Source organism: Pseudomonas sp. ICMP 460 (genome assembly GCF_002723595.1).
Lineage (GTDB): Bacteria > Pseudomonadota > Gammaproteobacteria > Pseudomonadales > Pseudomonadaceae > Aquipseudomonas > Aquipseudomonas kitaguniensis.
Window position 1 is genome coordinate 1 of record NZ_LKBR01000079.1, and the last position, 57,282, is coordinate 57,282.

At 60.4% G+C, this 57,282-nt stretch carries 51 protein-coding genes (1 of these 51 only partly in view); 12 read left to right on the forward strand and 39 right to left on the reverse strand.

What is annotated here, in order from left to right; all coding sequences use genetic code 11:
* The 24 genes from AO240_RS28780 to AO240_RS26150 all read right to left on the reverse strand — a co-directional run.
* Positions 1-201, reverse strand: a 201-nt coding sequence (locus tag AO240_RS28780) for a hypothetical protein (RefSeq protein WP_218244404.1), incomplete at its 3' end; no start/stop codon positions are given.
* A 567-nt stretch (positions 202-768) separates the two neighbouring features.
* On the reverse strand, positions 769-1,218 hold the full coding sequence (gene fliJ / locus AO240_RS26040) for a flagellar export protein FliJ (RefSeq protein ID WP_058413192.1): 450 nt from the start codon (positions 1,216-1,218) through the stop codon (positions 769-771).
* Between the two features lie 3 nt (positions 1,219-1,221).
* Entirely contained in the window at positions 1,222-2,580 is a 1,359-nt protein-coding gene (gene fliI / locus AO240_RS26045; protein ID WP_058413193.1) for a flagellar protein export ATPase FliI, read from the reverse strand.
* Positions 2,570-3,334, reverse strand: a complete 765-nt coding sequence (fliH, locus tag AO240_RS26050; protein ID WP_099240382.1) for a flagellar assembly protein FliH — start codon at positions 3,332-3,334, stop codon at positions 2,570-2,572. The genes fliI and fliH overlap by 11 nt, the downstream gene beginning before the upstream one ends.
* 10 nt (positions 3,335-3,344) lie before the next feature.
* A complete protein-coding gene (gene fliG / locus AO240_RS26055) occupies positions 3,345-4,364 on the reverse strand; it encodes a flagellar motor switch protein FliG (protein ID WP_048720872.1) in 1,020 nt (339 codons plus the stop codon).
* A complete protein-coding gene (gene fliF, locus AO240_RS26060; protein WP_058413195.1) occupies positions 4,357-6,132 on the reverse strand; it encodes a flagellar basal-body MS-ring/collar protein FliF in 1,776 nt (591 codons plus the stop codon). The genes fliG and fliF overlap by 8 nt, the downstream gene beginning before the upstream one ends.
* 16 nt (positions 6,133-6,148) lie before the next feature.
* Complete coding sequence (gene fliE / locus AO240_RS26065; RefSeq protein WP_099240385.1) at positions 6,149-6,478, reverse strand: flagellar hook-basal body complex protein FliE; 330 nt, start codon at positions 6,476-6,478, stop codon at positions 6,149-6,151.
* Between the two features lie 131 nt (positions 6,479-6,609).
* Positions 6,610-7,989, reverse strand: coding sequence for a sigma-54 dependent transcriptional regulator (locus AO240_RS26070; protein ID WP_099240388.1), 1,380 nt, complete (start codon positions 7,987-7,989; stop codon positions 6,610-6,612).
* Positions 7,990-7,996: 7 nt separating this feature from the next.
* A complete protein-coding gene (locus AO240_RS26075) occupies positions 7,997-9,208 on the reverse strand; it encodes a PAS domain-containing sensor histidine kinase (RefSeq protein WP_099240804.1) in 1,212 nt (403 codons plus the stop codon).
* Positions 9,209-9,317: 109 nt separating this feature from the next.
* The gene (locus AO240_RS26080) at positions 9,318-10,793 is read right to left on the reverse strand and encodes a sigma-54 dependent transcriptional regulator (protein WP_058413198.1); all 1,476 of its coding nucleotides are present in this window, start codon (positions 10,791-10,793) and stop codon (positions 9,318-9,320) included.
* A 168-nt stretch (positions 10,794-10,961) separates the two neighbouring features.
* Positions 10,962-11,258, reverse strand: coding sequence for a flagellar protein FliT (locus AO240_RS26085; RefSeq protein ID WP_058413199.1), 297 nt, complete (start codon positions 11,256-11,258; stop codon positions 10,962-10,964).
* A gap of 29 nt (positions 11,259-11,287) precedes the next feature.
* The gene (fliS, locus tag AO240_RS26090; protein WP_099240390.1) at positions 11,288-11,692 is read right to left on the reverse strand and encodes a flagellar export chaperone FliS; all 405 of its coding nucleotides are present in this window, start codon (positions 11,690-11,692) and stop codon (positions 11,288-11,290) included.
* Positions 11,693-11,828: 136 nt separating this feature from the next.
* Positions 11,829-13,232: a flagellar filament capping protein FliD gene (gene fliD / locus AO240_RS26095; RefSeq protein ID WP_099240393.1), complete on the reverse strand. Its 1,404-nt coding sequence runs from the start codon at positions 13,230-13,232 to the stop codon at positions 11,829-11,831.
* 80 nt (positions 13,233-13,312) lie between these two features.
* Positions 13,313-13,663, reverse strand: coding sequence for a flagellar protein FlaG (locus tag AO240_RS26100; RefSeq protein WP_099240396.1), 351 nt, complete (start codon positions 13,661-13,663; stop codon positions 13,313-13,315).
* A gap of 76 nt (positions 13,664-13,739) precedes the next feature.
* Positions 13,740-15,164: a flagellin gene (locus tag AO240_RS26105; RefSeq protein ID WP_099240399.1), complete on the reverse strand. Its 1,425-nt coding sequence runs from the start codon at positions 15,162-15,164 to the stop codon at positions 13,740-13,742.
* Positions 15,165-15,430: 266 nt separating this feature from the next.
* On the reverse strand, positions 15,431-16,360 hold the full coding sequence (locus AO240_RS26110) for a ketoacyl-ACP synthase III (protein WP_099240401.1): 930 nt from the start codon (positions 16,358-16,360) through the stop codon (positions 15,431-15,433).
* A gap of 300 nt (positions 16,361-16,660) precedes the next feature.
* Complete coding sequence (locus tag AO240_RS26115) at positions 16,661-18,238, reverse strand: flagellar hook-associated protein 3 (RefSeq protein ID WP_099240404.1); 1,578 nt, start codon at positions 18,236-18,238, stop codon at positions 16,661-16,663.
* A 14-nt stretch (positions 18,239-18,252) separates the two neighbouring features.
* Positions 18,253-20,298, reverse strand: a complete 2,046-nt coding sequence (gene flgK, locus AO240_RS26120; protein ID WP_099240407.1) for a flagellar hook-associated protein FlgK — start codon at positions 20,296-20,298, stop codon at positions 18,253-18,255.
* A 10-nt stretch (positions 20,299-20,308) separates the two neighbouring features.
* Positions 20,309-21,574 carry a flagellar assembly peptidoglycan hydrolase FlgJ gene (gene flgJ / locus AO240_RS26125; protein ID WP_058413207.1) on the reverse strand — a complete coding sequence of 422 codons (1,266 nt, stop codon included), beginning with the start codon at positions 21,572-21,574 and terminating at the stop codon, positions 20,309-20,311.
* 4 nt (positions 21,575-21,578) lie between these two features.
* Positions 21,579-22,667, reverse strand: coding sequence for a flagellar basal body P-ring protein FlgI (locus tag AO240_RS26130; protein WP_058413221.1), 1,089 nt, complete (start codon positions 22,665-22,667; stop codon positions 21,579-21,581).
* A 27-nt stretch (positions 22,668-22,694) separates the two neighbouring features.
* Positions 22,695-23,390 (reverse strand): flagellar basal body L-ring protein FlgH, encoded by a 696-nt coding sequence (gene flgH / locus AO240_RS26135; protein WP_099240410.1) that lies wholly within the window; start codon positions 23,388-23,390, stop codon positions 22,695-22,697.
* A 53-nt stretch (positions 23,391-23,443) separates the two neighbouring features.
* A complete protein-coding gene (gene flgG / locus AO240_RS26140) occupies positions 23,444-24,229 on the reverse strand; it encodes a flagellar basal-body rod protein FlgG (RefSeq protein ID WP_099240413.1) in 786 nt (261 codons plus the stop codon).
* 80 nt (positions 24,230-24,309) lie between these two features.
* Positions 24,310-25,050 (reverse strand): flagellar basal body rod protein FlgF, encoded by a 741-nt coding sequence (locus AO240_RS26145; RefSeq protein WP_058413210.1) that lies wholly within the window; start codon positions 25,048-25,050, stop codon positions 24,310-24,312.
* Between the two features lie 324 nt (positions 25,051-25,374).
* The gene (locus tag AO240_RS26150; protein WP_099240415.1) at positions 25,375-26,940 is read right to left on the reverse strand and encodes a sigma-54-dependent transcriptional regulator; all 1,566 of its coding nucleotides are present in this window, start codon (positions 26,938-26,940) and stop codon (positions 25,375-25,377) included.
* 258 nt (positions 26,941-27,198) lie between these two features.
* Here AO240_RS26150 and phhA point away from each other — a divergent pair, with 258 nt between their 5' ends.
* From phhA to AO240_RS26165, 3 genes are all read left to right on the forward strand, one after another.
* Complete coding sequence (gene phhA / locus AO240_RS26155; protein WP_099240417.1) at positions 27,199-27,990, forward strand: phenylalanine 4-monooxygenase; 792 nt, start codon at positions 27,199-27,201, stop codon at positions 27,988-27,990.
* A gap of 108 nt (positions 27,991-28,098) precedes the next feature.
* Positions 28,099-28,455 (forward strand): 4a-hydroxytetrahydrobiopterin dehydratase, encoded by a 357-nt coding sequence (locus AO240_RS26160; protein WP_099240420.1) that lies wholly within the window; start codon positions 28,099-28,101, stop codon positions 28,453-28,455.
* Positions 28,455-29,648, forward strand: coding sequence for an amino acid aminotransferase (locus AO240_RS26165; RefSeq protein ID WP_099240424.1), 1,194 nt, complete (start codon positions 28,455-28,457; stop codon positions 29,646-29,648). The genes AO240_RS26160 and AO240_RS26165 overlap by 1 nt, the downstream gene beginning before the upstream one ends.
* A gap of 98 nt (positions 29,649-29,746) precedes the next feature.
* Here AO240_RS26165 and AO240_RS26170 read toward each other — a convergent pair whose 3' ends face one another.
* Positions 29,747-30,556, reverse strand: a complete 810-nt coding sequence (locus tag AO240_RS26170) for a UDP-2,3-diacylglucosamine diphosphatase (protein ID WP_099240427.1) — start codon at positions 30,554-30,556, stop codon at positions 29,747-29,749.
* 151 nt (positions 30,557-30,707) lie between these two features.
* Between AO240_RS26170 and AO240_RS26175 the strand changes: the two genes are divergently transcribed.
* A complete protein-coding gene (locus AO240_RS26175; RefSeq protein ID WP_099240430.1) occupies positions 30,708-31,487 on the forward strand; it encodes an AraC family transcriptional regulator in 780 nt (259 codons plus the stop codon).
* An 82-nt stretch (positions 31,488-31,569) separates the two neighbouring features.
* A complete protein-coding gene (locus tag AO240_RS26180; RefSeq protein ID WP_099240433.1) occupies positions 31,570-32,454 on the forward strand; it encodes a DMT family transporter in 885 nt (294 codons plus the stop codon).
* Between the two features lie 3 nt (positions 32,455-32,457).
* On the opposite strand, the gene AO240_RS26185 is transcribed toward AO240_RS26180, so the two are convergent.
* Positions 32,458-32,745, reverse strand: coding sequence for a SelT/SelW/SelH family protein (locus tag AO240_RS26185; RefSeq protein WP_058413218.1), 288 nt, complete (start codon positions 32,743-32,745; stop codon positions 32,458-32,460).
* A gap of 84 nt (positions 32,746-32,829) precedes the next feature.
* On the opposite strand from AO240_RS26185, the gene AO240_RS26190 reads away from it, so the two are divergent.
* Positions 32,830-35,019 (forward strand): patatin-like phospholipase family protein, encoded by a 2,190-nt coding sequence (locus tag AO240_RS26190; protein WP_099240436.1) that lies wholly within the window; start codon positions 32,830-32,832, stop codon positions 35,017-35,019.
* 686 nt (positions 35,020-35,705) lie between these two features.
* On the opposite strand, the gene AO240_RS26200 is transcribed toward AO240_RS26190, so the two are convergent.
* A complete protein-coding gene (locus AO240_RS26200; protein ID WP_099240438.1) occupies positions 35,706-36,140 on the reverse strand; it encodes a MarR family transcriptional regulator in 435 nt (144 codons plus the stop codon).
* Between the two features lie 122 nt (positions 36,141-36,262).
* Positions 36,263-38,389, reverse strand: coding sequence for a DNA helicase RecQ (gene recQ, locus AO240_RS26205; protein ID WP_099240441.1), 2,127 nt, complete (start codon positions 38,387-38,389; stop codon positions 36,263-36,265).
* A 328-nt stretch (positions 38,390-38,717) separates the two neighbouring features.
* On the opposite strand from recQ, the gene AO240_RS26210 reads away from it, so the two are divergent.
* The 3 genes from AO240_RS26210 (at position 38,718) to AO240_RS26220 (ending at position 43,448) form a co-directional block, all read left to right on the forward strand.
* On the forward strand, positions 38,718-39,305 hold the full coding sequence (locus AO240_RS26210; protein ID WP_058415068.1) for a YecA family protein: 588 nt from the start codon (positions 38,718-38,720) through the stop codon (positions 39,303-39,305).
* Positions 39,306-39,325: 20 nt separating this feature from the next.
* Positions 39,326-39,712, forward strand: coding sequence for a YbaN family protein (locus tag AO240_RS26215; protein WP_099240444.1), 387 nt, complete (start codon positions 39,326-39,328; stop codon positions 39,710-39,712).
* A gap of 265 nt (positions 39,713-39,977) precedes the next feature.
* Positions 39,978-43,448 (forward strand): PAS domain-containing hybrid sensor histidine kinase/response regulator, encoded by a 3,471-nt coding sequence (locus AO240_RS26220; RefSeq protein WP_099240446.1) that lies wholly within the window; start codon positions 39,978-39,980, stop codon positions 43,446-43,448.
* A gap of 887 nt (positions 43,449-44,335) precedes the next feature.
* Here AO240_RS26220 and rmuC read toward each other — a convergent pair.
* Positions 44,336-45,700: a DNA recombination protein RmuC gene (gene rmuC / locus AO240_RS26225; RefSeq protein WP_177445875.1), complete on the reverse strand. Its 1,365-nt coding sequence runs from the start codon at positions 45,698-45,700 to the stop codon at positions 44,336-44,338.
* Between the two features lie 175 nt (positions 45,701-45,875).
* The gene (locus AO240_RS26230) at positions 45,876-46,199 is read right to left on the reverse strand and encodes a hypothetical protein (RefSeq protein WP_058415072.1); all 324 of its coding nucleotides are present in this window, start codon (positions 46,197-46,199) and stop codon (positions 45,876-45,878) included.
* Positions 46,200-46,660: 461 nt separating this feature from the next.
* On the opposite strand from AO240_RS26230, the gene AO240_RS26235 reads away from it, so the two are divergent.
* The 3 genes from AO240_RS26235 to AO240_RS26250 all read left to right on the forward strand — a co-directional run bounded on the left by AO240_RS26235 (position 46,661) and on the right by AO240_RS26250 (position 49,510).
* Positions 46,661-46,966 (forward strand): hypothetical protein, encoded by a 306-nt coding sequence (locus tag AO240_RS26235; RefSeq protein WP_099240450.1) that lies wholly within the window; start codon positions 46,661-46,663, stop codon positions 46,964-46,966.
* A 442-nt stretch (positions 46,967-47,408) separates the two neighbouring features.
* The gene (locus tag AO240_RS26245; protein WP_024076751.1) at positions 47,409-47,630 is read left to right on the forward strand and encodes a hypothetical protein; all 222 of its coding nucleotides are present in this window, start codon (positions 47,409-47,411) and stop codon (positions 47,628-47,630) included.
* Between the two features lie 590 nt (positions 47,631-48,220).
* Positions 48,221-49,510 (forward strand): OmpP1/FadL family transporter, encoded by a 1,290-nt coding sequence (locus tag AO240_RS26250; protein ID WP_099240453.1) that lies wholly within the window; start codon positions 48,221-48,223, stop codon positions 49,508-49,510.
* A gap of 63 nt (positions 49,511-49,573) precedes the next feature.
* On the opposite strand, the gene AO240_RS26255 is transcribed toward AO240_RS26250, so the two are convergent.
* The 9 genes from AO240_RS26255 to cobD form a co-directional block, all read right to left on the reverse strand.
* A complete protein-coding gene (locus tag AO240_RS26255) occupies positions 49,574-50,122 on the reverse strand; it encodes a glutathione peroxidase (RefSeq protein ID WP_099240456.1) in 549 nt (182 codons plus the stop codon).
* A 150-nt stretch (positions 50,123-50,272) separates the two neighbouring features.
* Complete coding sequence (locus tag AO240_RS26260) at positions 50,273-51,478, reverse strand: MFS transporter (protein WP_099240458.1); 1,206 nt, start codon at positions 51,476-51,478, stop codon at positions 50,273-50,275.
* Positions 51,479-51,532: 54 nt separating this feature from the next.
* Positions 51,533-51,937, reverse strand: a complete 405-nt coding sequence (locus AO240_RS26265; RefSeq protein WP_058415077.1) for a MarR family winged helix-turn-helix transcriptional regulator — start codon at positions 51,935-51,937, stop codon at positions 51,533-51,535.
* Between the two features lie 42 nt (positions 51,938-51,979).
* On the reverse strand, positions 51,980-52,708 hold the full coding sequence (locus AO240_RS26270) for an adenosylcobinamide-GDP ribazoletransferase (RefSeq protein ID WP_099240461.1): 729 nt from the start codon (positions 52,706-52,708) through the stop codon (positions 51,980-51,982).
* Between the two features lie 2 nt (positions 52,709-52,710).
* A complete protein-coding gene (gene cobC / locus AO240_RS26275) occupies positions 52,711-53,286 on the reverse strand; it encodes an alpha-ribazole phosphatase family protein (RefSeq protein WP_099240464.1) in 576 nt (191 codons plus the stop codon).
* Positions 53,283-54,338: a nicotinate-nucleotide--dimethylbenzimidazole phosphoribosyltransferase gene (gene cobT / locus AO240_RS26280; RefSeq protein WP_099240467.1), complete on the reverse strand. Its 1,056-nt coding sequence runs from the start codon at positions 54,336-54,338 to the stop codon at positions 53,283-53,285. The genes cobC and cobT overlap by 4 nt, the downstream gene beginning before the upstream one ends.
* Positions 54,335-54,856: a bifunctional adenosylcobinamide kinase/adenosylcobinamide-phosphate guanylyltransferase gene (gene cobU / locus AO240_RS26285; protein WP_099240469.1), complete on the reverse strand. Its 522-nt coding sequence runs from the start codon at positions 54,854-54,856 to the stop codon at positions 54,335-54,337. Before cobU ends, cobT begins: the two co-directional genes overlap by 4 nt.
* A 154-nt stretch (positions 54,857-55,010) precedes the next feature.
* Positions 55,011-56,462, reverse strand: coding sequence for a cobyric acid synthase (locus tag AO240_RS26290; RefSeq protein WP_099240472.1), 1,452 nt, complete (start codon positions 56,460-56,462; stop codon positions 55,011-55,013).
* Positions 56,459-57,282, reverse strand: partial view of a threonine-phosphate decarboxylase CobD gene (cobD, locus tag AO240_RS26295; protein WP_099240475.1) — the 3' portion only. Its footprint extends 166 nt past the window's final position; only the last 824 of its 990 coding nucleotides appear in the window; its start codon lies beyond the right edge, outside the window — the gene reads right to left on this strand; its stop codon occupies positions 56,459-56,461. Before cobD ends, AO240_RS26290 begins: the two co-directional genes overlap by 4 nt.

Sequence of the window (57,282 nt, forward strand, 5' to 3'; positions counted from 1 at the left end):
AGCAAGAGCACGGCGGCCTGAAAGCCGACCTGAGTGGTTGAAGCAGATCAGAAGCAGGTCAAAGGCGGGTCTTGAGTACACAGCAGATCTGCTTTTTTTTGCTTTTTGTGCTTTTTGTGCTTTTTGTGCTTTTTGTGCTTTTTGTGGGAGGGGGCTTGCTCCCGATTGCAGTGTGTCAGTTGAAAAATATTTATCTGACACACCGCCATCGGGAGCAAGCCCCCTCCCACAGTTTGACCAGATTCTGCTTGAGAGATTGGGTCGGCTTTCGGGCCTCCGGCTGAGATGATCGTTCCCACGCTCTGCGTGGTAATGCCGCTAAGGACGCTCTGCGTCCTGCTTTTTCATCCATGGAATCTCCCACATTTGACCACATTCTGCTTGGGAGATTGGGTCGGCTTTCAGGCCGCCTGCTTTTGATTGTGATCTTTGTGATCTTGATCTGAGAAGCGCCCCGTTAAACCACGATGGCCGAACGCAGATATTACGGAGCGGGTAAACCGGCAGGACGCCGGTTTAGCCGCGACGGGGCAGGGACGCCCCGGCGCGGCGGCCCGCTTCGGAATATCGGAGTGAGGGCATGCCGAGCCACAGCGAGGCACCGAGTGGTGGGGCAAGAGCGTTTTGGTTACTTTTGCGCTTTTCAAAAGTGACCCGCTGTAAGAGCGGAACCGATATAAGCCATAACCTCAATAACGGATATGCACTCAAACCCAATCGCAAACAAGCCCGCTCCCACAAAAAGCAAAAGCCGATCCGCGGCTTTGGCTAAAACTGCTCTTGGCGAGGCAAACGTTGCGACAACTCATCCAGCAGCTTTTGCTCGCGCTTGTCTTCAATCGCCCGGGCTTCGTCGATATAGCGCTGCACCAGTTTGCGCAAACCCTCGACCCGGGCGAACGCCTGTTGCCAGCCCTCACGCGCTTTATCGAGGTTGTTCTGGTGCCAGGCCAGGCTCTGGCGCTGTTGGCCGACGGCGGTTTCCAGCTGGTTGAGAAAGCCCTGGTAACCCATCAGCCACTGGCCCGACACGCCCTTGCTGCCACGGTCGATCCACTGTTGCTGGTACTCACCGCGAAAGCGCTCCAGGTCGCCGAGCTTGCTTTCCGCCAAGCGTACCTGGCCCTGAAAGTAACCCAGCCGCTGAACCGCAGCTTTCTCGGCTTTCTCGGCCATGTCCACCACCGGAGCCAAGCGCGACGCACGGGTACTGGCCATACCTTAACCGCCTGGCGCCGGGGCGAAGATCGAACCCAAGTGCGCTTCGCTTTCGCCCATGCTGATTTTATCGTTGAGCCCTTGGCGCAGATAGGTCACCAATTGCGGCTGCAAGGCAATCGCCAGGTCAGTCTCACGGTCGCCGCCTGCCACGTAGGCGCCAACGCTGATCAGGTCGCGGCTCTGTTGATAACGCGACCACAACTGCTTGAATTGCTGCGCCCGGGCCATGTGTTCCGGCGTGACCACCGCCGGCATCACCCGGCTGATCGACGCTTCGATGTCGATGGCCGGGTAGTGCCCCTCTTCAGCCAGGCGCCGCGACAGCACGATGTGCCCGTCGAGTACGCCACGCGCCGAGTCGGCAATCGGGTCTTGCTGGTCATCGCCTTCGGACAACACCGTATAAAACGCGGTGATCGAACCACCGCCCGCCTCGGCGTTACCGGCGCGCTCGACCAGCTTGGGCAGCTTGGCAAACACCGATGGCGGGTAGCCTTTGGTGGCGGGTGGCTCGCCGATGGCCAGGGCGATTTCCCGCTGGGCCTGGGCGAAACGTGTGAGCGAATCCATCAGCAACAGGACATTCTTGCCCTTGTCGCGAAAATATTCGGCAATGCGCGTGCAGTACATCGCAGCGCGCAACCGCATCAGCGGCGCATCATCGGCTGGCGAGGCCACCACCACCGAGCGTTTGAGGCCTTCTTCGCCGAGGCTGTGCTCGATGAACTCCTTGACCTCGCGGCCCCGTTCACCGATCAGCCCGACCACGATGATGTCGGCTTCGGTAAAGCGCGTCATCATGCCAAGCAACACCGATTTACCCACGCCAGTACCGGCGAACAGGCCCAGACGCTGGCCGCGGCCGACCGTCAATAATCCGTTGATGCTGCGAATACCCACGTCCAGCGGCTGGCTGATGGGGTTACGTTTAAGCGGGTTGATGGTCGGGCCGTCCATCGGCACCCAATCTTCGGCTTTCATGCTGCCCTTGCCGTCCAACGCGCGCCCGGCACCGTCCAACACGCGGCCAAGCATGCTCATGCCCATGGGCAGGCGGCCGGTGTCGGCCAACGGCACCACGCGGGCGCCGGGCGCAATGCCCGCCAGGCTGCCGACCGGCATCAGGAAAATCTTGCTGCCGGAAAAGCCCATCACTTCAGCTTCGACCTGCATCGGGTGGTAGCTGTCGTCGTTGATCACCATGCAACGGCTGCCCATCGCGGCGCGCAGCCCTTCGGCTTCGAGGGTCAGGCCAACCATGCGCAACAGGCGCCCTTCAAGGATCGGCTGGCCGGGCAACACGGTGGCCTCGGCGTAGCTGCTCAGGCGCTTGGCGAAGCTGGTGCGGTCAAGGCGCATCGGTGGCGTCCAGGTCAACGCTCAGGTCGGGTTCGGTGGGGTTAAGGGCCTGCTCGTGCTGTTGGTCGAGCAGCTTGGCCATGATCTGGGTGATGCGCGTTTCAACGGTCGCATCGATGCGGCTGTGTTCGGTCTCGACGCGGCAACCACCGGGCTGCAGCGACGCGTCTTCGACAATCCGCCAGGTTTCTTCATGGCGCTCGCGCAGGGCTTTGACCTGTTCGAAGTCCTGCGGGTTGATGTACAACCGCACATTGCCGACGCCCAGCGGCAATAGCTTGAGGGCTTCGCGCATCACGCTTTCGATTTGGCTGGAATCAAGCACCAGTTCGCGCTGAATGACCTGGCGGGTAATGTGCTCGACCAGCCCGACCATGGCTTTTTCAATGGTCGAATCCTGCTCGGCAATCGGCTCGAACAAACTGCCCATCAGGCGCTCCAGGCTGGCCAGCTTGACGCTCAACGCAACCTCGGCTTCCTGGCGGACCTTGAGCGTGGTGCTGCGAAAACCGTCTTTTTCACCCGCCGTAAAGCCTTCGTTGTAGGCCTCCTGGCGGATGCTTTCCAACTCTTCCAGGGTCAGTGGCTGGACTTCGTCCAGCGGCACTTCTTCCATTTCCGCAGGCGGCTCTTCAACCGGTTCAGGCTCGGGTTCGGGTTGGTGCGGATCGAAACTGGGCAACGACCAAACGTCGAACCCGCCGACATCCCGCGCACGAATCAGGTCGCTGGGTGCCTCATCTTTGCTCGACATGCGCAGCGCCTTAAATCATTTCTTCGCCGCCCTTCCCGCCGAGAACGATTTCTCCGGCTTCGGCCATACGGCGGGCAATCGTGAGGATTTCCTTCTGGGCGGTTTCCACGTCGCTGACACGCACCGGGCCTTTGGCCTCCAGGTCGTCGCGCAACAGTTCGGAAGCACGCTTGGACATGTTCTTGAAGATCTTCTCTTTGACGCCTTCGTCGGAGCCCTTGAGTGCGAGTACCAGCACATCCGAGGAGACTTCGCGCAGCAATGCCTGAATGCCACGGTCGTCGACATCGGAGAGGTTGTTGAACACGAACATGAGGTCTTCGATCTGGCCGGACAGCGTGTCGTCGATCTCGCGGATCGAGTCCATCAGTTGGCCTTCGACCGAGCTGTCGAGGAAGTTCATGATGTCGGCCGCGCGCTTGATACCGCCCAAGGTGGTACGCGAGGCATTCGAGTTGCCCGAGAACTGCTTCTCGAGAATCGTGTTGAGTTCTTTCAGGGCCGCTGGCTGCACGGTGTTCAGCGACGACACGCGCAGGATGATGTCGAGGCGCACTTTATGGTCGAAATGGCCAAGTACTTCGCCCGCCTGGTCAGGGTCGAGGTAGGCCACCACGATGGCCTGGATCTGCGGGTGCTCGTAGCGGATCACGTCCGCCACGGCGCGCGGCTCCATCCATTTCAGGCTGTCGAGGCCGCTGGTGTTGCCACCCAGCAGGATGCGGTCGATCAGGCCGTTGGCTTTGTCTTCGCCCAACGCAGACGTCAGCATTTTACGGATATAGCTGTCGGAGCCGACACCCAGGCTGGTCTGGTCGCCGACGATCTCGACGAACTCGCTCATCACCTGTTCGACTTGCTCGCGGTGCACATTGCGCATTTGCGCCATGGCCACACCCACTCGCTGAACCTCTTTGGGGCCCATGTGGCGCAGCACTTGTGCGGCGTCGGTTTCACCCAGGGACAGCAGCAATACTGCGGCTTTATCGACCTTGGTGAGTTTGGCAACAGCGGCTCGACTATCACTCATCTGCGTTAATCCACTCTTTCACGACCTGAGCCACACGGCCCGGGTCTTCTGCCACCAGACTTTTGATTGCGTTCAACTGAGCGTCGTAACCTTCGCTCGGGCTAGGCAACAAAATGCTTTGCGGGCCACCGAGGCTGACACGGTCGTTGGCCAATTCGCCATCCAGGCCGCCCATGCCACCCAACTCCACGTCGCTGCCTGCCAGTGCAAGCTGCTTTTTGCCGTTGCCGGTGATGTTGTTGAGCACCGGGCGCAGCACGCCGAACACCAGCACCAAAATAAACAATACACCCAAAACTTGCTTGACGATGTCCCAGAACCACGGCTGCGTGTAGAACGCCGCTTCGGCGATCACTTCACCACGCTCAGCCGAGAACGGCATGTTGATCACGCTGACGCTGTCGCCACGGCTGGCGTCAAAACCGACCGCGTCCTGCACCAGGCGCGTGAAGCGCGCCAATTCGTCGGCGGTCCATGGCGCACGGGTGACAGCACCGTCAGCGGCGTTGACCTTGACCTGGTCATCGACCACCACCGACACCGACAGGCGATTGATACGGCCCTGTTGTTGCTTGGTGTGGCTGATGGAACGGTCGAGTTCGAAGTTCTTGGTCGACTGGTTACGCTTGTCTGCCGGGTACGGCGCGAGCATCGGCTGGCCGGTGGCCGGGTCCATGATCTGCTGGCCGTTGGCATCGAGCAATGGCTGGCCGGCGGCGATAGCACCTGCGGTCGCGGCGGCGCCACCGGTGGTTTGCGGGGCGGTGGCCGGCGCTGGCGGCTGGTTGCTCAACGCACCCGGTACGCCTTGCGGGCCACTGCTGGCAGTGCGCTGTTCGCTGGTCGACTGTTCGCTGCGCAGGGCTGGCTGGTCCGGGTTGAACTGCTCGGACGTTGACTCGACGGCGCTGAAATCCACGTCGGCAGACACTTCAGCTTTGTAGCGGTCGTTGCCCAATACCGGCTGCAGAATGTTGTGCACACGTTGGGTGAGCATGCTTTCCATGCGGCGGCTGTAATCGAACTGCTTGCCGGCCTGGGTCAGTGCCGAGTTTTCGGCCATGTCCGAGAGCAGGTTGCCCTTCTGGTCGACCACGGTGATTTGCGACTTGCTCAACTCGGGAACGCTGGTGGCCACCAGGTTGATGATCGCCAACACCTGGCCAGGCTCCAACGAGCGGCCGGAGAACAGTTCGACCAACACCGAGGCACTTGGCTTGCGTTCATCACGCACGAACACCGAGCTTTTCGGAATCGCCAAGTGCACGCGGGCGCCCTTGACGTTGTTCAGGCTCGAAATAGTGCGCGCCAGTTCGCCTTCCAGGCCACGACGATAGCGCGTGGCTTCCATGAACTGGCTGGTGCCTAGCCCCTGGTCCTTGTCGAGAATTTCAAAACCGATATTGCTGTCGGACGGCGTCACGCCGGCGGCGGCGAGTTTCATCCGCGCACGTGCCACGTCGTCGGCCTTGACCAGCAACGCACCGGAGTTAGGCTCCACGGTGTAGGCGATGTCGGCGGCGGCGAGGGTTTCCATGATCTGCTTGGAATCCATGCCCGCCAGGCTGCCATACAGTGGGCGGTAATCAGGTTGCTGCGACCACAGCACCACGGCAAAACCAATCGCCACGCTGGCAGCCAGGCCGACCATAAGGCCGACCTGACGCAACATGGTCATTTCGGAAAGGTTTTCCAGGAACGACAGCCCAAACAGCGGCGGCTTGCCGTCTGCTTTGGCGGGAGGGTTATCCACGACTGCTTCTGCCATGACTTAAATCTCGTCCTTAAACCGGCATCTGCATGATGTCTTGATACGCCTGAACCAGCTTGTTACGCACTTGGGTCAGGGCTTGAAAAGAAACGCTGGCCTTTTGCGACGCGACCATCACGTCGGTGAGGTCCACGCCGCTTTTACCGATTTCAAAGGCGGTCGACAGCTGATTCGAGGCTTGCTGGGTCTCACTGACCTTATTGACGGCCTGACCGAGCATGTCGGCAAAACTGCTTTGGCCCAACGCTGGCGCTGGCGCGACGGATTTCGGTTGAGCCATGGCATCCATTTGCATGGAGCGCATATCCAACATTAACCGATTGAACTCAATACCTTGGCTCATGACCTTTTCTCTCCGACGACCTGCAATTTTTTGACACTACGCAGCGATTACTAAGGGAGGTAGCAACAAGGGTGCCAGCTCTGTAGCAACTCGTAAGAAAAGGCGACAAACCTTATCGGCGTTGTTACTGGTCAGGTTGCGAAAAGGTACGCTTCCACGTCCATTCCAGCGTCGCGCATCTGCGCCAGCTTGTAGCGCAGGGTGCGCGGGCTGATGCCCAGGCGTTCGGCGGCTTCTTTGCGGCGTCCGCGCTCTGCACGCAGGGTGTCGATGATCATCTGGAATTCTCGGCGCCGCAGATCGTCGCCCAAGGCACCGCCGGACTCGGCCTCCGTGACCACCACGGGCGCCGGCGCCAGGCTCGGCAACGGTGCAGCGCCATTGCCCATGGCCAGGCAGAAGTCTTGAGGCTGAATCAGCCCACCCTGTTGCAATATGAGCGCACGCTGGATGGCGTTATCCAGTTCGCGCACATTGCCCGGCCACGGATAGCTGATCAGGCACGCTTGAGCCTCGGCCGACAGCCGCGCCTGGGCATGCTTCATTTTTTTGACGTGGTTGTTCAGCAGGCGCTCGGCCAGCGGAATAATGTCTGCCGGGCGCTCGCGCAAGGGCCGCCAGGCCAGCGGAAACACCGAGAGCCGGTAGAACAAGTCCTCACGAAAGCGCCCCGCCGCCACTTCGCCTGCCAGGTCGCGGTTGGTGGTGGCGACCACGCGAATATCCAGCTGGATCGGCTTGCGCGCACCCACGCGCTCGACTTCGCGCTCCTGCAACACCCGCAGCAACTTGGCTTGCAGGCCCAGCGGCATTTCAGAGATTTCGTCGAGCAGGATAGTCCCGCCGTCCGCCTGTTCGAACTTGCCCGCTTGAGCCGCGATGGCGCCGGTAAACGAGCCTTTTTCGTGGCCGAACAAGGTGGCTTCCAGCATGTTGTCGGGGATCGCCGCGCAGTTAATGGCGATAAACGGTTGTTTGGCGCGGTTCGATTGCTGGTGGATATACCGCGCCAGCACTTCTTTACCGGTGCCCGACTCGCCGGAAATCAGCACAGTGGAATCGCTGCGCGCCACGCGGGCCGCCAGTTCGAGCAATTGTGCGCTGGCCTTTTCGAAGGCAATCGGGCCTTCGCCATCGGCCGCCGAAACCACGCCGAGGGCGTGCCGGGCAACCAGTTCGATCAAGGCTTTGGGTTCGAACGGTTTAACCAGGTAATCCGCCGCACCCTGGCGCATGGCGTCCACCGCCCGCTCCACGGCGCCATGCGCGGTCATCAGCAACACCGGCAGTTGCGGCTGACGCGCACGCAGCAGGCCGAGTAACTGGTGGCCATCCATGCCGGGCATGTTCACGTCACTGACGACCAGGCTGAAAGGCTCTTGCTCAACCGCTTCCAGGGCCTCCTCGGCAGAACCGACCGCGCGGTAGTCATGGCCCGCCAACAGCAGCGTGTCAGCCAATGCTTCACGCAGGGCGCGATCGTCTTCCACCAACAAAACCTTGATAGCCATGTATCTTTTACTCCGCGCTCGCCGCGCCAGAAAACAGCGGCAAGGTCATCAATGCACAGGTGCCACGCCCCAACCGGGAATGCAGTTGCAATTCTCCCTGATGCGCACGCGCCACCGCCTTGACCACGGTCAGGCCCAGGCCAGTACCGTTGGTTTTGGTGGTGAAAAACGGTTCGCCCAAGCGCCGCAGCACCGCAGGCTCGATGCCGCTGCCGCTGTCGCTGATGCACAGGCGCAGGGTGTGCTCGCGGCGGTAGACATGCACCTTGAGTCGCGCGCCGGGCCCGCTGGCCTGGGTGGCGTTTTCAATCAGGTTGAGCAACGCGCCGACCAGCGTGTCGCGGTTGCACAGCAGTTCGCCGAGGTGGCTGTCGCACTGCCAGCGCACGTTAACGTCCTGGATATGCGTGGCCGCCGCTGCTTGCAGCGCCTGCATCAGCTCAGCCGGAGTGATGCGGTCTGTCAGCGGCAATTCGCCGCGGGCAAACACCAGCATGTCACGCACCTGGTGCTCCAACTCATGCAAGCGCTCTTTGAGGCGACCGGCAAAGCGCTGGTGCGTTGCCGCCGGCAATTGCTCGTCAGTCAAATGACTGGCGTAAATCAATGCCGCCGACAACGGCGTACGAATCTGATGCGCCAAAGAAGCGACCATCCGGCCTAACGACGACAAGCGTTCATGCCGCGCCAATTGGTCTTGCAGGTGGCGGGTTTCCGTCAGGTCGTTGAGCAGCACCAGTTGGCCGGGCTCGGCGTCGAGGGAACGGGTGGCGATCGACAGACGGCGGCCGTCCTTGAGCGAGATCTCGTGCCCGTCGTCCTCGCGCGGCGCAAAGCAACGCGTGATCACGTGGCGCCACAGCTGACCTTCAAGCGGCTCGCCGAGCAAGTCGCGGGCGGCCGGGTTGGCTTCGCGAACCCGGCCCATTTCATCAATCACAATGACGCCACCGGGCAACAGGTCGAGCAGGTTTTGTAGACGGTTGGCCAGGCGCTCTTTCTCGGCCAGCTCTTGCATGCGCTGCGCACTGACCACCGCCAGCTCGCCTTTAAGCTCGCAAACCCGGGCTTCAAGCAAGCTGTAGGAGTCAGTCAGTTGGCTGGAGATTTGGTTGAACTGCGAGAACGCCTGCTCAAGGCCATGCGGGCTGAGCTGCTCTACAGTCGGAACAGGCCCCAAAATATCAGGGGCCGAAGATAGATGGGCGGCGTGGGGCATCATGCTTCTCGCTTGGCTGACCGTCAGTTAAACGGAACGTTACGAGGGCTGTAGCAATACCCGTGCCTAAAAAAAACGGCTTATATTTCAGTCAGTTGAAAAACAGGCGTCAATCATCCGCCTGTTCATCACCTTCGCGACGGCTCATACCGTACTTGCGCATCTTCTCAACCAGCGTGGTTCGACGGATGCGCAGGCGCTCGGCGGCACGCGCAACGATACCGTTGGCATCGTCCAGCGCCTGCTGAATCAGGCCTTGTTCGAGGCTACCGAGGTAGTCTTTCAAGTCCAGGCCTTCGGGCGGCAGCATGGCGGTTGAACCAAAGTCCGGCGTATTGCCGTTAATCGCCACGCGCTCTTCCAGGTCACTGCGCAGGCTGTCGACCAATTGCTCGTCTTCGTCGTCGACGTAGCGGAATTTCTTCGGCAACTCGACCACGCCGATCACCCCGTACGGGTGCATGATCGCCATGCGCTCCACCAGGTTGGCCAGTTCTCGCACGTTGCCCGGCCAGCCGTGACGGCACAGGGACATGATGGCGGCGGAGTTGAAGCGAATAGAACCGCGCTTTTCGTGTTCCATGCGCGAAATCAATTCGTTCATCAGCAATGGGATGTCTTCGACGCGCTCACGCAGCGGGGCCATCTCGATAGGGAATACGTTGAGGCGGTAGTACAAGTCTTCGCGGAAGCTGCCCACCTCGATCATGCTTTCGAGGTTCTTGTGCGTGGCCGCGATGATGCGCACGTCGACGCTCTGGGTCTTGTTGCTGCCCACGCGCTCAAACGTGCGTTCCTGCAACACGCGCAGTAATTTGACCTGCATCGGCAGCGGCATGTCGCCGATTTCGTCGAGGAACAGCGTGCCGCCGTTGGCCAGCTCAAAACGCCCGGCACGGCTGGTGATCGCGCCGGTAAAGGCGCCCTTCTCGTGGCCGAACAGTTCACTTTCGAGCAGCTCTGCCGGGATCGCCCCGCAGTTGACCGGCACAAACGGCCCGTCGCGACGCTTGGAGTGATAATGCAGGTTGCGCGCGACCACTTCCTTGCCGGTGCCGGATTCGCCGAGGATCAGCACGCTGGCGTCGGTATCGGCCACTTGCTGCATCATCTGACGCACGTGCTGGATCGCACGGCTGGTGCCGACGAGGCTGCGGAACAAATTGGGTTCGCGGTGGCGGCCACGCTCACGGGCCTGGTCGTACATCTCGCGGTACACCTGGGCACGGTGCAGGGAGTCGAGCAATTTGCTGTAGCTGGGCGGCATTTCCAGGGTGGAAAGCACACGACGGCGCTGGTCTTCCGGCAGGTCGACAGAAGAAATATCGCCCATTAGCAACACGGGAAGGAACTCATCCCAGGTTGACAGTGTCTTTAACAAGCCCAAAACGGCGCCAGGAGCGTTTACCGTCCCGATCAGTACACAAATGACTTCACGGCTCGATGACAACGAGCTGACAGCCTGCTGCCAGTCCTGACTGCCGCAGGGCAAATTTTCTTCGCCAAGAAAATTCAAAATCACCGCTAAATCACGGCGGCGGACGCTATCGTCATCGATCAGCAGAATTTTGGTTTCACGCCACATGCAATAGCAACTTCCCTAGTAAAACTTCCTGCCCGGTGTCAGGGCAATCGAGACGGCTGTAGGACTTCTTACTCTATAGACGCCTGAAATCTGAAAACAACACTAGTTAAGTCAAAAACGCTGGCATAGTCAAATATATGACGCGCCGATCGGTTTAACCGTGCCCGTTCAGCCGAACAGATGGTAAACCTTTGACGCACTTTTCGCTTGGTTGATCTGCGACATCTCTTCGAAAATCGCCTGGCGCTCGCCCGTCGTCACTTCCAGCAGTTGCTGATACACCGCCAGCAAACTTTCCAGCTTCTCGCGCAGCGCACCCTCGTCTACCGGCGCTTCGCTGAGCACGTCTTCGATCACGTTGCGGCAGCCCAGGTCCAGTTCGCCGATAGCGTCCCAGTTGCGTTGCGCAAGCGCGCCAATCAGCGCTTCACGGGTTTCATCAATGCGTTGCAGTGCGTGGCTCATGACGGGTTCCTCAAGGCCTGCGGCCTTTATTATTGTGCGGCGCCTTGGGGGGTAGCGATAGCATCCCAACCTTGTTTAACGGTAATCATCAAACGCGCGACTTCGTCGATCATGTCGGCATCGTTGTGCAGATTAGCTTCCATCAAGCGGTTGGTCATGTACACGTAGAGGTTTTCCAGCTGGTGCACATACGCCTTATCGTCGCTTTTTTCGGCGTTGAGACCGTCGCGCAGGCCGATCACGATGTCGGTGGCCTTGCCCAGCATCAAACCTTTTTGCGCGATGTCACCACGCGCCAGTGCACCTTTGGCCTGAGCCATGCGGTCCAGCCCACCTTCCATCAGCATCTGCACCAGCCGATGCGGGCTGGCCTCAGAGATCTGGGCGTGGGAATTGACCTTTTGGTACTGGCGAAGGGCTCTCATGGCGTTCATATTTCTACCTCGTGACCGGCGACAACGTAAAAGATTCTAGTAACCTTTATGTCGACGGTATCGCACAAAACTTTAATGGTTTGAACCTCAAAAAAAAGCCCAGGCCAAAGGCCCGGGCTTTTTCACACGCGCTCAATCAGCTGTTTTTGTCATTGTTCAAGGCGTTGAGGGTGCCAAGAATGTTATTGCTCTGTTGACGCAGGCTCGCCACCAGGGAGTCCATCGAAGCGTACTTGCTGGTCAAACTGGTCTGCAATGCCGCGCTGCGTTCGTCCAGTGCAGACTGCTGCTTGCTCAGGTCTGTGAGGCTTTCAGCCAGCGACGCCGAACGGGTCGCAAAAATGCCGGTACTGGGCTTGGCATAGTCATCCGTTGCTGCCGTCATGCGCGCCAACAAACCGGTCTTGCCACTGAAAATACTGTTGATGTCAGCGGCATTGGTCAGAACCGCAGCGCCCCACTTCTTATCGTCGATGGTCAGCAAGCCTGTGCTCTGGTCAGTGCTGATGCCAAATTGCGCCAGCGACTTCAGCGTACCGCTGCCGGACAACGCATTAAACTCATTGCGCAGGGCCGACTGCAACGTGCGCAGGGTCGGATCACCGGTCAGCGTCGCGGCTACGGAGTTACCCGTGGCATCCTTGGTCACAGCGGTTTCGGTGTTCATCGCCTTGAGCAGAGCGTTGTAGGTATCGACAAAACCCTTGACCCCAGACTTCAGGGCGGTGGTACTGGTGCTCACGGAAATGTTCACGGCGGTTCGCGTCGGGGCACTCGAATCGGTAGGCGCAGGCGTGATCAAAGGCGACACCGTCAACAACTTGATGCTGATGCCACTCACCGCATCGGCGATGTTGTTCGTCTTCGACTCAGCAGCAATCCCGTCAATCGTGTACTTGGCGTTCTGCGGCGGGCTGACCACCGTATAGCCTGTATCAATCCCGGAGTTGCCCGACATTGTGATGTCCGAACCCACACCACCGTTTGTCGAGGTGAGGATCAGCCGCGAACCGCTGGAGTCGGTCAGGATGTTGGCACTGAGCCCGGCGGTGGAGTACTGCGAGTTGATCGAGTCACGTACCTGCTGCAGCGTCGCGCCAGGCGGTACGCTCAGGTCGTACTTCTTGCCAGACTGGCTCATGGTCAGCGTGGTTGCTGTAGTCGTTTTGTTGACAACCGTGGTCTGGCCAGCCGCAAAACTGACAGTCGACAGCTTGGAGGGCGTCGCCAACTGATTGACCACCAGCGAGAACGAGCCGTTGGACGCACCGGCACCGGCCGTCATGGTTGCCACGGCCTCATTGGACGAGGTGCCGGTCAAGCCACTGAAGCTATTGTCGGTACCCATCGTGGTAAGGGCACCGCGAAACGCGTCCAATGCCGCCTGAATTTTGCCGATCGACGACAGCGTGGTGGTCGCTTTTTGCGACTGACTGTTGATTTGCAGCTGCTTGGGCGCTTTATCAGCATTCACCAAGGAATTCACAATCGACACGGTATCGATACCCGAACCCACACCGGTAACGGTTGTACCCGCCATCATCTTTCTCCTTATCAGGCGCTGCCGTTATCTTGACGAACACCCGTTCAAGACAAATCAGCAACACGTTTCATGCCAACTCAGGCCTGTTCGTCAAACAACATATGACTGGCGCTCGCCAGGTTCTGTGCCAACTTCAGGGCCGTCTCTGAGGGGATCTGGCGAATAACTTCACCGCTGTCAGTGGCAATCACTTTGACGACCACCTGATGGGTGGAGTCATCAATCGAAAAATCCAGCTGACGCTGGTTCGCTTGTACGAATTCTCGCATGTCGGTGACCGCTTTTTCCAGATCCGCCCGTGCAGGCTCTCCCTGGGAAGGCTTGGCCGCCTCGACTTTGCTTTTGTCTTTATCAGCAACCACCGGGGCAGCTGCGCTTTGAGGGGCAACCGGCGGATAAGACTGGTTCAGCTTTACACTCATGTCCATGTCCAATCTCCTCTACAACCGAAAAGACGAAAAGGGCACGTAAACGCGCCCTTCCGTCCGTTACTCAGCGCCGTTGTTACTGAAGCAGCTTCAGTACAGCGGATGGCAGTTGGTTGGCTTGCGACAGGATCGCAGTAGAAGCCGACTGCAGGGTTTGTTGCTTGGTCAGCTCAGCTGTTGCAGCAGCGAAGTCAGTGTCCATGATGGTCGAACGTGCAGCGGTGGAGTTCTTCTGAATGTTGGTCAGGTTGTCTACAGTAGTTGCCAGACGGTTCTGCACAGCACCCAGGCCCGAACGGCTGCTGTCGATGCCGCTGATAGCGCCGTCGATTACCGCGATAGCGGCCTGTGCGTTGAAGGCACTGGTCACGTCGGTCGAAGCAACGGTGGTCTTGGCCGAAGCAATGGTAGTTACACCAGTGCCAGCGAACAGGCCAGTTACGCCGGCGCCGTTCAACGAGTAGCCTTTGGAGGAATCCAGGCTGACTGCGCCGGTGGCGATCAGGCCGTCGGCCACAGCAACAGCAGTACCGTAAGCGCCCTTGCCATCTTTGGTCGCAACAGTGATCGAGCCAGCATCGGTCGAAGCGCTGAAACCAATGTTCTCACCCGTATCGGACTTAACCGACAGAGTGCCTTTGGATTCGTCGAAGTTAACGCTGATGCCGAGCTTGGCGGCGTTGGACTTCAACTGGTCAGCCAGGTTGGCAGTGTTGGTTACGCCGGTGAACGTGGTGGCTTGGCCACCAATGGTCATGGTGAACGAAGCCGGGGTAGTCGCCGCGGCAGCGCCGACGGTGAACTGAGCTTCAGTGCTGGCGGTAGCCGACAGGCCACCTACAGCGCCGGTCAGTTGGCTGGCGATGGTTTTGGCCGAAGCGCCTGCTGCTACAGTGATGCTGGCAGACTGGCCGTTGCCGGTCACGCCGATCACGCCGCCCGCAACACCGGTGGTGCTAGGTGCAACACCAACGCTTTTGATCTGCTGCGAACCAATGTTGTTGGCTGCAACGTTGTCCAGGCTCAGGTTGATGGTTTCGTTGGCGTTAGCGCCGACCTGAATGGCTTTGGTACCGTACGAACCGTCGAGCAGCTTTTGGCCGCCGAAGGTGGTGGTCTGGGAGATACGGGTCAGTTCCGAAGTCAGCGCCTGGTATTCGTCATTGTTCGAAGTACGGTCGGCGTCGCTCAAGGAACCGGTGGCCGAAGACAGGGCCAGGGTACGCATTTTTTGCAGAATGTCGGTCGAAGCCTGCATTGCGCCTTCAGCGGTTTGCGCAATGGAGGTACCATTGTTGGCGTTCTTGATCGCTTGGCCCAGGCCGTTGACTTGGCTGGTGATACGGTCGCCTTGTTGCAGAGCCGACGCGCCGTCTTTGGCACTGTTGATCTGCACGCCAGTGGACAGACTCTGCATGGAGGTTTGCAGGGAGCTGGCAGCTTTGTTCAGGGCAACCTGGGTAGTGATGGAAGCAATGTTGGTGTTTACTGTTAAAGCCATGACGAAATCCTCGTGGGTTGTGTACTGCGGCTTCCGGCCCTGGCAACCGCCGGGTGTGGCCTGAGAACCTTCGTAATAGTTATCGTCGTGAAAGCAGGTTGCTTGAGGGTTTTTTTGATTTTTTTTACTAGCAACAGGCCATCCCTTGTAATTCAAGGCCTTGCAACACCGCAAAACCGCGCAACGCCTGGTTTTTCTGACGCCAAATAAAAAACGCCCATGGCCTTTCGGCCATGGGCGTTTTTTTGTAGAGCGTGTTTAAGGCATCACGGGCGGTGGAGGATCGCCGAGCCCCAGGACAAACCCACCCCGAAACCACTGATCGCTACGCGCTTCCACGTAGAGTCGAGCATGTGCTTTTCCAGCAGCAGCGGAATGCTCGATGACACGGTATTACCGGTTTCGACCATGTCCTTGATGAACTTGTCTACGGGCGCGTCTTCGAACCGGCGGGCCACCGCGTCGACAATCGCGGCACTGCCTTGGTGAATGCAGAATGCGTCGATGTCGTCCGCCTTAAGCTGCGATTCGTTGAGCAGCTCGTGTAAATGCGCCGGCACCTTGAGCAAGGCGAAGTTGAACACTTGGCGGCCGTTCATGAAAAACACACCGTCACTGACCTTCAGGTGCGGCGCGCCGGAACCGTCAGTGCCGAACTTCGACTTGCCGAGCAACCATGGCGCATCTTCGCCCATCCAGGTGGCCGTGGCGGCGTCGCCAAAAAGCATGGTGGTGTTGCGATCTTCCGGGTCGACGATCTTCGAATACGGGTCGGCGGTGACCAACAGGCCGTTTTTCAGGCCGGTGGCTTCCATGAAGCCCTTCATCGCGTAAATACCGTAGACGTAGCCCGAGCAGCCCAAAGAAATATCGAAGGCCGCTACGTGAGTCGGCAGGCCGAGCTTGTCCTGGACGATGGCTGCGGTATGCGGCAACCCTTCTTCGTCGCCGTTTTGGGTGACCACGATCAACGCGTCAATCGACTCGCGCTTAAGCTGCGGGTTGTTGGCGAACAAGGCATTCACCGCCTCCACGCAGAGATCGGAGGTTTCCTGCGTGGCATCCTTGCGCGGCAGGAACGCCGAACCGATCTTGCCAATGATGAAATCTTCATCCTTGGCGAATTTGGCACCCTGGGCGTAGTTATCGATCCCGTCTGCCGGCACGTAACTGGCGATGCTTTTTATGCCAATCATTGTGGCTTCCCAATACTAAATAGCTGGAGAACACCCCGCGATGCATATCGGGGGTGCTGACAATAAAGGGGATAACCCCGCAAAAACCCGTCGAAAACCGCCTTTCTAGCCTGACGGCAGGCCGCCACAAAGACCTTGGCGACGACCTATCCTTTTCACACGATACAGTGAAGATGCGCGGTATGACTCACAGGTCACTCAATTTTGTACGCTTTGTGCGAAACCAATGCTTACACATACGCCAAAAACGACAACGGCCCACCCCAGTTCGAGGTGAGCCGCTGGCTGGGCGCCGATCAATTACATCTTGTTGAACAGGCTCAACTGAGAGATTTTCACAAACGCCAGTTGCGAGGCTTGCAGCATGGTTTGCTGCAACGTGAGGTTGATCGCCGCCTGCGCCGTATCGACGTTGCCCAAGTCACTCATGGTGGTGGTGTTGGCCAAACCGATGCTGGTGTTCTCACTCGATTGTATATCCAGCGCATTTTGCCGCGCACCGACGGAGCCACGCACGTTGTCGACCTGGGAGCGCGAGTTCGCCAGGTTACCGACTGACGCATCCAGGACATCCTTGAGCTTGATGGTCGCCGTCGGGTTACCGTCCGACGGCTGTTCCAGGGCGTGGCGCAGCTGACTCAGGGTATCCAATGCATTTTGGGTTTTCTGCGTGCTTGCACCGACGGCAAATTGGTCGCCGGTCTGCGGCGTACCGTTGACATTAAAGGTCACCCCGGCCGCCGTGACGGTGGTACCGCCACCGGTGTCGCCACTGGCAATCGCCTTGCTGTTGGCGCTGTAAGGCTGGCTGAACACCTGATACGCCGTTGCGCTGGTAAATTTGATCAGCGCCCCGCTGTTGTTCGGGAAGGTGCTGGCGTAATCGGCCTGGTTCGTCACGCTGGCGCCGGTCAGTTGCGCCGTCGAGGTGTTGCTCGGCGTACGCGACACGCTGAAGGTGTCCGGCTTGCTTTGCAGGCTGAATGCACGGTCCTTGACCAGCGCATCAGAGTCGGCACCCGGCGCAGTTTCCCCGAGGTTCAGGGTGATATCAAACTTGACCCCGCGCAGGCTCACACTGGAGCTGCCTTCTTTGGTCGAATCGAACGTACCGTTACCGGCAACCTCGGAGGTGACATCGACGTTGTTCTTGTCCAGCACCGTGTATTGCGTGCTGCTGGTGAAGGTCAGCTTGTAAGGCTGGCCATCGGCAAATTTGTTGGTGTAATCAGGGCCGGACGTCACTAACCCGGCAGACATCGACACCTTGCCGTCATTCACCGTCGGCGGTATCACTGCCGCCTGGGTGCGGCTCGAATTCACCGCGCCTTCGAGAATGCTCTTGCCGGTATCACCGGCACTCACCCTCAGCGTGTCGGAAACCTGCAGGCTAAGCGGCGTTTCATCGCCCTGATAACTGTAGGTGCCGTCGTTGTTGCGGCTGTAGGGCGGGGTTTGGGTATTCGACCCGGCGAACAGATAATTGCCGGCGGAGTCTTTGCTGTTGAGCAAACCAAACACCTGATTCTCAATGGCCCCGACTTCGCTGGCAATCGAGGTGCGGTCCGCATCGCTGATCGAGCCACCGGCGCGCAGCGCCAATTCACTGGCGCGCTGCAGTGCATCGTTGATCGAGCTCAGCACACTTTCTTCGTTGGTCAGGGAGTTTTTCAAGCTGGTGATGTTGCCGTTGAACTGCCCCAGCATGTCTTTCTGCTGTTGCAGCATCAGCAAACGTGCCGCCGCGACCGGATCATCCGAAGCGGTTTGCACGCGAATGCCGGACGAAGCCTGGTCCTGGGCCTGCACCACGCTGGAATAGTTCTCTTGATACTTGGCGGTACTGGTTTCGAAATACTGCTGTGTAGAAATGCGCATCGCACCAGACTCCCTTAAAGACTATTGATCAGCGTGCTGAAGGTTTCTTGCGCGGCTTTGATGATCTGAGACGACGCAGTGTAGTACTGCTGGAACCTGATCATGTTACTCGCCTCTTCGTCGAGGTTGACCTGCGACACCGAGTTACGCGCGGTTTTGTTGGCCGTCAACACCGCGTTGGTCGCCGTGGTATCGGTAATCGCCGCCGCGGCCTTGGCACCCACGGTCGACACCAGGCGGCTGTTCGCCGACACCAGGCTCACCCCGCCGCCGCTGCCGTCTGCCAGACCGACCGTGGCCTTGGTCTGCAAATTCAGCAGTTGCTGAGCGTTGCGGTTATCGGAGACGCCTGACGCGTTGAACGAGAAACTGGTGCTGTCGTCTGCCGCCGGCGAGCCACCGACGGCGGTATCAAAACTGAAGCTCTTGGCCGGGCTGACCAATGCGCCGCTGGCATCACGCATCGGTACGCTGATACTGATGTTGTTGCTTTGGCCGCGCACGATGCTGCCAGTGCCAATCGAGGCGCCCTGTGCATCGCTGATCGTGTAGGTCTGCGTGCCATCCGCCGCTGGCTTGCCAAAGACCATTTTTACCGGCATCGAATTTTCGATCCCGGCGCGCAATTGGGCCGTATCGGCACCGCCGTGGATGTCGATCGGCAGGGTCAGCGTCGGCGGCGTAAACGTGCCGGTGCCCTGGTTGCTCTTGCCGCTTTCACCGAGCAACGGCCCGGCAAACCCGAGTTTGTTGGCATCGGTAAGGTCGGTGCCGATGCTGCTGGCGCCATTCGCGGTCGGGCTGACCTTGAAGCTGTCGCCCGCAGCGATTGGCCCGTTGCCGTCCAGGGTCAGGGAAAAACCGTCCATCACCGGTGGCGGCGTAGTGGCGGTGTCGAACGCGCCCATGGCCTTGCCGTCGGAGCGCTGCACGGTGTATTGGCTGGCGCTGGTGAAGGTGACCTTGTAGTCGTAGGTCGACAGCTTGCTGGTGTCTTTGATCGTGACGTTCAGGTTGCCTGCGCCGGTGCTGTTGCTCGCCGAGCCCTGGCTGCGCTGCGCGATGGCCGCTGCGCTGTTGATGTCGTTGAACAGCGAGGAACCGAAGTCGCCGTTCAAGTCCAGGCCCTGACCCAACTGACTGTTGACCGTGTCGGCGGTGGCAATCGCAATACGGCCCAGGTCATTGATGGCCGGCATCAACGCGTCGCTGCGATAACGCAACAGGCCGCCGATGCTGCCGCCGGTGAGTACGTTGCCGAGGTCTACGGCGGTGCCGCCGCCCACATTCAGCTGGATGGTGTTCAGGCTGCCGTCGCTTTTACTCGGCACTGCGGAAATCGTGTTGGACTGATCCCCGAGCACCAGCGACTGGCCGGTGCCGGTGCTGACGCTGAACACACCGTTTTTTTCACTGGCGGTCACGCCCACCAGCTCGTTGAGTGAGCGCACCGCTTCGGTACGCGCATCCAGCAGGCTGGCCGGCGACGTGTTGCTCGAACCCTGCGCCTGAGTGATTTGCTTATTGAGCGAGGCGATGGAAGCCGTCAGTTGGTTGACCTGATCACTCATGGTCTTCAACTGGCCGTTGATCGTGTCTTTTTGCTGGTTCAACTGCGTGGAGATCGAGTTGAAGCGGTTGCTCAACGTCTGCGCGCTGGTCAGCAGTACTTGCCGGGCAGACACGTCACTGGGGGTGGCCGCCGCCGTCTGTACCGCAGCAAAAAACGCGCTGAGCACCGAGGACATGCCAGTAGTCTTGTCCGACAGGGTTTTGTCGACGGCGCTGACCTGATCCGAGTAAGCCTTGGCGTCGCTGTTGAGCGAGGTGCTGTTCTGGTAGGCCGCGTCGAGAAAATCATTATAAACGCGGCGCACATCCGCCAAGGTGGTGCCGCTGCCGATGTATACGCCATCAAAGGGGTTCGAAGCGCCCGCGTTCTGGGTGGTCTGCTGACGCGAGTAGCCCGAGGTGTTGACGTTCGCGATGTTGTTACTCACGACCGACAACGACCCTTGAGCGGCATTCAGCCCCGACATCCCTATATTGAGCAAACTCATGGTTCAGACCTTATAAATGAGTGGTTGCGCCCGCGGCAGCGTAATTCTGGTAACTGTCCATCGTTTTGGCGATCTGCGAAATCTTGTTGGCGTAGTTCGGGTCAGTGGCATATCCGGCTTTTTGCAATTCACGCACAAACTGTTCCGGGTTATCGGCAGATTTCACAACTTCTTTATAGCGATCATTGCTTTGCAGCAAGGTCACGAGGTCGTGGAAGCTGTCCTGGTAAGAGTCATAGGAGCGGAACTGCGCCGTTTCCTTGACCATCGAACCATCGCGAAACTCGCTGGTAATCGCACGGGCCTGACCGCCCTGCCAACTCTGGCCGGCCTTGATGCCGAACAGGTTGTGGCTGCTGCTGCCGTCTTGGGCACGCATCACCGATTTACCCCAACCGGTTTCCAACGCCGCCTGCGCCACCAGGTACTTCGGATCGACGCCAATGCGCGCTGCGGCCGCTTTGGCCATCGGCAGCATGGTGGCGACAAATTCGTCCTGCGAGCTGAAGGCTTTTTTCGCCGGTGCCAACGGTGGCTGGGCCACGGCGCGGCTGTAAACCTGCATCTGCCCGGTCGGTGCGACGGCAAAACCGCGCGCGGCGCTGTTGACCACATTGTCTTCGGCGACACTGTTACGCAGCGGCGCAGCTTTGGGCGCGGTGGTCTGGTCGGTGCTTGGCACGATGCCCGCCAACAGACGATCCGTCAGCTTGCTCGGCAACGAGATACGGCGCTGGTTCATCAGCGCCACGTCGTTGGCGTGCGAACTGCTGCCCTCGGGCACCGCCACGCGGTACGCCCACAGCGGGCGTTCACCATTGGAGCGGCCCAGCGGGCCTTCTGCCTGAGTGCCCGCGGCAATCGCGGTGGGCACATCAACTTTTTTCACCGGCTCAGCCGCCGCCGGGCCTTGCAAGGTGGCCGCCTGAGCGTCCACCGGCTTGTTCTTTTGCATCTGACGCATCAGCACGTCGGCCAGGCCGATACCGCCGCCCTCGCGGGACATCGACACCGCCAGTTGCTGGTCGTACATTTCCTGGTACTGCTTGGCGGCCGGGGTGTTCATCGGGTTGTCTTTGCCCAGGGCTTCAGTGGCCGAACGCATGGACTTGAGCATCTCGCTCAAGAACAGCGACTCGAACTCCTGCGCCACCTTGCGCATGTTGCCTTCGCTGTTCTTGTCGCCGACCTTGAGCTGGTTCAACCGGTTCAAGTCGGAATAAGACCCCGAATCCGCCGTGCTGGTCAGGCCGCTGTTGCGCATGTCCATAGCCATGGCCTTAGATCACTATCAGGTCGGCTTGCAAAGCGCCGGCCTGCTTCAACGCTTCGAGGATCGCCATCAAGTCGCCCGGCGCTGCGCCCACCTGGTTCACCGCGCGGACGATCTCGTCCAGCGTGGTGCCGGGGCCGAACTTGAACATCGGCTTGGCTTCTTGCTGAGCGTTGACCCGCGAGCGCGGTACCACCGCCGTCTGGCCGTTGGACAACGCGCCCGGCTGGCTGACGATCGGGTCTTCGGTAATGGTTACGGTCAAGCTGCCGTGGGTCACCGCAGCCGGCGAAACCTTGACGTTCTGACCGATCACGATAGTGCCTGTACGCGAGTTAATGATGACTTTGGCCACCGCCTGGCCTGGATCGACTTCAAGGTTTTCCAGGATCGACAGGTAGTCGACGCGCTGGCTTGGGTCGAGCGGCGCGGTCACACGGATCGAACCGCCGTCGATGGCCTGCGCCACGCCAGGGCCGAGCATGTCGTTGATTTTATCGACCACACGCTTGGCGGTGGTGAAGTCCGAGCGGTTGAGGTTCAAGGTCAGGCTGTTGCCCTGGTTGAAACCGCTGGGCACGGTGCGCTCCACCGAGGCACCGCCCGGAATCCGCCCGGCCGACGGCACGTTAACGGTGATCTTCGAACCGTCGCGGCCTTCGGCATCAAAGCCGCCGACCACCAGGTTGCCTTGGGCGATGGCGTAGACGTTGCCGTCGATACCTTTGAGCGGCGTCATCAGCAAGGTGCCGCCACGCAGGCTTTTCGAGTTACCCATCGACGACACGGTGATGTCGACCACTTGGCCCGGCTTGGCGAACGGCGGCAAGTCGGCACTGATCGACACGGCCGCGACGTTTTTCAGCTGCACGTTACCCGAGCCCGCCGGCACCTTGATGCCGAACTGCGAGAGCATGTTGTTGAAGGTCTGCAGGGTGAACGGGGTCTGGGTGGTCTGGTCACCTGTGCCGTTAAGCCCCACCACCAGGCCGTAGCCGATCAACTGGTTGGACCGCACGCCGGAAATACTCGCGATGTCTTTCAGGCGCTCGGCCTGGGCCACAGCGCTTAAGGAGAGCAGGAGTGCCGCCGCCATCAGCTGTTTGAGTTTCAAAGTGGCCACCTAGAAAGGGAACAGCGGGCTAAGGAAGAAACGGTCGAACCAGCCCGGCTGACTGGCATCAGCAAACGAACCTGTACCCGAGTAGGTAATGCGCGCATCGGCGATCCGCGTCGACGACACGGTGTTGTCAGTGGCAATGTCATCGGCGCGCACCATACCGGCGATGCGCACCAACTCGTCACCGGTGTTGAGCGTCATCCATTTTTCGCCACGAATCGCGATGATGCCATTGGGCAATACGTCGGCAACCGTCACCGTGATCGAGCCGGTCAGGCTGTTGCCCTGCCCCGCCGCGCTCTTGCCGTTGGTGGCGCGGTCGCCGCTGTAGCCGGCGTCCAGGCTCAAGTCGCCGCTGCCCAATGGGTTATTGGTGTTGGGCAAGCCACCAAACAGCGAGGTCAGGCCGATGCTGGTCTTGCTGGTCTTGCCGATCTGCGAGTTGGCGTTTTTGCTGGCCTGGGTTTTCTCGTTCAGGGTGATGGTGATGATGTCACCGACCCGGAACGCCTTGCGGTCGCTGTACAGGTTCTGTTCGAAACCGGCCTGGTAAATCGAGCCATTGTTGGCAGCCGCAGGCAAAGGCGTGCGCGGCAACACCGGCGCGTAGTACGGGTCATTGGGTTTTGCGGTCGGGGCTACACAGCCCGCGAGCACGGCGATCCCACTCAATGCCAGAACAGAAACATAGCGATTCATGACCCTAACCTCACGGTGTCGCAGGCGCCTTCAGCGGCGCCCCATAGACTTGATTACAGATTCTGCGTTACGAACGAAAGCATCTGGTCGGCGGTGGAAATCACCTTGGAGTTCATCTCGTAGGCGCGCTGGGTGGTGATCATGTTGACCATCTCCTCAACCGTGCTGACGTTGGAGGTTTCCAGGGTGCTTTGCAGCGTGGTGCCGAAACCGTTCAGGCCAGGGGTGCCGACTTGCGGCGCGCCACTGGAGGCGGTTTCCAGGAACAGGTTGTTACCGATGGCTTGGAGGCCAGCCGGGTTGATGAAGTCGGCGGTTTGCAGGTTGCCGATCACTTGCGACGCCGGGTTGCCGGCCACCGTGATCGACACGGTGCCGTCGTTGCCGACGGTAAAGGTCTGGGCATTGTTGGGCACGACAATCGCCGGCTCCAGGGCAAAACCGTTGGCGGTGACCATCTGGCCGTTGGCGTCCAGGTGGAAGGTGCCGTCACGGGTGTAGGTGGTGGTGCCATCGGGCTGCAAAATCTGGAAGAAGCCTTTGCCGTTGATGGCCATATCCAGCGGCTGACCGGTTTGTTGCAGGTTACCGGCGGTGAAGTTTTTCTGGGTGCCGACGATCTGCACACCGGTACCCAATTGCAGGCCCGACGGCAGCTCGCTGTCTTGGGTCGACTGGGCGCCTGGCTGGCGTTTGATCTGATAGAGCAAGTCCTGGAACTCGGCGCGATCACGTTTGAAGCCCGTGGTCGAGACGTTGGCCAAGTTGTTGGAAATGGTCGTCAGGTTGGTGTCCTGGGCGGACAAACCTGTTTTGGCAACCCATAGAGCCGGAAGCATGCTGTTCTCCTTCGTGCGCCTGTTTGTTGGCGCTGCGCTGCACTAATTATTTAAAAGCCAAATACTCAATGACTCGGCTATCAGCTCATCGCCAGAACGCGGGTCATGGCCTGGTCGTCTTCTTTAGCGCTGTTCATCATTTTGATGTGCAGCTCAAACTGCTTGGAAAGCGACAGCACTGCGGTCATTTCTTCAACGGCATTGACGTTGCTCGCCTGCAGGAAGCCCGAGGTCAGCCTCACGTTGGCATCGACTACGGCCGGCTTGCCATCCTTGGTATGGATGGTGCCGTCCAGGCCTTTGGTCATGTTCTTGAGGTCCGGCTGGACCAGCTTGATGCGGTCCACTTCAGCCATCACCCGTGGGCCTTCGCCCATGGCGCGGATGCTGATGGTGCCGTCGGCACCGACTTCGATTTTCTGCTGCGGCGGCACGGCAATCGGGCCACCGTTGCCCATGATCGGCATGCCGTTGCCGGCACGCAGCACGCCCAGCGCGTCAACGTTCATGCTGGCGCTGCGCACATAGGCTTCGCTGCCATCCGGGGTTTGCACGGCCATCCAGCCGTCACCGCTGACGGCCACGTCGAGGTCGCGACCGGTTTCAATCATCGCGCCAGGGGTGAAGTCGGTCGCCGGCCGTTCGGTCAGGGCAAACGCCCGCGCCGGAAAGCTGTCACCAAACACCGGCATCGAACGTGCCTGCTCCAGGTCACGCTGGAAGCCGTTGGTGGAAATGTTCGCCAGATTGTTGGCATGGGCCTTCTGCGCCAGTGCGTTCTGGCTGGCGCCGGTCATTGCCACATAAAGGTATTTGTCCACGCTCTATCCTCTTCTGACGGACGCTTGCCGCCCACCGCTGTACTGATGAGGCTTAAGCAATTAGCGAACCAACTTTTTAAAATTGGCGAAGATTCAAGCGGGCCGGGGCTTTGCGGGGAGCGTTGAAGATTTCAGCGGGTGAGCAGAGTCGAAAAAACGGCGGACTACTGCCGCGTGCGGCAAGCAACGGCTGCCGAGCTCACGCCAAAGGTCAATTGTGGGAGCGGGCTTGCTCGCGATAGCATCAACTTGGTGTAACTGAGGGTCCGAGGTGTCTGCATCGCGAGCAAGCCCGCTCCCACAGTTGATCCAAGCAGACACTCGTTAGCTGCGATCAGCTTTGAGAATGCCGTAATCGCGCAGCTTGTTGGCGATGGTGGTATGCGACACGCCCAAGCGCTTGCCGAGTTGCCGGCTGCTGGAGTGTTCGGCATACAGGCTTTCCAGCACCGCCCGTTCAAAGCGCCCGACAATTTCTTCCAGCCCGCCCTCCAGCGAAAAATCGCCAAGCGGCTGACGCACCCCGTAATCTGGCAACCGGATATGCTCGGCCTTGACCATGCCGCCTTCACACAACGACACGGCCTGAAACAGCACATTCTCCAACTGCCGCACATTCCCCGGCCAGTGGTAATGACTCAGCCGGTCCATCGCCGCCGGCGCCAGCTTGGGCAGCGGGCAGCCGATCTGCCGGCTGGCCTGGTCAATAAAGTGCTCCACCAACGGCGCCAGCCCATCCAGGCACTCGCGCAACGGCGGTATGTGCAACGACAGCACATTCAGCCGGTGATAAAGATCCTGGCGAAACTCACCGCGAGCGCACAGTTCGGACAAATCCACCTGGGTTGCGCACATCACCCGCACGTCCAGGTACACCTCTTCATCACTGCCCACGCGACGAAAGCAGCCATCCTGCAGAAAGCGCAGCAACTTCACCTGCAACCGCGCGCTCATTTCGCCCACCCCATCGAGAAACAACGTGCCGCCCGCCGTCAGTTCAAGCAGCCCCAACTTGCCTTCCGCGCGTGCACCCTCAAAGGCGCCGGGGCCGTAGCCAAACAATTCGGTCTCGGCCATCGACTCAGGCAAGCCTGCGCAGTTAAGCGCCATCAACGGCGATTGCCCACGCGGGCTGGCGAGGTGGCAGGCGCGCGCAAGCAACTCTTTGCCGGTGCCGGTTTCGCCTTCTATTAATAGAGGCGCATCCAACGGCGCCATCCGCCGTGCTTCACGCACCACAGCCGCCATGACTTTGGAGCTTTGGAAAATACTGTCGAACCCGCGCAGCTCTTGCTTGCGCACATTGTAGATACGCTCGCCCACGCGGTCGGCACGGTGCAGGGTCAACACGGCGCCAGCCATGGCTTCGCTGTCGTCGTGCTCCCAGGATTGCAGTGGCGCAATGTCCGCCAGAAATACGTCACCCTTGACCTTGACCCGCAAGCCGTTGATCCGCGATTTACTCGCGCGCACCAACTCGGGCAAATCAAAGTCCTCGGCATAACGTGACAACGGAATACCCGGCACCTCGTCCACCCGCACCCCGAGCAACTGCGCCGCCGCACGGTTGGCGGCGACGATGGAGCCGCCCATGTCAATCGACAGCACCGGAAACTCCAGGGCACCGAGCAGCGCGTTTAGCTCCATATGCCGACGCTCGCTGGGCATCAGCCCTACCCGCTTCACGCCGAATACCCCGGCAATCGCCTCAAATTGCGGGCGCAATGCCTGGAACTGCATGTTCACCAGGTTCGGGCAAAACAGGTATATAGCGTTGCCATGTTCGCCGCCGACTTCGCCTTTGGCGACGTTGACGCCGTACTCCACCAACAGGTTGAGAATGTCCCGCAGGATGCCAATACGGTTCTGGCAGTGCACTTTGATACGCATGAGAACACCCGAAAAATGGCGAGGCGCCGCGTGTTTTTTGCAGCGCAACGCAGATAGTCGTCAAGATTATGTGACAGCACGTGACCTTTTCACAGCCCAAACCACACAACTCTCGCCGTATCGTAACGAATACTTTACAAAAAACACTGAATACGCCTGCACGCCGAGGCAGCAGGCCGATGGAATCCGCTGCATTGCGCGTTATCAATAGGCCTATCGCAGGACATAACAAGAACGAATGCCTAGCAGGAGAGCCGTATGAAGCAGACGCACTACGTGGCGCGTGAGCCCGATGCGCAAGGTTTTATCCACTACTCGCCGGAAGAACATGCGGTGTGGAACACGCTGATCACCCGTCAACTGAAGGTGATCGAAGGGCGGGCCTGCCAGGAATACCTGGACGGCATCGACAAACTCGGCCTGCCCCTTGAGCGCATTCCGCAATTGGGCGAGATCAACAAGGTGCTGGCCGAGACAACCGGCTGGCAAGTCGCCCGCGTGCCGGCGCTGATCCCCTTTCAAACCTTCTTCGAATTGCTCGCCAACAAGCAGTTTCCGGTGGCGACCTTTATTCGTACCCGTGAAGAACTCGACTACCTGCAAGAGCCGGATATTTTTCACGAGATCTTCGGCCACTGCCCGCTGCTGACCAACCCCTGGTTTGCCGAATTCACCCACACCTACGGCAAGCTCGGCCTCGCCGCCAGTAAAGAGCAACGCGTGTACCTGGCGCGCCTGTACTGGATGACCATCGAGTTCGGCCTGGTGGACACGCCGCACGGTCGACGCATCTACGGTGGCGGTATTCTGTCGTCGCCCAAAGAGACGGTGTACAGCCTGTCGTCCGAGCCGAAGCATCAAACCTTCGACCCGCTTGAGGCGATGCGTACACCGTATCGAATCGATATCCTGCAACCGCTGTATTTTGTCTTGCCAGAGCTTAAGCGCCTGTTCGAGGTGGCGCAGGAAGACATCATGGGCATGGTCGAACGCGGCATGCAGCTCGGCCTGCACGCGCCGCTGTTCCCGCCAAAGCCCAAAGCCGCGTAAGTGCTTGCCGCCTCTTAATGTTTGAGGCCGGGTGAGTCTGTTCCCCGGCCGCGCGTTGCTTTAGGGTGACGCCACTGACGACCGTTTTTCAAACTCAGGACATCCCACATGACTACCTTGAACCAAGCCCACTGCGAAGCCTGCCGCGCCGACGCCCCGCAAGTCAGCGACGAAGAGTTGCCAGTACTGATCAAGCAGATCCCCGACTGGAATATCGAAGTCCGCGACAGCGTGATGCAGCTGGAAAAGGTGTTCCTGTTCAAGAACTTCAAATTCGCCCTGGCCTTTACCAACGCCGTGGGTGAAATCGCCGAAGCCGAAGGCCATCACCCAGGCCTGCTCACCGAGTGGGGCAAAGTCACCGTGACCTGGTGGAGCCACTCCATCAAAGGCCTGCACCGCAACGACTTCATCATGGCCGCGCGCACCGACGAAGTGGCCAAAAACGCCGAGGGCCGCAAGTAATGCATTTCGATGCCATTGACCGCGTGCCCGGCGACCCGATCCTCGGGCTAATGGACCTGTACGCGCAAGACGCCAACCCGAACAAGATCGACCTGGGCGTGGGCGTGTATAAGGACGACCAGGGCCTGACCCCGATTCCGCACGCGGTAAAGCTGGCGGAACAGCGCCTGGTCGACACGCAAACCACCAAGACCTACATCGGCGGGCACGGCCAGGCGGCCTTCGGCACGTTGATCAGTGAGTTGGTGCTGGGCGCCGACTCCGCGTTGATCGGCGAACGCCGCGCCGGCGCAACCCAAACACCGGGCGGCACTGGCGCGCTGCGTTTGAGTGCCGACTTTATCGCCCACAGCCTGCCAGGCCGTGGGGTGTGGTTGAGCGACCCGACGTGGCCGATCCACCAAACCATCTTTGCCAAGGCCGGGATCAAGGTCAGCCATTACCCGTACGTGGGCGCTGACAATCGCCTGGACGTGGCAGCGATGCTCGCGACACTTTCCACAGTGCCCGAGGGCGACGTAGTGCTGCTGCACGCCTGCTGCCACAACCCGACCGGCTTCGACCTGTCGCAGGATGACTGGCGCCAGGTGCTGCAGATCGTGCGCGAGCGTCACCTGCTGCCGCTGATCGACTTCGCCTACCAGGGCTTTGGCGACGGGCTGGAGCAAGATGCCTGGGCGGTGCGGCTGTTTGCGGCCGAGCTGCCGGAAGTGCTGATCACCAGTTCTTGCTCAAAGAACTTCGGGCTGTACCGCGACCGCGTCGGCGCGCTGATCGTGTGTGCGGCGGACGCGGAAAAGCTCACGGATGTGCGCAGCCAACTGGCGAATATCGCGCGTAATTTGTGGTCGACGCCGCCGGATCATGGCGCGGCAGTGGTTGCGACTATCCTCGGTGATGCCGAGTTGAAGAAGGTCTGGAGCGGCGAAGTCGAAGCCATGCGGTTGCGCATTGCACACTTGCGTTCAGGCTTGGTCGAGGCGCTGGTGCCGCACGGATTGGCTGAGCGGTTTGCGCATATTGGAGAACAGCGCGGGATGTTTTCCTATACCGGTTTAAGTGCCGGGCAAGTGGAGCAACTGCGCGATAAGCACAGTGTGTATATGGTCAGTTCGGGACGGGCCAATGTGGCCGGCGTTGATGCAGCGCGGCTGACCTTGCTCGCGCAAGCCATCGCCGACGTGTCTAACTGAAACGGTGGGAGCGGGCTTGCTCGCGATGCAGGCCCCTCGGTACATCAGCAATACCCGGTTGATGCCATCGCGAGCAAGCCCGCTCCCACACAGGGCCTTTAGCCCGCAACCATCTGCGCTTTAAGCTGTGCCTGTTTAGCCTGAGCATCCGCCAACCGATACAACTCGATATGCCCGTCCCAGTGCTCGATCAGCGCCGTGCACGACTCCACCCAATCGCCGCAGTTGAGGTAATCCACCTCGCCCACCTTGCGGATCTCGGCGTGGTGAATATGCCCGCACACCACACCGTGCAGCTCACGCTTGGTCACTTCGTGGGCAATCGCTTCTTCGAAATCGCTGATAAAACTCACCGCCGTTTTGACCTTGTGCTTGAGGTAAGCCGACAGCGACCAGTAGCCATAACCGTAGCGCGCACGCCAGTGGTTGAGCCAGCGGTTCAGCGTCAGCGTGAACTCGTAAGCCGAGTCGCCGAGGAAGGCCAGCCAACGGTGGTAACGCGTGATCACATCAAACTGGTCGCCGTGGATGACCAGCAAGTGGCGGCCATCGGCAGTCACATGCACGGCCTCGTCAACCAGTTGGATATTGCCCAGAATGAGCCTGGAATAGCGCCGCAGGAATTCATCGTGGTTGCCGGTGACGTAGATCACCTCGGTGCCGCGCTTGGCCATGGTCAGCAAGCGACGAATCACGTTGGTGTGGGCCTGCGGCCAATACATGCCGCCGCGCATTTTCCAGCCGTCAATGATGTCGCCGACCAGGTAGACCTTATCGGCGTGGTAGCCCTTGAGAAACTGCGACAAGTGCTCGGCCTGGCAATCCCGGGTGCCCAAGTGCACGTCGGAAATCCACAAGGTACGAACCCGTTGTTTACGGCTGGGTTTGGCCAACTCGGCACTGGTCATGGGCATCCCTCGACGCTGTTTTCGCGAGCTTGCGCCTTGGTGGTGAATAGCCCATGACAACTGTGCGTCAGTCTGATGACAGCGCCCGCGCGCCGCGAAGCGTTGTAGACTGGTGACCTGGCTGCCCAAGACACTGCATCAGGAGACTGCGATGAGGCCGATGCTCACGCTGCGCCACTACACCGAAGCCCCCCTCGCCCACAGCCATGACCATGCGCAGTTGGTGTTCGGCCTGTCCGGTCATCTGGACATGCAAGTGGATGGCCGTGGCAGTCGGGTGCAACACAGCAGCGTGATGGTCCTGCCGGTTTCCACTCACCATGCCTGCGACAGCCGTGATGGCAGCCACTGCCTGGTGCTGGATGTGCCGCCCGAGCAATGGTTGATACAGTCGTTGGGCGAACATGCCGATGCCAGCCGCCGCTTGCTCGACCAACCGGCGCACCTGACACTCGACGCCCGGCAAAGCCAGTTGGTGCAATGGCTGGCGAGCGGCCCGGTGGATGACCCGCTGATTGTGCAGCAAGGTGCGGTGCTGTTGCTGGCCAGTCTTAATCCTGCGCTGGCGCCAACGGTGCCAGGCCGAAGGTTGCCGTATGCGGCGTTCAATGCGTACATCGAACGCCACGCGGCACACCCGCTGCAGGTGGCCGACCTTGCGCGGATTGCCGACCTGTCCGTGGCGCGCCTGCATGCGCGTTTTATCGCCGAATGTGCGCAAACGCCGATGGACTACCTGCGCAGCCGTCGCCTGCATACCGCGGTAAAACTGCTCAAGGAAACACCCTTGCCCATCGGTGAAATCGCCGCCCGCGTCGGCTACAGCTCGCAAAGTGCATTTGCCGCGGCGATGTTGCGTGAGTTCGGCGCATCGCCCGGCGCATTGCGGCGCTGCTCGCGGGCATCGCTCGCAAAGATAGTTTCGCGATAAAAATCGCTAGCCACGCGACAGACGCCCGCCTGCACAACCCTCTAGACTGCGATGCTGTTACTCCCGTTGGTTAAGGATCGCAATGACTCCCCGCTCAGCCCTCGGCGCCCTGCATATCGGTGCATTGATGTTTGGCCTCACCGGCGTATTCGGCAAGTTGGCCGCCGCCTCGCCCGCCATTATCGTGTTTGGCCGCGCCGCGTTCGCGGTGATTGCCCTGGCGGTATTTGCGCGATTTGCCAGCAACACCGCCTGGAAAAAACTCGAGAGGCGCGACTGGCGCCGCCTGCTGATCAGCGGCGTATTGCTCGCAGCGCATTGGGTGACCTTTTTTATGGCCGTCAAGGTCGGCGGTGTAGCCGTCGCCACGCTTGGGTTTACCGCCTTCCCGGCCTTTACCGTGATTCTCGAAGGGCTGATCTTCCGCGAGCGCATTCGGGCCAATGAAGTGCTGCTGGTGGCGCTGGTCAGCGTGGGACTGGTGCTGGTGACGCCAGACTTCAACCTCGCCAGCGAGGCCACCGGCGGCTTGCTTTGGGGCATCGCCTCGGGCCTGCTGTTTTCGCTGTTGTCGCTGAACAACCGCGCCAGCTCCGGGCGAATTCCGGCGGTACAGGCAGCGTTGTGCCAGAACGTGGTGGTTGCCGCGTTGCTATTGCCCGTGGCCGCGCCGGGGCTCGCGGATGTGCGCGCCATTGACTGGCTGTGGATTGGCCTGCTCGGGGTGTTCTGTACCGGCCTGGCGCACAGCCTGTTTGTGGCCGCGCTGGCGGTGATCAAGGCGCGCACCGCGTCGGTGGTGTTTGCGATGGAGCCGATCTACGGCATCACCATGGCCTGGCTGTTGTTTGCCGAAACCCCGACCTTGCGCATGCTGCTGGGCGGCGCGCTGATTATCGTCGCCATCGTGCTTTCGGGCCTGATGGGCAGCGCCAGTCAGGCCAAACAGCCAACGGCAACCGCCTGACGTTCAGGCTGTGCGGTCGTTGTGTCCCAAATCGCGCTGCGGGTCGATCTGGTCACGCACGCGCTGCTTGAGCGCCTTGGCTTCCGGAAACCCGCCATCGGCCTTGCGCTCCCAAATTTGCACGCCATCGCAGGTGATGCGAAACGCGCCGCCGGTGGCCGGTTCCAGCGCCACACGGCCAAGGTCATCGGCAAACGTACTCAACAATTCCTGAGCCAGCCACGCAGCGCGCAGCAGCCACTGACACTGGGTGCAATAGGTGATGACGATCTCGGGTTTGCTCGGCGACATAATTTGAGAGGTTCCTGGCGTAACGGGCTAGGTGGATCGAGCGGCTATAATAGCGACCTTTATCGCCCAGCCTCGAGATTCATGATGCGCCGCCTGCTGTCCTGCCTGTTTCTGTGCCTGCTCCCCCACCTCGCCACTGCGCTCGAAAACCCACGCCCCAAAATCGGCCTGGTGCTGTCGGGCGGCGCCGCCCGTGGCCTGGCGCACATTGGTGTGCTCAAGGCCCTGGAAGAACAAGGCATTCAAATCGATGCGATTGCCGGCACCAGCATGGGCGCGGTGATTGGCGGGCTGTATGCCTCGGGCTACAAGATCGATGAGCTGGAAAAGCTCGCGCTGAGTATTGATTGGCAACGGGCGTTGTCCGACGCACCACCGCGTGAAGATGTACCGTTTCGACGCAAACAGGATGACCGGGATTTCCTGGTCAAGCAGAAGCTCAGTTTCCGCGATGACGGCAGCCTCGGTTTGCCACTCGGGGTTATCCAGGGCCAGAACCTGGCGTTGCTCCTCGAAAGCATGTTCGCCCACAGCAGCAACACGCGTAACTTCGACAAGCTGCCAATCCCCTTCCGCGCCGTGGCCACCGACATCACCAGCGGTGAAAAAGTGGTGTTCAGCAAAGGCCACCTGCCGCAAGTGATCCGCGCCAGCATGTCGATCCCTGCCGTGTTTGCACCGGTGGAGATAGACGGCCGGCTGCTGGTGGACGGTGGCATGACCGACAACATCCCGCTGGATGTGGCGCGCGAGATGGGCGTCGACATCGCCATCGTGGTCGACATCGGCACCCCGCTGCGTTCGCGCAAACAACTGGCCACCGTGGTCGACGTGCTGAACCAGTCCATCACCCTGATGACCCGGCGCAATTCCGAAGAACAACTCAAGGCCTTGCACCCCAAAGACGTGTTGATTCAGCCACCCCTGGCGGCCTTCGGCGTGACGGACTTCGGCCGCGCCAAAGACATGATCGACGCGGGCTACCGCGCCACCCGTGCACTTGACCTACGCCTGGCGCACTTGCGCCCCGCCGAACCGGTCGACCCGCAGTTGGTGGCCGCACGCGCACCCAGTGAACGTACCCCGACGATCACGGCGATTACCGTAGAAAACGACTCGAAAGTCAGCGACGACGTGATCCGCTACTACATCCGCCAGCCCCTCGGTGAGCCCCTGAACCTGGGCCGCCTGCAAACCGACATGGGCACGCTGTACGGCCTGGACTACTTCGAACAGGTGCAATACAGCGTGGTGAAAAAAGGCCAGGACAACACCTTGGTGATCAGCGCGCGCGGCAAACGCAGCGGCACCGATTACCTGCGCCTGGGCCTGAGCCTGTCGGATGACATGCGCGGCGACAGCGCCTTCAACATCGGCGCCAGTTACCGCATGAACGGCATCAACCGCCTCGGCGCCGAGTGGCTGACGCGGGTGCAGATCGGTGATCGCCAAGAGCTGTACAGCGAGTTCTACCAACCGATGGACACCGGCTCACGCTACTTCGTCGCGCCCTATATCAGTGCCCAGGCGCAGAACGTTGAACTGATTCTGGACAACGACCCCATCTCTGAATACCGCCTGGAACGCTACGGTTTTGGCTTGAATGTGGGCCGGCAGATCGGCAACAGCGGCGAGATTCGCTTCGGCGTCGGCGAAGCCTGGGGCAAGGCAGACGTGCGCATCGGCGACCGCGACCTGCCGAGCGTGAGCTTCAACGAAGGCTTCTATGAACTGAAATACTCGTTCGACTCGCTGGATAACGTGTACTTCCCGCATACCGGCGAAGACATCGGCCTGGCCTACCGCGAGTTTGAGCCAGGCTTGGGCTCGGACCAACGCTACCGGCAGTGGGAGTTCAAGCTGGACAAGGCCATGAGCCACGGCCCGGACACGCTGATACTGGGCGGTCGCTACGGGCGTACCCTGGATAAATCCGACGTGGTGGTATCCAGCTTCCTGCTCGGCGGTGCGCGGCAATTGTCGGGCTTTCGCCAAGACGCGATTTCCGGGCAGAACATCGCCCTGATGCGCGCGGTGTACTACCGCCGCCTGACGCCGCGCTCGTACCTGCCGCTGGATTTCCCGCTGTACCTCGGGGCATCGCTGGAACGTGGCCGGGCCTGGAACAACGACAATCAGTTCGACAGTGGCTACATCAACGCCGCGAGTGTTTTCCTGGGGTTTGATACGCCGCTGGGGCCACTGAATTTCAGCTATGGCTTTAATGATGACAACCAGCAGGCGGTGTATTTGAACCTGGGGCAAACGTTCTAAAAGGCGGACACACAACTAATGTGGGAGCGGGCTTGCTCGCGATGCAGGCACCTTGGTGCATCAGGTACACCGAGTTGATGCAATCGGGAGCAAGCCCCCTCCCACAAAAAGCAAAAAAAGCAAAAAAAGCAGATCTGCTGTGTACTCAAGACCCGCCTTTGATCTGCTTCTGATCTGCTTCAACCACTCAGGTCGGCTTTCAGGCCGCCGTGCTCTTGCTCTTGATCTACAAGACCCGCCTTTGATCTGCTTCTGATCTGCTTCAACCACTCAGGTCGGCTTTCAGGCCGCCGTGCTCTTGCTCTTGATCTGCTTTTGATCTGAGAAGCGCCCCGTTAAACCACGATGGCCGCACGCAGGCTTGAATCCGTGGGTAACCCGGCAGGACGCCGGGTTAGCCGCGCTGGGCCAAGGATGGCCCATCGCGGCGGCCCACGGATTCAAGCCTGTGTGCGGGCATGCCGAGCCTAAGCGAGGCACCGAGTGGTGGGGCAAGAGCGTTTTGGTTACTTTTGCGCTGTTCAAAAGTGACTCGCTGTAAGAGCGAAACCGATACAAGCCATAACCAAAATACCGGATATATACCCAACCTTATCAACACCCCAAGCCCGCTCGCTGCGCGACAGCGCCACATCAAAGCTGCACTGCGACCCCCCACAAAAAGCGCCCTTGACCCAACCGCGAAATCAGGACTTTTCCAGATTCCCCAAAATACGCCCATGCACACGCATGCACACACTCAGGTCCTCCTCATCCACCCCCACAAACAGCTCGTGGCGCAACGCCGTGGCAATCGTTTCAATCTGCTCGATCAAAGGCTTGGCAGTATCGCAAAGCAAAATACGCTTGGCGCGGCGGTCTTCCAACACCGCTTGCCGCTGCACCAGCCCTTGGCCCTCAAGGCTGTCAAGCAAACGCGCCAACGTCGGCCCTTCTACCCCAACACTCTGCGCCAACTCACGCTGCGTAGGCGCCTCCTCAAAACGGGCCAAGTGCAACAGCACCAACCATCGCGCCTGGGACAAACCCAACCCTGCCAAACGGCGGTCAAGCTCGGCGCGCCAACCTCGGGACATATGCGCTAACTGCATGCCAAAACGGTGTTGATCGGTTAACGGCATAAAAAACTCGTTGTTTAGTCTGAAAAATAAGGTATGGCTAATTATTGACCAGCAAAGCACGAGTCATGCCAGTAGGCAAGCGTTGCCAGGAAGTGCTTCGTCACAATGTGGTGACTGACAACCTAAATTTCGAACTCTGACTGCAGCGCAGCCCGCACACAGTACAAAACGCCCTCGGGAACACGCCCGGTAAACAACGGCGCAATCTCCGTAACAGGTGGCAATTCGCCTTCTCCGTCGAGGAACGCATCCTGGATTTCACCGAGCAAATCTTCGGGTAAATCGAGCGCCTGCTCCAACGACAACTGCTGCTTGCCAATGGATTCAGCCAACAAGGTGTAGACGTTTTTTTCCGAGCATTGCAGCTGGCTGGCGATCTGGATCGGGGTCATGCCTGCGCGCGCCAGGCTGATCAGTTCATGGCGAATATCGGCGACTTCCTTCGGCGCTTCAACCTGGCCACCAAGCACTTCGAGGAAGGCCTGACCGTAACGTTCGAGCTTGCGCGCACCGACACCGCTGACCCTGCCCATTTCGGCCATGCTGGTCGGCTGCTCGCGCAGCATTTCGAGCAAGGTCGAGTCGGGGAAAATAACGTAAGGCGGCACACTGTGCTCCTGCGCAAGTTTGCGCCGCAGGGTGCGCAAGGCTTCCCACTGCTCGCGTTCTTCGCCACGCACCAACTGACTGGCCTGGCTGGTGCTGCTCTTGGCAGTGGTCTGCGGCTTGAGATCGCGACGCAGCTCCAAACTCACTTCGCCCTTGAGCAATGGCCGGCAACTGTCGTTCAGGCGCAGGCCGCCGTAACCTTCGAGGTCGATATCGACCAGGCCGCGCGCGACCATCTGCCGAAACAACGAACGCCACTCACCCTCAGCGCGGGCTTTACCGACGCCGTAGACCGAGAGCTTTTCGTGGCCGAAGCTGCGTACTTTTTCGTTGTCCTTGCCCAGCAACACATCAACCAGATGGCCCACGCCATAACGCTGGCCCGTGCGATAAATCGCCGACAGCGCCTGGCGCGCCGGCTCGGTGGCGTCCCAGGTCTGCACGCCGTCGACGCAGTTATCGCAGTGGCCGCACGGGTTGGGCATGTCTTCATCAAAGTACGCCAGCAGCGTTTGACGGCGGCAGCGGGTCTCTTCACACAGCGACAGCATCGCGTCGAGCTTGTGTTGCTCCAGGCGTTTGTGGCGCTCGTCGCCTTCGGAGTTCTGCAGCATCTGCTTGAGCATCACCACGTCTTGCAGGCCGTAGACCATCCAGGCATCTGCGGGCAGGCCATCACGACCGGCACGCCCGGTTTCCTGGTAGTAGGCCTCAAGGGATTTGGGCAAATCCATGTGGGCCACGAAACGCACGTTGGATTTATCGATGCCCATGCCGAACGCAATGGTCGCCACCATGATCAGGCCTTCCTCATTAAGGAAGCGCTTTTGGTGGTGCGCACGCGTTTCATTAGGCAAACCTGCGTGGTACGGCAGCGCCGGGTAGCCTTGCTCACAAAGGAACGCGGCCACTTCATCGACCTTCTTGCGCGACAGGCAATAGACAATGCCTGCATCGCTGCGCCGCTCGGAAAGGAACGCCAGCAGCTGTTTACGCGGTTGTTCCTTGGGCACGATGCGGTAGAAAATATTCGGCCGGTCAAAGCTTGAGAGGAAGCGCTCGGCGTTCTGCAAATGCAGGCGATCGACGATTTCTTCGCGGGTGCGTTTGTCGGCAGTGGCGGTCAGCGCGATGCGCGGGACGTCGGGAAACAACTCCGCCAATTGGCCCAACTGCAAATATTCGCGACGAAAATCGTGGCCCCATTGCGACACGCAGTGGGCTTCGTCGATGGCGAACAGGGCGATTTCCAGGCTCTGCAAAAAAGCCAGCATACGCGGCTGCACCAGGCGCTCGGGGGCCAGGTAGAGCATTTTCACCTCACCGCGCTTGATCCGCGCGGCGAGGTCGCGCTGCTGTTCGGCGCTGAGGGTAGAGTTCAAGGCCGCTGCCGCCACACCGAGCTCTTCAAGGGTGGCCACCTGGTCGTCCATCAACGCGATCAGCGGCGACACCACCACGGCCAACCCGTTACGCAACAGCGCCGGCACCTGGAAGCACAACGACTTGCCGCCACCGGTAGGCATCAATACCAGGGCGTCACCGCCATTGGCCACGCGCTCAATGATCGCACCCTGGCGGCCACGAAAACTGTCGTAGCCGAAGATGTCCTTGAGGACGCGTTGAGCCTGCTCGAGCATGTAAAACTCCAAAAAAGTGCCGAAACCTTCTATCCAGGCTGGCCGAAAAAACCCGCGCTCACGGTAAATAATCCGTAAGCGAAGTTTTCCAGGGTGGGTGCCCAGCCTGCAAGGGCATCACAAAACGCGGCAGTATACCCGAGCGTTACCCGGCAAAGGGCTCCGCTTGCGAATAGCCGCAAATGCGTAATCGCCCCCAAATGCTGCGAAATCGGTTCGGTGAGCCGCACTAAATCACCCTCATCGCGAGCCAAGCCGCTCGCAGACTGGCCTGCGCGCGCAAGAAAGCCTAGAATTCAGCATCGTTTATTCCCAAGGTAGCCCTTCAATGTCCTTCGCTGAGCAACTAACCCGCCTGCAAGCCTTCCTCGACGCCGATGAGCTGCATGACGAGGCGCTGGACTACGTGGCCGCCCACGGCTACCTGACCGCCCTTTCAATCTCTTCCGACAGCGTGCCGGACCGTGAGTGGATCGACGCGCTGTTCGCTGAAGAACCGCATTACGCCGACGACGCCCAGCGCGAAGAAATCGAATCCACCCTGCTGGCCCTCAAGGCGCATATCGGTCGCCAACTGGCCGCCGATGAAGAATTTGAGCTGCCGTGCGACCTCGACCTCGGCGAAGAGCCGGATGACTCCGACCTGCGCGGCTGGTGCATCGGGTTCATGGAAGGTGTGTTCCTGCGCGAAGCGGCATGGTTCGAAACCGCCGAAGAAGAAGTCAGCGAAATGCTCTTGCCGATCATGGTAGGTTCGGGCCTGTTTGATGACCAGCCGGAATTCTCCGACATCGCCGCCGACGCCAACCTGATGGACGACATGATCGTACAGATCCCGGAAGCCCTGACGGCGCTGTACCTGTTGTGCAACGCGCCTGACGAAAAACCGGCGATCCTCAAGCCTCGTCACCACTGAGTCATTTGCCCGTGCACCCCATGGGCAATCGCTCGCCGCTCCTGCGTTACGCGCTGCTGGCCATCGGCTGGCTGAGCGTCGCGCTGGGGGTGATCGGTATTTTCCTGCCGGTACTGCCAACCACGCCCTTTCTATTGCTCGCTGCCGCCTGCTTCGCTCGAAGCTCACCGCGTTTTTACCACTGGCTGGTGCAGCACCCGCGGCTGGGGCCGTGGATACGCGACTATCTGGAGGGCAATGGCATTCCGCTCAAGGGCAAGGTGTATGCGATTGGCTTGATGTGGCTGAGCATTGGTTTTTCCTGCTATCTGGTGCCGTTGCCGTGGGCGCGCGGGTTTATGCTGACCAGCGCAGTGCTGGTGACGGTGTATATCCTGCGGCAGAAAACCTTGGCGCCGCGCGTCTAAGATCAAAATCAAAAACAGGCGCCCCAATCGCCCAAGCCGAATGGGACCGACTGTGGGCGCGGGATTGCTCGCGATGGCATCAACTCGGTATGCCTGATGGTCCGAGGCGCCTGCATCGCGGGCAAGCCCGCTCCCACACATTTCAGCCGTTACCCAAACAACGGCCAGCCACGCGACCTTGGTCGACACTGACTAACCCCAGGCATCATGCGAGACTGTGCAACCGGGCCTGCAGCGCCCGGGTGTTCTTATGCTCGGAGTTACCATGACGCTGTCCAGCGGGCTGATCGCCGCCGTTGCCCTGGCCTATATGGCCATTATGTTCGCCATCGCCTTTTACGGTGACCGTCGCCATGCGCCGTTGCCACCGAGGGTGCGTGCCTGGGTGTATAGCCTGTCGCTGGCCGTCTACTGCACCAGTTGGACCTTCTTCGGCGCGGTAGGCCAGGCCGCCGAGCAACTGTGGGCATTTTTACCGATTTACCTCGGGCCGGTACTGCTGCTGGTGCTGGCGCCGTGGGTGCTGCAAAAGATGATCCTGATCAGCAAGCAGGAAAACATCACCTCGATTGCCGACTTTATCGCCGCGCGCTACGGCAAATCGCAATCACTGGCGGTAGTGGTGGCGCTGATCTGCCTGGTCGGCGTGCTGCCCTATATCGCCCTGCAGCTCAAAGGCATCGTGCTGGGCGTGAACTTGCTGATCGGCTCCGGCCCCGACACCACTGGCACCCGCGCCCAGGACACCGCGTTGATCGTGTCGCTGGTGCTTGCGCTGTTCACGATTGTGTTTGGTACGCGCAACCTCGACGCCACGGAACACCACCGTGGCATGGTGCTGGCGATTGCGTTTGAATCGCTGGTTAAGCTGTTCGCCTTCCTGGCCGTCGGCGCGTTTGTGACGTATGGCTTGTATGACGGCTTCGGCGACTTGTTCAGCCAGGCGATGCTCGCGCCGCGCCTGGAGGAATACTGGAAAGAGACGATCAACTGGCCATCAATGGTGGTGCAAACCGGTGTGGCGATGATGGCAATCATCTGCCTGCCCCGGCAGTTTCATGTCACGGTGGTCGAAAACATCGACCCGCAGGATTTGCGCCTGGCCAAGTGGGTATTCCCGGCTTATTTGATCCTCGCCGCGCTGTTTGTGGTGCCCATCGCCCTCGGCGGCAAGATGCTCTTGCCCGGCTCGGTATTGCCGGACTCCTACGTGATCAGCCTGCCGATGGCCGAAGCGCACCCGGCCCTCGCCGTGCTGGCGTTTATCGGCGGTGCATCGGCGGCCACCGGCATGGTCATCGTCGCCAGCATTGCGTTGTCGACCATGGTGTCCAACGACATGTTGCTGCCGTGGCTGCTGCGCCGTTCCAGTGCCGAGCGGCCGTTCGAAGTGTTCCGCCACTGGATGCTGTCGGTCCGCCGCGTGAGCATTGTGATCATCCTGCTGCTCGCTTACGTGATTTATCGGCTGCTCGGTTCGAGCGCCAGCCTTGCGACTATCGGCCAGATCGCCTTCGCCGCGGTCACTCAACTCGCGCCGGCGATGCTTGGCGCGCTGTACTGGAAGCAGGCCAACCGGCGCGGCGTGTTTGCCGGTTTGGCGGCGGGCACATTCCTCTGGTTTTACACCTTGGTACTACCGGTTACGGCGAAAAGTCTGGGCTGGTCGCTCAGTCTTTTCCCCGGCCTGACGTGGCTGCATTCGCACCCGTTTGGCGCGTCCGTCACCTCACTGACGCTTGGCACGGTGTTGTCGCTGGCGGGTAACTTCACGCTGTTCGTGTGGGTTTCGTTACTCTCGCGCACACGCGTTTCCGAGCATTGGCAGGCAGGACGCTTTATCGGCCAGGAGATCAGCCAACGCGCCAGTGCTCGCTCGATGTTGTCGGTGCAGATCAGCGACTTGCTCAGCCTGGCGGCGCGCTTTGTGGGTGATGAACGTGCTCAGCAGAGTTTTATCCGCTTCGCCTATCGCCAAGGCAAAGGCTTCAATCCCAACCAAAATGCCGATAACGATTGGATCGCTCACACCGAACGCCTATTGGCCGGTGTACTGGGCGCCTCGTCGACGCGCGCAGTGGTCAAAGCGGCGATTGAAGGCCGCGAAATGCAACTGGAGGACGTAGTCCGCATCGCCGATGAAGCCTCCGAAGTGCTGCAGTTCAACCGCGCGCTGCTGCAAGGCGCCATCGAAAACATCACCCAGGGCATCAGCGTGGTCGACCAGTCACTCAAGCTGGTGGCCTGGAACCGGCGCTACCTGGAGCTGTTCAATTACCCCGAAGGCCTGATCAGCGTGGGCCGGCCAATTGCCGACATCATTCGCTACAACGCCGAGCGCGGCCTGTGCGGGCCGGGCGAAGCCGAAGTGCACGTGGCGCGGCGCCTGCACTGGATGCGCCAGGGCCGCGCGCACACCTCTGAGCGTTTGTTCCCGAATGGGCGCGTGATCGAGCTGATCGGCAACCCGATGCCCGGCGGCGGGTTTGTCATGAGCTTCACCGACATCACTGCGTTCCGCGAAGCCGAGCAAGCGCTCACCGAAGCCAATGAAGGCTTGGAACAACGCGTCACCGCGCGCACGCATGAACTGTCGCAACTGAATGTGGCGCTCACCGACGCCAAAGGCGTGGCCGAAACCGCCAGCCAGTCGAAGACGCGTTTTCTTGCCGCCGTCAGCCATGACCTGATGCAACCGTTGAACGCCGCGCGGCTGTTCTCCGCCGCCCTCTCCCACCAGAACGATGGTTTATCTGCCGAGGCCCGACAGTTGGTGCAGCACTTGGACAGCTCGCTGCGCTCAGCCGAAGACCTGATCAGCGACTTGCTGGATATTTCGCGCCTGGAAAACGGCAAGATCAACCCACAGCGCCAGCCGTTTGTGCTCAACGAGCTGTTCGACACCCTTGGCGCCGAATTCAAGGCGCTGGCCCGCGAACAAGGCCTGCGCTTTCGCTTGCGTGGCAGTCGCCTGCGGGTGAACAGCGATATCAAATTGCTGCGACGTATTCTGCAGAATTTTCTGACCAACGCATTCCGCTATGCCGACGGCCCGGTGCTACTGGGCGTACGCAGGCGCAAGGGCGAGCTGTGCCTGGAGGTGTGGGACCGCGGCCCGGGTATTCCGCAGGATAAACAGCAAGTGATCTTCGAAGAGTTCAAGCGCCTCGACAGCCACCAGACCCGCGCCGAAAAAGGTTTGGGCCTGGGTTTGGCGATCGCCGATGGCCTGTGCCGAGTGCTGGACCACCGCCTGAGCGTGCGCTCGTGGCCGGGCAAAGGCAGCGTGTTCAGCGTGCGCGTGCCGCTCGCGCGCAACCAGGCCAGCCTCACGCTGAAAACGCCGCAAGACACCGGCCAACCGCTGAGCGGCGCACAGGTGCTGTGCGTGGATAACGAAGAAAGCATCCTGATCGGCATGCGCAGCCTGCTGACGCGCTGGGGTTGCGAGGTGTGGACGGCCACCGACCAGGCGCAATGCGCCGCGTTGCTGGCCGATGGCGTACGCCCGCAACTGGCACTGGTGGATTACCATTTGGACCATGGCGAAACCGGCACTGAGCTGATGGGCTGGCTACGGGCGCAATTGGCCGAGCCGATTCCCGGCGTAGTGATCAGCGCCGACGGGCGCCCGGAAATGGTCGCTGAGGTGCACGCGGCAGGCTTGGATTATTTGGCCAAACCGGTAAAGCCCGCCGCATTGCGCGCGCTATTGAGCCGGCATCTACCGCTCTAGAAAGCTTATGTGAAAACCCGGCTAAGGTGGTCACCGAGCTTGTGTGGGAGCCGGGCTTGTGTGGGAGCGGGCTTGCTCGCGATGGCCTCAACCCGGTGTACCTGATGGTCCGAGGCGCCTGCATCGCGAGCAAGCCCGCTCCCACAGTTGGCAGAGTTCGCCTGCAGGACCAGGCCGACTGTCCAGCCCGCGGATCAATGACCTGCGCAGTTCACTGTGGGCACCGAACTTATGTGGGAGTGGGCTTATGTGGGAGCCGGGCTTGCTCGCGATGGCCTCAACCCGGTGTACCTGATGGTCCGAGGCGCCTGCATCGCGAGCAAGCCCGCTCCCACAGTTGGCCGAGTTCGCCTGCAGGATCAGGCCGACTGTCCAGCGCGCGGATCAATGACCTGCGCAGTTCACTGTGGGCACCGCGCTTGTGTGGGAGCCAGGCTTGTGTGGGAGCGGGCTTGCTCGCGATGGCCTCAACCCGGTGTAACTGATGGTCCGAGGCGCCTGCATCGCGAGCAAGCCGGCTCCCACAGTTGGCCGAGTTCGCCTGCAGGATCAGGCCGACTGTCCAGCGCGCGGATCAGTGACCTGCGCAGTTCACTGTGGCACCGGGCTTGTGTGGGAGTGGGCTTGTGTGGGAGCCGGGCTTGCTCGCGATGGCCTCAACCCGGTGTACCTGATGGTCCGAGGCGCCTGCATCGCGAGCAAGCCCGCTCCCACAGTTGGCCGAGTTCGCCTGCAGAATCAGGCCGACTGTTCAGCGCGCGGATCAATGACCTGCGCAGTTCACTGTGGGCACCGAACTTATGTGGGAGTGGGCTTGTGTGGGAGCGGGCTTGCTCGCGATGGCCTCAACTCGGTGTACCTGATGTACCCAGGCGCCTGCATCGCGCCTACTCAGGCACGTGCGCCACGCCATCAGCATCGGTCATCGCCCGCTCAAGCAAATCCGCTGGCAGGCTTTTACTCGCACGCGCACCCAGCAACCTTAATTGCTCGGTACGGCTGACCAGATTCCCGCGTCCGTCCGTCAGCTTATTGCGCGCCGCGCTGTAAGCCTTGTCCAACTGTTGCAGCCGGTTACCCACTTCATCCAAGTCCTGGATAAACAGCACAAACTTGTCGTACAGCCAACCGGCGCGCTCGGCGATTTCGCGCGCGTTCTGGCTCTGACGCTCCTGCTTCCACAGGCTGTCGATAACCCGCAACGTGGCCAGCAACGTGGTGGGGCTGACGATGACGATATGGCGGTCGAACGCTTCCTGAAACAGGTTCGGCTCGGCCTGCAACGCGGCAGAGAACGCCGCCTCGATCGGCACAAACAATAGAACGAAATCCAAACTGTGCAGGCCTTCCAGCCGCTTGTAATCCTTGCCGGCCAAGCCCTTGACGTGATTGCGCAAAGACAGCACATGCTGCTTCAGCGCCGCCTGGCCGATCACCTCGTCATCCGCCGACACGTATTGCTGGTAAGCCGTGAGGCTGACCTTGGAGTCGACCACCACCTGTTTGTCGCCCGGCAACATGATCAGTACGTCGGGCTGGAAGCGCTCGCCGTCCGGGCCTTTTAGGCTGACCTGGGTTTGGTATTCGCGGCCCTTCTCCAGCCCGGCATGTTCAAGCACCCGCTCAAGGATCAGCTCCCCCCAGTTGCCCTGGGTTTTCTGGCCCTTGAGGGCACGCGTAAGGTTGGTGGCTTCGTCTGAAAGGCGCAGGTTCAATTGCTGCAGGCGCTCAAGCTCTTTGGCCAGCGAAAAGCGTTCGCGTGCTTCGTTCTGATAGCTTTCTTCGACGCGCTTTTCAAACGACTGGATGCGCTCCTTGAGCGGGTCGAGCAACTGGCCGAGGCGTTCCTGGCTGGTTTCGGCAAAGCGCTGCTCACGCTCATCGAAGATCTTCCCGGCCAGCTCGGCGAACTGCGCACGCAGTTCGTCCCGCGAGCCTTGCAGGTCAGCGAGGCGTTGTTGATGGCTGTCCTGTTGCTCGCGCAGCTCGGCACGCAACGCCGCCGACAACGCGTCAAGGCGGCGCAGCTCGGTTTCCTTGGCGCTGCGGTCGAGGTTCCAGGCGTGGGCGGCGTCGCGGGCGTTATCGCGGTCGATCTGCAGCAGTTCGACCTCACGCCGCACGGCCGCCAAGTCAGCTTGTTTGGCGGCGTTGGCGTGGCTCAGGTCACTGATTTCGTCGCGACTGGCGTCCAGTTGCGCGGCAAGCCCTTCCTGAGCCAATTGGGCTGTGGCCAAGCGCTCTTCAAGCAGTTCCCAACCGGTCGTGCGCGCCGTCAGCCGCCGTTGAAGCTGCCAGCACACCGCCAATAAAGGCACTGCAGCCGCCGCCAGCCCCAAGGCAATGCTGGTCCAGTCAAAAACCATAGCCATGTCTGCCATCACCGAAAAACAGCAAGGTTAACCAAGCACGGCGCCTGAGGACAGCTCAGTCTTCGACCTGGCCGAGTTCGCGCTGGGCACGCCGGTCGCCGGCACGCGCAGCCAAGCGCAACAGGTCGTGGCCGATGCGGCGGTCGCGAGCATTGCCGCACTCGCGGCACATCAGTTGGCCCAAGCGGCTTTGAGCGGCAACCACACCTTCACGGGCCGGCTGCTTGAGCAAGCGCCCGGCGAAGTGCTTGACGTTGGTGTTGTGCCCCAGGCGCGGGCTGTCGAGCAGCCACAAGGCAACTTTCAGGGAGAAACGCTTGGGTGCGGTAACAGTCTGAGGGGCGTCGGTAACAGAAGGTGGTACTGAGCGAAACTTCATAAAACACTGTTGGGCAAAACGGGAGGCGCGCCACTCTACTCTTTTTTTCGTATAGGTAAAGCTGAAAAAAAACCTGCACGCCCGAGCTAGAGCAAGCGCTTGGGACAATCCACAGAAGCTGTGGATAACTCAGTGGACAACCCTGCTTTAATTCGCGCAAAGGCCCATGGAATGGGGGCCACAGTCAAACTGACGATTTTTTCACCAATAAAAAAAAGCGATATTTTTCATTGACTTAAATTTCCATTACAGGCAAATGGCGGCGCTAGATGCCGCTTGACCGAATGGTTAACTACGTCGCAATTAATGTGCACAAGCACCCACCCACCGGTTATATCGCCAGCATTTTTTGCATCAATACGTTAAAAAAATGTTACCGGGGTGCCCGATCAAGGGACTTTTCAAATCTGCCACGGCTCGCCACACTGCCGCATCAAAAAACTGATCGCTGTGTAGGACCGATGAAAGGAATTCTGTTGTTCGCCGCGTTGCTGCTGGCCATTTGCGCAACTTCACTCGGCATCAGTGCGGCCCTGCCTTCCCCGGACGGCGCGCTGTTTGCCATCGCCATCCTGCTGTCGGCAACGTTCACGGCCGTGAGCCTGTGCATTGAATTGAGTGAGGGCAGGATCAATGACATGCGCGACGTGATGAAAGTGATCGAGACCGGCCGCTCCGTGCGCCTCACCCTTGCCGCCTACGGGCTGGGCTGTTCGCTGGCTGCCGCCGCCACCGTTTTGGTCTATCGCGGACTGCTGGGCGGCTAATCGAAGTTTTTTGAATAACGCACTTCCCTTCCCTGTTTCAATCCGTTACTATCCGCGGCGTTAGTACCAAGCTGAAAGTCAATTCTGGTCGAACAAATCCCCTGAACAACGCGGGATCGACCACCTCGATGGTTTCCAGGTATTTCTTGCGACGACACTGCCTTTGATCACGCAAAGGGTGTCGCGAAGTTTCAATACTCTGAAAGAACCAGCCTGCAAATTGATCAGGATCTTCACCCCGGGCCCAGAACCTTTGCCCTTGTTGTGTTGCCTGCCCTCCTAAGTACCTACCTGCCAGCCCAAGCGCGCCTAACTTATTAGCGCTTCAACTGGCTGCTTTGTTCCAGTCGGGTTCTTCGTTTGATCAATAGTGATCAACGTCACTGGAACGTTTTAACGTTGCACGGTTCTTAACCGTGTCATTTGTAGGAACACCCAGACTATGTCGACTATCCACACTCAGGATGCCATTCGCACCCTCACCAACGCTTTTGCTCCAATGAACTGCCTGATCATGGCCGCTCGCAAAGGCTGCTTCAGCTTCACCCTGGTCAACGAACACGGCATCGCTCGTCACAGCGAACGCCTGTACCCCGATCAATACTCCAGCGCAGAGCCGCTGCAGGCCGTGATCGAGCGTACCCGTCAGGCACTGGTTGCCTGATCGACCCGAGTCGCTGAAACACAAAAAACCCTGTTTAAAACACAGGGTTTTTTATTGCCTGAAATGTGCGGATGGCGATTCAGCGGCTAAGTTCAAATAGATATAAACACTATAACTAAATGAATAAGATGTTTTAAAAACAGCCCTTTACATCACGAATATGACACTACACTTCAACTCAAGCGGCTTGACCCGCTTGCGACGAGCCTGAGTCCGATTCACCGCTGCCAAGCCCTACTCTCAGGCATCGTCGCCCACTTTCAAGGATGAGGCCAGTATGAGCATTGCCGCCAACCGTAGCTCAGTACCGCGCTCCCGCTGCCTGGCAATACCTTGCCCGTGGCACGTATCTGCAAAGAAATATTTCGTCCCGAAGACCGGCCGGGGGATTTCACCCGCGCCCGGCAAACCTGTGTTTTGCCCATGAATCCGGTCACGTGCTGATCATTCACCTTACAAAATACCGCGAATAACGGCGATTTTGGTCGGATTGTCCTACAAAACCGCTCTATCTCCTGCATTACAGCCTATAGCGCTAACTTAAATTTGTTGATACTTTCCGCAGCGGTGATCACCACGGAGTTCTAATAATGAAAAAAGTAATGCTCAAGACCACACTTAGCCTCGCCGTAACCATGGCATCCTCCCAACTGTTCGCAAGCGGCTTTGCCCTTAACGAACAAGACGTCGCCGGCATGGGTACGGGTTTCGCAGGCCGCTCCTCTTCTGCCGAAAACGCCAGCACTGTCTACGGTAACCCTGCCGGTATGGCTCGCCTCGAAGGCCAGCAAGTGACAGGTGGTGTCGCAGCCATTGATGCCTCGACCAACATCAAGGATGTCAGCGGCCGCTCCAGCGGTACGAACAAAGGCGATATGGTGCCTTTCACTGCCGTCCCTTTCGGTTTTTACACCAATAAACTCAACGATCAATGGGCTGTCGGTTTCGGCGTCTATGCGCCGTTCGGCCTGGTGACTGACTACGAAAGTGGCTTCCAGGGCAAAGCCTTTGGCAGCAAGAGCGAAGTGACAGTGATCACTTTCCAGCCAACCGTCAGCTACGCGTTCAACGACCGCGTTTCCGTGGGTTTTGGTCCGACCATCAACCGCATCGCCGGTACGCTTGAGTCTGATATCAACCTGCCAGTCGCCGGCACAGGCTCCAACAACATCAAGATCAAGGGTGATGACACCGCCGTCGGCTTCAACGCCGGCCTGCTGGTTCAAGCCACTGACACCACCCGCGTGGGCCTGACCTACCACTCCAAGGTGAAGTACAAGCTTGAAGGCCACACCGAAGTGACCAAGGGAACCAACGTTCCTGCGACGCTGCTGAACAATGGTCGCTATGACGCCTCCTTGAAAATCGACACGCCTGAGTCCTGGGACCTGTCGGTGACTCAAGACCTGAGCGACGCCTGGAAGCTTTACGCCGGTGCGACCTGGACGCGCTGGAGCCGCCTGAAAGACATCACCGTCAACAACGAAGGTGTATCGGCCGCAGCCGGTAGCGGTGTTTTGGCGCCGCAAATTGTCGGCAGCATCAAAGAAGACCAGAACTGGCACGACACCTGGGCTTACGCGCTGGGCACGTCGTACCGCGTCACCAAGCAAGTGGTGCTGCGTACCGGCCTGACCTTCGACCAGTCGCCGACCAACAACACTGACCGCTCGCCGCGCATCCCTACCGGTGACCGCACCATCTTCAGTCTCGGCCTGGGCTACGACGTCATGCCGAACATGACCGTCGATGTGGCTTATTCCTACCTCAAGGAAGAGCCGGTCAAGGTGGCCCGCGCCAACGCACTGGGTCAGTCCTACAACGCCAAGTATGAAAACAGCGCCAACGGCTTCGGCCTGGGTGTGACGTACAAGTTCTGATTCAAGGCGTAAAAAAAGCCCCGCTCTCCTGCAAAGGAGGCGGGGCTTTTTAATTGGCGTTGATCAGGGCTTCGACGCCAGCGCCTGTTCTACCGCCTCGATCAAATCCGGGCTGTCCGGCTTGGTCAGGCTGGAAAAATTGGCAATCACCTTGCCTTGGCGGTCGACTACGTACTTGTAGAAATTCCACTTCGGCGCCTCGGTCTGCTGCGCCAGTACCTTGAACAAATGCACGGCATCCGGCCCTTTGACCTTTTGCGGCTCGGTCATGGTGAAGGTCACGCCGTAGTTGACGTAGCAAACCTTGGCAGTCTCTTCACCGGTCTTGGCTTCCTGCTTGAAGTCATCCGACGGCACGCCAATCACTTCGAGCCCTTGGCCCTTGTAGCGCTGATACAAACTTTCAAGGCCTTTGAACTGCGGCGCGAACCCACAGAAGCTGGCGGTATTGACGATCACCAGCGGTTTACCGGCAAAACGCTGGCACAGATCGATGGATTCCTTGGCCCGCAGTTTGGGCAATTGGCCTTCCAGCAACGGCGGGCAGTCGGCGGCCATGGCCACACTGCCAACAGCCATCAGGACGGGTACAGCGAGCCAGCGCATCAGCATGTTGAAAGTCCTTGAGTCAGTTCAGACAAAGAACTTAACAGATCGACATACCCAGTTGCATCAACGCCAGGCCACCTCGCTGCCAGCCCCACCAGGCCAGCAACAATAAAACCAGCGAAGCAATGATAGCCAGCGCTCTTAACGTTACATTCATGCCGCCTCCATTTGCGCCAGGCGCGCCACCGGCCGCTCGCGCACCGGCCAGTTGAGCGCCGCTGCAAGCAGGCTCAAGAGAATCGCCACCTGCCAAATCAAATCGTAGTTGCCGGTTCGATCATAAACCACCCCGCCCAACCAGCCGCCGAGGAAGGAGCCGAGCTGGTGGAACAGGAACACAATCCCACCGAGCATCGAGAGGTTTCGCACGCCAAACAAGGTGGCCACGGTGCCATTGGTCAGCGGCACGGTGGACAACCACAAGAAGCCCATGGCCATGCCGAACAGGTAGGCGCTGATTTCGGTCACCGGCGCCCACAGAAACAGGCCGATCACCACGGCACGCAATAAATACAAAGCGGTCAGCAGGCGCGGTTTGGACATGCGCCCACCCAGCCAACCGGCGGTGTAGGTGCCAAACACGTTAAACAGGCCGATCAGGGCGAGCACCGTAGTGCCCACGGTTGCCGGCAAATGCTGGTCGACCAGATACGCCGGCAAGTGCACGCCGATAAACACCACCTGGAAACCGCAGACGAAAAAGCCGAAGGCCAGCAGCCAGAACCCGGAATGGCTGCAGGCCTCCTTTAACGCTTCGCGCAATGTTTGCTGACCGACCATCACCGGCAGCGGTTTGTCCTTGAGCATCGCCACCAGCGGCAAGATCAACGCCACCATCAAGCCCAACGCGAGCAACGCGGCGGACCAGCCCAGCCAGCCGATCAGGCCCAATGTGCCCGGCACCATGGCGAACTGGCCGAACGACCCGGCGGCGCTGGCGATGCCCATCGCCATGCTGCGCTTTTCCGGCGCCACGGCGCGGCCGACCACGCCCAGAATCACCGAGAACGACGTGCCGGACAGGCCAATGCCAATCAACAACCCCGCGCTTAACGACAATGACCACGCCGAATCGGACATGCCCATCAGCACCAGGCCTACGGCGTACAACACACCGCCGACAAACACCGCCTTGGTGGCGCCGAACCGGTCGGCCAAGGCTCCGGTAAACGGCTGTGCCAAGCCCCATATCAAGTTCTGCAGGGCAATAGCGAAGGCAAACGTCTCACGCCCCCAGCCGAATTCGCCGCTCATCGGCGCCAGGAACAGGCCGAAGCCATGGCGCACGCCCAACGACAACGCCAGGATCAGCGCACTCCCCACAAGAACCCAGCCGCTGGTGCGCCACATCGAGGTCATTCTTATTCTCCGTTCGCGGGTATATACCCGCTTGTAGTCGAACAAACCCCGCGTTCAGGCGAGTTCGTCGAGCAAGGCCAACAGGGTCAGGCGCTTCTCGGCGCCTAACTGATCAATCAATTTCTGCTGCGCCGCTTCCCACGCCGGCAAGGCGGCGGCAAGCCGTTCTTCGCCTGCTTCGGTCAACAATACCAAGCGGTTGCGCAGGTCATCGCCCTCCACCAACTGCACCAGGCCTTCGCCTTCCAGCACGCGCAGGTTACGCCCCAACGTGCTGCGATCCAGGCCCATGGCTTCGGCCAGGCTGGAAATACTCGGTTGGTCGAGGCGCTGCAAGTTACACAGCAAGGAATACTGGGCGACGTTGATTCCGAAGCCGTCGAGGGCGCCGTCGTAGTGCCTGCTGACACCACGGGCGGCGCGTCGCAGGTTGGTGCATAAACATTGGGAGGCAAGCATAGAGCGTGTATATACCCGGAGTTGTTGAAATGCAAGAAAGTGTTACAGAGCAAGCCCGACCAGCACGGCCACTTCAAGCAGTTCGAGCAAGGCACCGGCCGTGTCGCCCGTGGTGCCGCCCAGCCGCTTGACCATCAGTTGACGCAGGCCGATAAAACACACTGCAGCGAGCAATACGGCAATGCCGCCACTGAAACCGCCGATCAGGATGCACGCCAGGCCGCTGAGGATCAGCACTTGTTGGCCGACGATTCTGGGTAAATGATCCGACAGTGCCTGGCCCAATCCTCCTGCACGCACGTAGCGCGTGGTCAGAAACAGCGCGAGCATCGAAGCGCGCCCGATCAGCGGCGCGAGGATTAACGCGGCGCCGTTATGCTGCTCAATCAACGCCACCAACGCGGTGAACTTGAGCAGCAATACCAACCCCAGGGTGACCACGGCAATCGGCCCGCTGCGTGGGTCTTTCATGATGCTCAGCGTGCGCTCGCGATCACCAAAACCACCGAGCCAAGCGTCGGCGCTGTCCGCCAGGCCGTCCAGGTGCAGCCCGCCACTGAGCAGCACCCAGGCCGTCAGCAGCAGCGCGGCGTGCAGCAACAGCGGCGCGCCCATCAGCGCGATATTCAGGCCCCACAACAACAACCCGAACAGCACGCCCACCAGCGGATAAAACAACAGCGAGCGCCCGAGTTCCTGCGGCTGCGGCATGCCCGGCAAGCGAATCGGCAAGCTGCTCAGAAATTGCAGGGCAATCCAGAATGGCAGCATGCTCAGCGCCCTTCCTTGAGTACGCCACCCGCTGCCACGTGCAGGCTGAACAGCGCCCCATGGCTGACCTCGACATTGAGCAGTTGCTCGCGAGGCAAGCCGCGCGCTTGCGCCAACAGCAGGCGCATCACGCCGCCGTGGCTGATCAGCAACACACGCTCGCCGGCATACGCCTGATGCAAGCGTGAGACAGCGCCCAGAACCCGCGCGGCAAAGTCGCTGACAGGCTCGCCCTCAGGCGGCGTGAAGCTGTAGGGATCGGCCCAGAACAAGCCCAGCCCTTCGGCATCGGTTTGCATCAGCGCCGCTGCGCTTTGCCCTTCCCAAGCGCCGAAGTGCAGTTCCTGCAAGGCTTTTTCGACGCTCACCGGCACGCTCAGCCGTGCGCCCAATTCCTCGGCGAAACGCGCACAACGCTGCAAGGGCGAACTGACGATTCGGTCCCACGGCGCCTGCGCCACCACGGCGTCGCGCATTTGCTGCCAACCCTTGGCGGTCAGTGCATCGTCGAGGCTGCCGCGCAGGCCGCCACCCAGTTCGGTTTCGCCATGGCGCAGCAGGTCCAGGTGCAAGCTCATGCCGGACGGTCTGCCACAGCCGCTTCGGCAAAGGTCGCCATCTGCCCGTGCAGGGCACACGCCAACCGCAACAATGGCACCGCCAGCGCCGCACCGCTGCCCTCGCCCAAGCGCAGGCCAAGTTCGAGCAACGGTTGCGCGTCAAGGCTTTGCAGCACATGCCGATGGCCTGGTTCGGCGCCACGATGGCCGAACACCAGCCAGTCACGGCACGCAGGGTTCAAGCGCGTGGCCAACAGTGCGGCGACACTGCAGATAAACCCGTCTACCAGCACCACAACGCCGGCTTGGGCGCAGGCCAGATACGCACCGGCCAGCGCCGCGATTTCGAAACCGCCGAGGTTGAACAGCGTCTGCAGCGCGTCGCCACGTTGCCCGGCATGCACGGTCAGCGCGCGCTCGATCACAGCCACCTTGTGGCTGACACCCTGAGCATTCAAACCGGTGCCCGGGCCTGTCAGGTCGCGCACCTGGCAGTCCAACAGGGCACACGCCAACGCACTCGCGGCGGTGGTATTGCCGATGCCCATTTCGCCGCCGATAAACAGTTGAGCGCCACCTTGCAATGCCCGCTGCACACTGTCGCGACCGGCTTGCAACGCGAGCCGCCCTTGCGCCTCGGTCATCGCCGGGCCGTTGACGAAATTGGCCGTGCCCGCGCCGATATTCAGGTGACGTACACCCGGCAGACTCAGCGACGGCGTGACCGTGCCGAGGTCGACCACTTCCAGTTGCGCCTCCAACTGCCGCGCCAACACGCTGATGGCCGCGCCACCGCTGACAAAGTTATGCAGCATCTGCCCGGTCACTTCCTGGGGGAATGCCGACACACCCTCCGCAACCACGCCATGGTCACCGGCAAAAATCGCGATCCACACCTGATCCACCGACGGTTTGACCTGGCCTTGCAGACCGGCCAATTGCACCGCTAGCGCTTCCAGCTGGCCGAGGGAACCGGCGGGTTTGGTCAGTTGTTGCTGACGCGCCAGCGCCTGTTCGTGCGCCGCGGCGTCGATCGCCTTGCACGGGTTGAGCCACCAGGTGTCAGTCATAACGCAGTACCTTTCAAAGTCAGGGGCAGGCCAGCAACGGTCAGGACAACACGCTGACAACGCTCGGCCAAAGCTTGATGCAGCCAACCGGCCTCATCCACATAGCGGCGAGTCAATTCGCCCAGCGGCACGACACCCAAACCGGTCTCGTTGCTGACAAAAATGATTTCACCCGGCAGCGACGCCAGGCTTTGCAGCAGTTGATCGCGCTCGAAGGCCAGACGCGCCGGGTCTTCGAGCATCAGCAAATTGGTCAGCCACAGGGTCAGGCAATCGACTAGCAGGCAGTGATCGGCAGCGGCGTTTTCACGCAGCACGCGGGCCAGCTCGATGGGCTCTTCGATCAAACCCCAGGCCTGCGGGCGACGCTGGCGATGCAGCGCGACGCGCTGATTCATTTCGCCGTCCAGCGGCTGGCTGGTGGCGATGTAAATGACCGGCAAGGCGCTGTCGCTCGCCAGTTTTTCCGCAAGGCGGCTCTTGCCGGAACGGGCACCACCCAAAATCAGCTGAAGCATGCAATGACACCTGTGTTCGGCTGACGCCGTTTAGTGTGGGAGCGGGCTTGCTCGCGATGGGCGTTAACGATTACGCGATTAACCTGAAGGGCTGCGGTGCCTGGGGTTTTTTCGCGAGCAAGCCCGCTCCCACATTTGGAGTGCGTATCCACTGTTAGATCCCGCAGAGTTTGCGCAGGAGGTCGGTGTCGAGGTGGTTTTCCACCAGGTCCGCCAGGCGTTCGATGTCGCGCTCGCGCAGGGCGTGGTAATCCACTTCTTGCACGTCCTGCAAGCCGGCCCAGCGCAACAACGCGCTGCAGGCCGCCGGGGTCTCGAACACGCCATGCAGATACGTCCCGAGAACCTGCCCGTCGGCACTTTGCGCGCCGTCACTGCGGCCGTCATCCAGCAGCACTGCGGCCTGCGCGAGCGCGCTGCCTGTGGTCACACCGGCGTGGATTTCGTAGCCACTCACCTCGGCGTTTTCCAGCAGCAGGCGCCCGCGCACATTGCGCAACTGCTTCTCTGCTTCCAGCGTGGTACTGAACGCCAGCAGCCCAAGGCCGTTACTGGAGCCCGCTGGCCCTTCAAGGCCGAGCGGGTCATGCACCTGCTCACCGAGCATCTGTAAGCCGCCGCAAATCCCCAGCACCTTGCCGCCATAGCGCAGATGTCGCGCCACGGCGGTGTCCCAACCATTGGCGCGCAGGTAGGCCAAATCACTGCGCACACTTTTTGAGCCGGGCAAAATAATCAGGTCAGCCGGCGGAATCGGCTGGCCCGGCCCGACGAACTGCAAATCCACCTGAGGGTGCAGCCGCAGTGGGTCAAAATCGGTGTGGTTGCTGATGCGCGGCAATACCGGCACCACCACCTTGAGCACCTGCGCGGCCTTGTCGGTCTGGCGCCGGTCGATGCCGTCCTCGGCTTCCAGGTGCAGGTCCATCACGTAGGGCAATACGCCCACCACCGGCTTGCCGGTGCGCGCTTCCAACCAATCCAGGCCTGGCTGCAGCAGCGCGATGTCACCGCGAAAACGGTTGATGATGAAGCCCTGGACCCGCGCCTGCTCAGTCGGCGACAGCAACTCCAGGGTGCCAACCAAATGCGCAAACACGCCGCCGCGATTAATGTCGGCGATCAGCAGCACCGGGCAATCCACGGCCTCGGCGAAGCCCATATTGGCGATGTCATTGGCGCGCAGATTGATCTCCGCAGGCGAGCCGGCGCCTTCCACCATCACCACCGGGTAGGCAGCGCTCAAGCGCGCGTGCGAGGCCAGCACCGCTTGCATCGCGATGGCTTTGTAGTCGTGATAGGCCACGGCGTTCATGCTGGTCACGGCGCGGCCATGGATGATCACTTGCGAGCCGGTGTCGCTGTTGGGTTTAAGCAGCACCGGGTTCATGTCGGTGTGCGGCGCCAGGTTAGCGGCCTGAGCCTGCACCGCCTGGGCGCGGCCGATCTCGCCGCCTTCGGCGGTCACGGCGCTGTTGAGCGCCATGTTCTGCGGCTTGAACGGCGCCACCGCCACGCCCTGGCGTACCAGCCAACGGCACAGCGCGGTCACCAGCGTACTTTTGCCCGCATCGGAGGTGGTGCCCTGCACCATCAACGTACTCATACCGCCGCCTTGTAGGCAGCCAACGCCTCGTCCAGCCGCCGCCAATCGGCCTCGGTGTCGGGCAGGCCGAAACGCAGGCTGCTGTCGTGCACAAACAGGCGCAGCAAGATGCCGCGCTGGGCCATGAATTCGTGCAGGCGTTCGGCGTGCGGCGTGATTAACCACTGGAACAACGCGCAGCCGCCCTGAGGTTGAAAGCGGTGGCGTTCGAGCAGCTCAAACAAGCGCTGGCCCGCTTCGATACAACGATCACGCTGGCGCGCGTGCCCTGCCGTGTCGCGCAGGCAGACTTGCCCGAGCACCCGCGTCGGCCCGCTGACCGCCCAAGGCCCGAGCTGTTCGGCCAACAGTTTAAGCAGCTTGCGTTCGGCCAGCACAAAGCCCAGGCGCACGCCGGCCAGGCCGAAGAATTTGCCGAACGAGCGCAGCACAATCAGCCCGACTTGATGGGCCTGGCCCGCCAGGCTCAGGTGCGGGGTGATGTCCATAAAGGCTTCGTCGACCACCAGCCAACCGCCGCGCTGCGCCAAGCGTGAATGCCAGTCCAGCAGGCGTTGCGGGGCCAGGCGCAAGCCGGTCGGGTTATTCGGGTTGACCACCACCAGCACATCAAGGCCGTCGAGAAAATAGTCGACTTCCTGCTCCTGCACTTCGCGCACCACGTAGCCGGCGCGGCGCCACGCTTCGGCGTGCTCGGCGTAACACGGCGACAGCACGCCAACCTTGCCGGTGCGGCGCAGGCGCGGCAGCAACTGGATGGCCGCCTGCGAGCCCGCCACCGGCAACACATGCGCGGCGCCGTAATATTCGCTGGCGGCCT

Coding starts and splice junctions, on each gene's coding strand:
- AO240_RS26075 (WP_099240804.1), bottom strand. CDS start 9,208: ATGCCCCACGCCGCCCATCTATCTTCGGCCCCTGATATTTTGGGGCCT.
- fliH (WP_099240382.1), bottom strand. CDS start 3,334: ATGTCGAGCAAAGATGAGGCACCCAGCGACCTGATTCGTGCGCGGGAT.
- flgH (WP_099240410.1), bottom strand. CDS start 23,390: ATGAATCGCTATGTTTCTGTTCTGGCATTGAGTGGGATCGCCGTGCTC.
- fliS (WP_099240390.1), bottom strand. CDS start 11,692: ATGAACGCCATGAGAGCCCTTCGCCAGTACCAAAAGGTCAATTCCCAC.
- AO240_RS26105 (WP_099240399.1), bottom strand. CDS start 15,164: ATGGCTTTAACAGTAAACACCAACATTGCTTCCATCACTACCCAGGTT.
- AO240_RS26070 (WP_099240388.1), bottom strand. CDS start 7,989: ATGGCTATCAAGGTTTTGTTGGTGGAAGACGATCGCGCCCTGCGTGAA.
- AO240_RS26080 (WP_058413198.1), bottom strand. CDS start 10,793: ATGTGGCGTGAAACCAAAATTCTGCTGATCGATGACGATAGCGTCCGC.
- AO240_RS26200 (WP_099240438.1), bottom strand. CDS start 36,140: ATGCCGTTAACCGATCAACACCGTTTTGGCATGCAGTTAGCGCATATG.
- AO240_RS26160 (WP_099240420.1), top strand. CDS start 28,099: ATGACTACCTTGAACCAAGCCCACTGCGAAGCCTGCCGCGCCGACGCC.
- AO240_RS26190 (WP_099240436.1), top strand. CDS start 32,830: ATGCGCCGCCTGCTGTCCTGCCTGTTTCTGTGCCTGCTCCCCCACCTC.
- cobU (WP_099240469.1), bottom strand. CDS start 54,856: ATGCTTCAGCTGATTTTGGGTGGTGCCCGTTCCGGCAAGAGCCGCCTT.
- AO240_RS26210 (WP_058415068.1), top strand. CDS start 38,718: ATGTCCTTCGCTGAGCAACTAACCCGCCTGCAAGCCTTCCTCGACGCC.
- AO240_RS26255 (WP_099240456.1), bottom strand. CDS start 50,122: ATGCTGATGCGCTGGCTCGCTGTACCCGTCCTGATGGCTGTTGGCAGT.
- flgK (WP_099240407.1), bottom strand. CDS start 20,298: ATGAGTTTGCTCAATATAGGGATGTCGGGGCTGAATGCCGCTCAAGGG.
- AO240_RS26250 (WP_099240453.1), top strand. CDS start 48,221: ATGAAAAAAGTAATGCTCAAGACCACACTTAGCCTCGCCGTAACCATG.
- recQ (WP_099240441.1), bottom strand. CDS start 38,389: ATGCTCGAGCAGGCTCAACGCGTCCTCAAGGACATCTTCGGCTACGAC.
- phhA (WP_099240417.1), top strand. CDS start 27,199: ATGAAGCAGACGCACTACGTGGCGCGTGAGCCCGATGCGCAAGGTTTT.
- AO240_RS26175 (WP_099240430.1), top strand. CDS start 30,708: ATGAGGCCGATGCTCACGCTGCGCCACTACACCGAAGCCCCCCTCGCC.
- AO240_RS26270 (WP_099240461.1), bottom strand. CDS start 52,708: ATGCTGCCATTCTGGATTGCCCTGCAATTTCTGAGCAGCTTGCCGATT.
- AO240_RS26185 (WP_058413218.1), bottom strand. CDS start 32,745: ATGTCGCCGAGCAAACCCGAGATCGTCATCACCTATTGCACCCAGTGT.
- fliE (WP_099240385.1), bottom strand. CDS start 6,478: ATGAGCCAAGGTATTGAGTTCAATCGGTTAATGTTGGATATGCGCTCC.
- AO240_RS26290 (WP_099240472.1), bottom strand. CDS start 56,462: ATGAGTACGTTGATGGTGCAGGGCACCACCTCCGATGCGGGCAAAAGT.
- cobC (WP_099240464.1), bottom strand. CDS start 53,286: ATGAGCTTGCACCTGGACCTGCTGCGCCATGGCGAAACCGAACTGGGT.
- AO240_RS26150 (WP_099240415.1), bottom strand. CDS start 26,940: ATGCGTATCAAAGTGCACTGCCAGAACCGTATTGGCATCCTGCGGGAC.
- AO240_RS26260 (WP_099240458.1), bottom strand. CDS start 51,478: ATGACCTCGATGTGGCGCACCAGCGGCTGGGTTCTTGTGGGGAGTGCG.
- AO240_RS26245 (WP_024076751.1), top strand. CDS start 47,409: ATGTCGACTATCCACACTCAGGATGCCATTCGCACCCTCACCAACGCT.
- flgJ (WP_058413207.1), bottom strand. CDS start 21,574: ATGGCTATGGACATGCGCAACAGCGGCCTGACCAGCACGGCGGATTCG.
- AO240_RS26110 (WP_099240401.1), bottom strand. CDS start 16,360: ATGATTGGCATAAAAAGCATCGCCAGTTACGTGCCGGCAGACGGGATC.
- AO240_RS26085 (WP_058413199.1), bottom strand. CDS start 11,258: ATGAGCCACGCACTGCAACGCATTGATGAAACCCGTGAAGCGCTGATT.
- AO240_RS26180 (WP_099240433.1), top strand. CDS start 31,570: ATGACTCCCCGCTCAGCCCTCGGCGCCCTGCATATCGGTGCATTGATG.
- AO240_RS26115 (WP_099240404.1), bottom strand. CDS start 18,238: ATGCGCATTTCTACACAGCAGTATTTCGAAACCAGTACCGCCAAGTAT.
- fliJ (WP_058413192.1), bottom strand. CDS start 1,218: ATGGCCAGTACCCGTGCGTCGCGCTTGGCTCCGGTGGTGGACATGGCC.
- AO240_RS26130 (WP_058413221.1), bottom strand. CDS start 22,667: ATGGCGGCGGCACTCCTGCTCTCCTTAAGCGCTGTGGCCCAGGCCGAG.
- AO240_RS26230 (WP_058415072.1), bottom strand. CDS start 46,199: ATGAAGTTTCGCTCAGTACCACCTTCTGTTACCGACGCCCCTCAGACT.
- AO240_RS26265 (WP_058415077.1), bottom strand. CDS start 51,937: ATGCTTGCCTCCCAATGTTTATGCACCAACCTGCGACGCGCCGCCCGT.
- AO240_RS26215 (WP_099240444.1), top strand. CDS start 39,326: ATGGGCAATCGCTCGCCGCTCCTGCGTTACGCGCTGCTGGCCATCGGC.
- flgG (WP_099240413.1), bottom strand. CDS start 24,229: ATGCTTCCGGCTCTATGGGTTGCCAAAACAGGTTTGTCCGCCCAGGAC.
- cobT (WP_099240467.1), bottom strand. CDS start 54,338: ATGACTGACACCTGGTGGCTCAACCCGTGCAAGGCGATCGACGCCGCG.
- fliD (WP_099240393.1), bottom strand. CDS start 13,232: ATGGCGGGTACAACCGTTACCGGTGTGGGTTCGGGTATCGATACCGTG.
- fliF (WP_058413195.1), bottom strand. CDS start 6,132: ATGGCAGAAGCAGTCGTGGATAACCCTCCCGCCAAAGCAGACGGCAAG.
- fliG (WP_048720872.1), bottom strand. CDS start 4,364: ATGAGTGATAGTCGAGCCGCTGTTGCCAAACTCACCAAGGTCGATAAA.
- AO240_RS26235 (WP_099240450.1), top strand. CDS start 46,661: ATGAAAGGAATTCTGTTGTTCGCCGCGTTGCTGCTGGCCATTTGCGCA.
- AO240_RS26165 (WP_099240424.1), top strand. CDS start 28,455: ATGCATTTCGATGCCATTGACCGCGTGCCCGGCGACCCGATCCTCGGG.
- fliI (WP_058413193.1), bottom strand. CDS start 2,580: ATGCGCCTTGACCGCACCAGCTTCGCCAAGCGCCTGAGCAGCTACGCC.
- AO240_RS26100 (WP_099240396.1), bottom strand. CDS start 13,663: ATGGACATGAGTGTAAAGCTGAACCAGTCTTATCCGCCGGTTGCCCCT.
- AO240_RS26220 (WP_099240446.1), top strand. CDS start 39,978: ATGACGCTGTCCAGCGGGCTGATCGCCGCCGTTGCCCTGGCCTATATG.
- AO240_RS26170 (WP_099240427.1), bottom strand. CDS start 30,556: ATGACCAGTGCCGAGTTGGCCAAACCCAGCCGTAAACAACGGGTTCGT.